Consider the following 53,823-nt stretch of genomic DNA (forward strand, 5'->3'; position numbering starts at 1 on the left):
CCAGCCGGCTGATCACCGGGGTACCGCCCACCTGGGGAATTTTACTTCGGCACATCTGGGGAAATTTGGAGCGGCATTGACACCCTTCTTCAAGGGCTTGCGGGAGGACCTGAAATGAAATGGTGCGCCCGCTGCGACAATTGCCGCTGGGTCTGCGAGAACCATCCCGACCAGCCGTGGCTGGGTGACTACGCCTGCGAGTGCGGCGGAGCCGGTGCGCCCTGCCCTGTCTGCAACCCCTGTGACGAGAACACCCCCGCCGGAGCCGCCAGAGGGCTTTGCGGCCATCCTGCTGGATAACGACGATACAGATTGAGAGGACCAAATCGTCTGGTCTCGACGTGCAGCAACTCCTGTTCGCAAGGGAGATCTCTGTCGCTCGTGCTTCTTTCCGAGTTTTTTGGAACTCTAAACCCGCTTGGCTCGTTCGCCATTAAAGACATGTAATCTCGCGGCCGGTGTAACGATGGCACCACCTCCGGATACGTCTCGGCCTAGCTTCCGGTATCACCTGAAGGTCCATTCCTTTCGCATCTTCACAGTCATCGTCGCATGGCTGCTCATTGTCGCAGCGTTCTATGAGAAGCCAGAGTTGCTCACTGGCGCTCAGCGCTCCCTGCAACGTGGCATAGAAGCCATCGGCGACGCGATTCCGCCGCCGTGGGGACCACGGATTGAGTTCGTCTTCCGAGAGATCGGCGGTTTGATCTGGCTTCAGATCACGCTGTTTGTGCTTGTACTTCGCGTGGTGCTGTCGACGATCGCGGCGATGTGGCGATTTGGTTTACGCCGAGAGCGCGGCTTCTGATCTCGGCAAACGCAGTAGCTGTCGCAAGGGGACTCACGCGTCGGTCGCGACCGGCGGCAGCATCATCCATGTCATTCCCGCCGGGCGAGCGGGTCGCCTGTCCAGGAGAAGGGGGGACTGTTTCTTACGGCGGCCTGCGGGCCGCCCGACCCTACCGCGCTTCGAGGAGGCAGAGTCCGCCCCATGGTCATATTCTGAATTCGTCCATCCGTCGTCCTGACTCCAGCTGCTTTGCGAGCCAGCGCGGGCACTTGCCCCGGCCGGCCCAGGTCTCAGCCGGATCATCAGGATTTCGATACTTGGGAGAGACTCGCGGATACGGTCGCCGTCCAGAAAGTGGCTGTTCCAACCGATCCAATCTGTCGACCAACCGCTGCTTCTGTTGACAGATCTTTTCCTTCAGGACGTCCGAAATTTCCACGTGCAAAGTCCATAAGCGGTCAAGATCCATTTTTTCGAGTTCTGCTCGTCTCATTATGTCCCCGTTTTCAAATTCGCAGGTCCTCCCCAGGTAGAATAATAGGGTTTCTCATCTTGGTTAAACTGAGACTAAAATGCGCAATTAAATCGGGATTTTATTGGCGAGCGCGGATTATCTCTGTGCGGCTGACGCGCTCTGTCGTGTGGTGGCTCGCATCACTGTTGGCCTTATTCGGCCTGCCGGTCTTCCGCGCCGTTCCGGACGCCTTGGCGGCAATTGTCTTCGCCGTCACGTTCTCGCCTGCCACGATCTGGGCCTCGACTCTCGACGCGCGGGCTCCGGTATCCTCACGTGGACAACTCGATCAACATCGGATCCATGACCGGTAGCGCTATTCAGCAAGGCAGCCCCGGCGCCAAGCAATCGGTCGCGTTCAGTTTGAAAATTGACGAGGCGAAGGCTGCCTTAGCCGCGTTCCAAACGCAACTAACGGCATCACAACCTCCGCCGCAACAACTTGACGGAATCAACGCCGAGCTCCGCACGATCCAGGCTCAGCTCTCGAAGAAGTCCCCCTCTTTGGTGATCCTGCAGGAAGCAGGACGCTCGGTTCGCAATATTGTTGAAGGCATCGCGGCCTTTTGACCCGCATGCTGATGGCTTCGAAGATAAGTTCTACCACGCGGGCTGCGACGACGCGCTGATCTCCTTTCAGAAGGGCCACATCATCGTAGACTTCGCTCGAGAGGCAGACTCAATCGCCGAAGCCATCGCATCGGCAGTCGAAAATGTCTGCTCGACTGGCGCAAAAATCGATCGGATCGAACCGGATCCGCTTGTAAATCTCACCGATATTGCTGCGCGCACGGAGATGACGCGCGCGGCCATTTCGAATTACGCGAAGGGTACAAGGGGTAAGGATTTTCCGTCTCCGGTTGCGCGGGTTACTTCGGACGCGCCACTGTACGATTGGGCTGAGGTCGCCAATTGGATGGCCTTGCATAAGAAGATACCGGTCGAGGCCGCCGTTTCAGCTGGCGTGTTTCAGGAGGCCAATAAGGCTATTGAGGAAGGCGAGCTTCATTTGGTCGATCGCCTGAAGAGACGAGCCCAGGAAGAAGAAGAAGCTTTGGAAGCCGCTTAACTGCCTACCACTGAAGCTGAGTAGCCACTTTGACTGTCGAATGGCTGAGTGTTTCAAAGCTGATCCCCGTGGGGTCTTCCGCGCTCAAGTCGATTTACGATCGAGTGGTCGGTAAATCACCAAAGCTCAACTTCGATACAACAAGTGGTGGGGTAGAGCTTCACATCTTCAATCCACGCGATGAGACGATCATTGTTGAACGTGTTGAAGCATCAATGCCAGGGCGCGGCACATCCTAACCGCCCCGCCGAGGCGTTATTCAGAAGGCACCCGCCCACCCGTTGACTGGTCTCGACACCGAGCTTTCCGAACAGACACGGGCAACAACACGCACCTTCATTGAGGCCATGGCCGAGCGGCCCATGAAAAAGGGCGCCCCGAAGGGCGCCCTGATTTGGGGTGGAGTGAGGGAATCGAACCCCCACCGCGGCATCTTCTCGCACCTCAGAATGTATCTCTCGCCTGCCATCGCTGCGTGGTTTGTAGCTCGCCAACCAGGCTCCACAGCGCCGCTGCTACACCAAACATATCAACGTGTGCATTCATGAGAACCTCCATCTTCAGGTTGAAGCCGAAGCTAAACGAGAATGTGAAAGCCCAGACAGCAAGCGCCCACGCTACGACGGTCCATTGGTTGAGATAAGTTACTCCGGTTGCGAAACTAAAGCTCGTTATATGGTGATCCGCCCAGGCCTTTTCAAGGGCAAATCAGTTGATGAGATTTCGACATCGGCGCGCGATTCAAATGCCTACCGGTCAGGGACAAGATTTTAGCCGTCGAGACCGACAATCAGGGCGCCCTATAAACCCAATCTTGCAAGTCGGATTGTTCGCAGGCAACCAGAGCAGCCCCTTGCTCTGGTTGGGAAGCGGATGACCACCGACGCTGGCCCGGTAAAAGGAGCCGGTAGGCCGCAACTGATATGAGGCCGTCCGTGAAACGCGGCTGGGATGGTGGGGCGCTTAGGCGCCCTTTTTACACCCGATACTGTTCGAGTGTATCGCCCTTCAGCTTCGCCCAGGCTGGCATCGTCCCGACACCCGACTATTCGTTCTGACCGTCGCGATACTTCACCGGCGTCTTAGGAAGCGCTGTGGATGGTTTTGACGTGACCAGCGCCCCGACCCTTTCCGACTCCGCCAAAAGCTCCTTTTGGCGCGCGGCAAAGGCCGTAGTTCGAACCGTAGCTTCACTTAATTCGGTCGAAGAAACGCGAGCGAATTCAGCAGTGTTGACAGGACACCCCTTCCGCCAACGGATCACGGGCCGGAAAACTCCCCCATCGTCCCTCATTGGTGGACCGTTTCAGAGTGGCTGGAGCATGAGGAGCGTAGGTCCTCAGAGGGCTCCCGATAAAGTTCAATCGGAAACGCTCACGACTGCGCGCCGAAAGGTCATAGACGGAGATTCGGACCGCCACGCGGCGGTCTCTTCAAGAATCCACCCGCGGAAGGGTCGATCTTGGCAGCCTTCATCGCCTCGGGCCGCACCACGAAGTAATAGGAATCGGCCGTTGCCGAGGAGACCGGCAGAGCCAGGACGATGCGTCCGGCGCCGAGTTCGTCGGCGGCATAGACGTCTCGCACGAGCGCCAAGCCCTGTCCGGCGATCGCTGCGCGGATCAGCAGCAGGTCGTTCTCGAAGCACGGACCTTTCCGGGCCAGCTCGCCGCCCGCGTCGATTTGGTGTGCCCGGAGCCATGAGGGCCAAGCCGAGCGGTCGCGATCCTGCATAAGCGAATACCGAAGGCAATCAGCAGCGCTCTCGATCGGAGGGCCGCCCGCCAGCAGCGCGGGGCTCGCTACGCAGAGAAGCCGCGGCGTCAGGAGCCGGATCACTTCGAGGCCGGGATAGTCGCCAGAGCCGTGGCGCAGTGCCACGTCGACACGGTCGTTGCGCAGGTCGGCGAGCCGGGGACTCGCGTCGATGCGGACATCGATCTCGGGATGAAGTTTTGAGAACCGGCCGAGACGTGGCACGAGCCAGGCCGCCGCGAAGGACGGTGTCGTGCTGACCGAAAGGACGTACCGGTCTTCGGAGCCAGTCCCGAACATGCCCACCGCGGCTTCGATCTGCCGGAAACCCTGCGACAGCGGCTCGCACAGTCGCATCCCTTCCGCCGTCAAACGGACTTCCCGGTTTCGGCGCTCCAGCAACGTCAGGCCGAGCCTCTGCTCAAGCAGCTTCACCTGCTGGCTGACTGCTCCGGGCGTCACGCCGAGCACGGCGGCGGCGCGCTTGACGCTGCCGTGCTCTCCTACTGATGCGAAGGCCCTCAGGGCCAGAAGCGAGACCGTAGGTGACATAGGGTCAATTTAGCTGGGCTAAACTGACGGGCAAGAGATATGGTTTGTCGCGGACCCCGTCCTCCGACAGCGTGGCGGCATGCAAAGGGCTGGGGATTCGACAGTTTCGACCGACGATGCTGCGCTCAGTCGCGGCCTGCTCGCCGTTCTGGCAGTCGCCGCCGGCCTGACCGTGGCGAATAATTACTACAACCAAGCAATGCTTGGCCTGCTGGCCGACGAGTTCCAGCTTTCGGCCGCGACGGTCGCGCTGCTGCCGGTGCTGACCCAGCTCGGCAATGTCGCCGGCATTCTCTTCCTCGCGCCTCTCGGCGACCGGCTGGAGCGGCGCCAGCTCATTCTCGTAACGATGACGGCGCTGATCGCGGTTCTTGTGGCGGCTGCCAACGCTCCGGGGTTCGCGTGGCTGGTCGCCGCCGGCCTTGGCATCGGCCTGTTTGCGACCGTGACCCAGCAGATCGTCCCGCTCGCCGTGCTTCTGGCCTCCCCGACCGAGCGCGGCCGCGTGCTCGGCATCGTGACCGGCGGCATCCTGGTCGGCATCCTGCTCGCCCGCACGGTGAGCGGCGTGATCTCCGATCTTCTCGGCTGGCACGCCGTATTCTGGACTGCGGCCGGACTGATGTTGGCAACTGCGGCGGCGCTTCGCGCGATGCTGCCGCGCGTCGAGCCGATCTCGGACCTCGGCTATGGCCGGCTGCTCGGCTCGCTCTGGATGCTGCTGCGCGCGCATCGCGTACTGCGCCGCGCCATCGCCGTGCAGGCTCTCATCTTCGCGGCCTTCATCGGCTTCTGGTCCAACCTCGCTTTGCTGTTCGACGGCCCGCCCTACCATCTTGGCGCGACGGCGGTGGGACTGATGGCGCTGGTCGGCGTCGGCGGCGCCCTTGCCGCGCCCGTCGCGGGCACGCTCGCCGATACGCGTGGGCCGGCCGCCGTCGTCTCGATCGGCGCGGGCCTCGTCGTCGTCGCCTTCGCCATTTTCGGGTTGTTCCAGGGCTCGCTTATCGCGCTCGTCCTCGGCGTGCTGGTCCTCGATCTTGCCGTGCAGTCGTCGCAGGTCGCCAATCAGGCGCAGGTCTTCGCCCTCGATCCGACCGCGCGAAGTCGCATCAACACGCTGTTCATGGCGACGATGATCCTCGGCGGTGCCTGCGGCTCCGGCATCGCGGGGCCTGCCTTTGCCCATTGGGGCTGGACCGGAACCTGCATCTTCGGCGCAGCCGCCGCCAGTTTGGCGTTTCTTCTGTCCCGTGTGAAATGAGCGGCGGATTGTCGTCGCCGCCAAACCGGGACACGCTCCGCAATGCGTTATTAAAGCGCGCTGGTTGGATCAAATAATACTTCCCGAGGTGGCGGCAATCATCGTGGCATTATCGCGGGGTCCGGCGCCGAAATGGGTCCACGTTGAAGGCTGCTATTGAGAGCACGACGAAGCTAAAGGTTTCGGTGGATAAGCCGAACCAACCCGAAGTGTCTAATTCGTTTACCTGTTCGTCGGCATTAATCCGCCTGCATCGAATTAGCCTCACTCCGACCAGGACGAAAAGAACTCCATGGCCTACTGCCTGATGGTCAGAGCACCTGCCCGACAAAGCGATTGGTGGAAACAATTTTTGTGCGCTGAACCGGTCATGAATGAAAATCACCCGACTACAGTTGTCTGTCCTGCACTGAGGAAAGCGGCATGAATTCAGTTCTGAATGCGCGTATTCGTGCGATTCCCCATCATGTACGTTCTATTCTAGTCGGTCTGCTGCCTGTGCCTTCCATCAGTCAGACCCCTCCAATCCAATCGCGTGGGTTGGAGAAGCGAATAGGCGCATCGAAGAACTGTCCAGTGCGACCCACGAAATGATTAGGAATCACGATCTCCACCCGAGATCGCACTCACTTTTGTCGTTTCTGCCAATACGCCGGCGAGGTCGACTCCAGAGAAACTCCAAAACGTTAGGGCCAGCATTCCCCCAGGCGAGGAATAGCCGAGGACCGTGGAGTGGCTCCCAAGTAATCCACACCCCACGACGACCTGTAGCTTCATCGCGCTCCAACCATGCTGGCCTTCCAGGGCCCGGCGCAGCCACCTGGTCACATTGCGGCCGAAGAAGATCTCCGCCTGTTCGGAAATTGCCGTGCGATCTTGATATCCAAGAAGTCAGTGCAACGGATACGTTAGAAGTCGATGTCAATGCTGTGCGGAAATCACGAAGCGAAAAGACGGCTACGCAAGGTGCATGTCCGAGGATTAGGATGCATCCGACAGATCCACCCGTTGCTGGAGCGCGGCTCGATCCTCCTGTAGCCATGTTCAGTGGCCCGGGCCATCAGGATACTTTGTGGTCCGATGTGAAAGGGAGCGTCGCCCACTCAAGGATGATCAGATGGACGGGCGGCACTGCGGCGACTCACGCGATCATCAAGGTCTCTGGCGCTGCCGAAGTCCGCACGCGTCTGTTCGAGCTGCATTTCTCGTGGAATTCTGGCGTTGCCGAAGCCGAAGCCAAATCGGGCAAGCGGTTTTGGGCTTACAAGAATAGACCTCGCTATGGCCTCGTACTGCCGCCCGGTACGGGCGTGGAATTCAGAATCCAAGAGAAATCGAACTACAGATTTCTCGCAATGGAGTTTGAACCCGCCTATCTCCTGGGAGTTGCGGAACTCGGACATCTCAGTGCACTCGAATTTATCGAGACCTGGGAGTATGACGACCGCCTCACCTGGCATCTGGCAGAGGCAATCTTCGAAGAGTGTGAGAGTGAAGCACAACAGGGTCTTCTGTACTCAGAGACTGCAGTCACGTTGCTCGCTCTGCAGGCCGCCCGTAATCTTTCGAATCATGCGAGCCACGTAAAGCTGCTTAGGCGCGGTGGGCTTCCGCCCGCGATCCTTCGTCGAGCATGTGAGTACATGGTCAGCCGCTTGAATGACGACATATCGCTTTCCGAAATCGCGAATGCGATTGGGCTGTCGCCCGGACACTTTGCATTTGCGTTCAAGCAGTCGATGGGCATTGCGCCTCATGCCTGGTTGCGCCGGCACCGGATCGACACAGGAAAGGCGTTGCTGCGCAACCGCGATCTTAGCGTGTCCGTGATTGCCGCCAGCGTCGGCTTCGCCAATCAAAGCTCCTTTGGGGCCGCCTTCCGGAAGGAGACCGGCCAGACGCCGACCGCCTGGCGGCGGCTGCATTGGTTGTGATCACCATCTGCAGCGAGACGATGGTCGACTGATCTTTCTTGATCTGATCTATCGCCACTCCCGGTGACGCATTGGCGATGCGGCAGGCGTCTCTCGCAGCTTCAATGCAATCTATTCCATCGAAATCACATCTCCGTGGCCTGCCTCACGGTACGCGGGGCTCCTCACACGGCAGAATTCTCGCGCCGGATTTCCTTTCGTCCAAAACGTAGACGTTTCTCATCAGAGCAAGATGAAAGAGCGGCTGCGGCCCGACAGACACTTTCGTCATGAGATGCGAGGTCCATTTCCGAGATGTGGACTGCCAGAGCCACCAGGCCGCGCTCAAGCGAGCGCAGCCGTCAAATATCTCGATGCGTATTGGTGCCATGAAGCAATGGAGAATAGACGATGCAGCAATTTGCGCGTGTACTTACAGATATGGGTGCCGTTCCCGTAATTATAGAAGGGGATGAGCATCTCGATTTGCGCCCGATCGTGTCCGACATCAACCCGGACGCAATAGCCGGTGGCGCCTTGATCGGAGTAGATACGTCCCGTCTTTCTCCCCTCGTCGGCGACTTCACCTACTTGGCGCCGATCAATGGCATTCGGCAGATCGCGGCGACGGGCTTCAACTACAGAAAGCACATTGAGGAATTCAAGATGAAGCCGCCCACCGAGCCCGAGGTGTTCCTGAAGGCGATCACCTCGCTGACCGGACCGTTCGATCCGATCTTCCGTGGCCCCAATCAGAGCGTAAAGCTCGACTGGGAGGTGGAGCTGGCGATCGTGGTTGGGCGCGAGGCGCGGGATATCGTGGTGGCCGAGGCGGCCGACTACATCTTCGGCTACGTCTGTGTGAATGACATCTCTGATCGCGCGACACAGGTCGACGAGGAAGGTCAGCAACATCTAGTGCGCGCCAAGTCGCGGCCCAGCTATTCCCCGATAGGGCCGTATCTGGCGACCGGCATCGACGGAATGAAGCTCGATGTCTGGACCAAGCTGAACGGGGACTATGAGCAGCGCGGCAACACCAGCGACATGCTGTTTGGGGTCCACGAGATGCTCGCCTATTTCTCGTCTCATATGACATTGCTCCCCGGGGATATCCTAGCGACCGGCACGCCACCCGGCGTCGGCTTTGGCAAGAACCGCTTTATGGCGGTAGGTGACGTGCTGGAATGCGGTATCACCAGTCTCGGCGCGCAGCGGCACGAGATCCGGAGCTAGGAGGCGTTCCGGGAGACTATCTACGGCGCCTCTCTACGGGCCTGGCTCAGGCCAGGCCACCGGTCAGCGCAGGTCGGCGCGGAGCTCGCGCACGCCGCGTCCCAGGCGCTCGCGCAACAGCGTCCGTAACGTTGCTCCGTCGACGTAACCGACTTCGGCGGCGATGGCGTCGAGGTCGAGACCGCTGCCGTGGAGGAGTGATTGCGCGCGCTCGATCCGGAGGTCCTGGAAGTAGGACAGCGGCGAAAGGCGAAGATCACCCTCATATGGCTGTCGTTGTTGTCGCCCGGAGTTGCTCGGTCAGTTGAAGCGCAAACTGAGCTGGATCGGTTACGCCGGCATAGGCGTTCGCTCCCAATGCCTTCTCTAGCGCATCCGCCACCTGCGCTCCCATATCCGGGAACACATAACCCTCGCGCAACTCGACAGCGATGCCGCCGATCACCTAACTGACCGTTGTCTGATCGAAGGGTACGCTTGGCGCCGTATCGGGAGCCACCTCGGCACTTGCCGTCGATGGCGGGGGACAAAAGACACGCTCCTTTCATTGTAGGCGGTATATTTCGGAAGACGCCCCCCTGCGTTACCGGCGATAGAGGATCATCCCGGCGTGATGCAGAACATCGTCGATGAATTCGCCATCAGCGGTGAAGCCGGTATCATCCCAATATTCGATGTGCGTGCCTGTCACTTCGTAACGCCCCTCGTAGGCATGCTCGCGCGTGCCTCGCGCCTCAACGTAGCGGCCGTTCGGCAGAAGTTCATGACGGATGTGGCTGTCCTGCGTAACCCAGAGGCCGACATAGGGGTGATTGGCTTTCAATTCTGTTTCCTCGGCCTGCACGGGTGGGGTCAGGAGGGTTGCCGCGATCATGGCCGCAAAGGCGCGCCGCATGGCCGAGCTCCTCATTTCATCTTTGTGTGTTGAATTGGGACCGCGGCCGGCCGCTCCGTGTCCGGGGACACGAAGCGACTGGCCCGGCGAGGTTCGCTATGTCCGCCTATTGCCGGCGCGGCTCGTTGTTGTCGACGACCTGCTGATAGGCGACGAGATCGAGAAAGGCTTCGGCCTCGACGACAGACCCGTCCTTCATCTTGAAGATCCACACGAACCGATTGCGGTACGGCGCTCCCGAGGTCGTGGTGGCCGAAGCGTCGAAGCGGATGATGACCCTGTCCCCGCTGGCCCAGATGTGGTGCACGACAGGCCGGAGCGGAGTCGCGAGACGGCTCACGAGGGGGGCCGAGGCGCGATCGACGAAATCCCTGATGCCGCGATAGGTGCCGGCAACTGGGCCGGAGCCATGGATTGTCCATGTCACGTCGGGGGCCAGGAGGTCAGCAAAAACGTTGCCGCCCGCAGTCCATCCCTCGAAAGCCTTACGGACGGTGGCTTCATTCCGCGCCTCGATGTTGGCATCCGGCGTGGGGGAATTGGCCTGGGCGAGGCCCGTGGTCGCTATGACGGTCAGGAGGATCAGGAGCGTGCGGGTGCGGCCCGCAAGCCGGTCGATCGAAGTGGCAAAGGTCATGGCCTCTTTCCTGTCGTTAAGGGGATAAAGGCGCGAACGGGGTCATCAGCACGGGATTGACCCCGATCGCGGATCGGACCGTCCGGCATCAGTTGCTCGATGCGGTCGGTCGGATGGTAATTTCGGTTGTGTCCACGCTCGGCGGAGCCTCGATCAGTTGCCGTACAGCGCGCGCGATGTCGGCGGGCTGAAGCGCGATCGCCCGATAGCGTTCCATCACAGCCACGGTCTCCGCATGAGTGATGGTCGAGGCGAGTTCACTCTCCACGACGCCGGGGTTGACGCAGGTGACGCGGATGTTCGTGCTCTCCTGACGCAAGCCGTCCGAGATCGCGCGAACCGCGAACTTCGTTGCGCAATAAACGGCGGCGGTCGGCACGACCGAGAGTGCGCCGATGGAGCCGATATTGATGATCTGGCCGCTGCCCTGCCCCTCCATGATCGGCAAGACGGCGCCGATGCCCCAGAGCACGCCCTTGATGTTGACATCGACCATGCGCTCCCATTCGTCGAGCTTGCCGGCGGCAAGCGGCGAGAGCGGCATCACGCCGGCATTGTTAATGAGAACGTCGATGCGCCCCCACTCGTCCATCGCCGCCTGAGCGAAGCCAGCCATGGAATGGCGGTCGGTCACGTCGAGCAGCCGGGCTTGGGCGATTCCGCCGGCTCCCGTGATGTTATCGGCGATGGCTTCGATGCGGTTCAGCCGGCGGGCGCCCAGCAGCACCTTTGCGCCGGCCCCGCCGAGCTCTCTGGCGATGCCCTCGCCGATCCCGCTGGAGGCGCCGGTGATCAGAATAACCTTGTCCATCTCGTGCCCCTTGCTTTGCAGTCGGAGCCCAAGATGGACGTTCGCCGCTGTTGCTGGTATCCGTCCAGTGTTTGACTGGATGGTTAGCAATGCTGGACAATGAAGATTGACCTCAACCTGCTGCCGCTCTTCCTTGCCGTCGCGGAAGAACACAACTTCCGCGCTGCGGCCGATCGCCTTGGCGTGACCCGCTCGGCTGTCAGCCAGGGAGTGCGGCGGCTTGAGGATGCCTTTGGCACGAGCCTCGTCACGCGCACGACCCGTTCGGTACGCCTGACGGAAGCGGGTGAGCGTCTGCGCGAGGCACTGTCCCAACCCATCTCGGATATCGCCACGGCGCTTGACTACGTGGCCGCAGAGAATGCGCCGCGCGGGCTGCTGCGCATCGCCGTCACCTCGATTGCCGAGCGGTTCCTTTCAGGCCCCCTCATCGCCTCCTTCGCCGCGGCTCATCCTGGCGTCACGATCGATGTCACGGTCACGGACGAAGAATTCGATATCGTCGCGGCCGGCTACGATGCGGGCGTCAGGCTGGGCGAAGTGATCGAGCAAGACATGATCACGGTTCCCCTAACAGGCGATCAGCGCGAAGCCGTCGTGGCAGCTCCTTCTTATCTGGCGGCCCACGGCGCGCCGGCGCATCCACGCGAACTGATCCATCATCGCTGCATCGGCTGGCGCCCGGCGCCGAACGTCGCGCCCTACCGCTGGGAGTTTGAAGAGAACGGCATTCCCTTCGACCTGGCGGTCGAACCCCAGATCACCACGAACGACTTGCGCTTGATGCTTCGTGCGGCCCTCTGCGGGGCGGGTATCACCTTTGCACCGGAGGAAACCTTCCATCCATTCGTGAAGACCGGCGAACTCGTCCCGCTCCTGGAAGAATTCCTGCCGCCGTTTCCCGGCTTTTTTCTCTACTTTCCTCAGCGTCGCAACATGGCGCCCAAAATGCGCGCTTTGATCGAGCATGTACGGCAGTGGCGATAGCGCCCGCTGTAACAAGGCTGCCGATCAGAGCTAGCAGCAGGTGGAGGACATGCCGTCAGCCTAGACAGTTCGGCCGTGGCCGAAGCATCCCTGTTCCGAAGCAGCTAGCACCGCCGCATCGGAACCGTAGCGGAAAAGGGATGATGACCGGCAAGACAAACATAGCGGCGGAGCTGCCGGTGCTATTGGCCCTATCGACGCTTTGGGGGGCATCGAGTTCGAGCCGACCGCGTCAGTAGCGCTCACACCCATCTTTCATCCAGTTGGGTCGGCCCTCTGGCCTGTGCCAAACTCGCGCCTCCGTCAGGAAAAGCCCTGGATCAGAGGCAGATGCTGAGAATTTTCAGACGACAGGCCTCCACAGCGCGAGATTTGGGCTTGGCAACCGTCGCCTGCTTTGAGCTCTTCGGCGAATTCTTCGCCACCTTGGGACGCTCATAGTCGCCGGCAATCACCATCGCCCAATAGGTCCGCCCGGTCGCCGAACTCTTGACGCTGGCGACGCCAACGCGCGAGGCGTTGTGCAACAGCAGATTTCGCCGGTGTCCCGACGAATTGATCCATTGGTCGAGGGTCTTTGGAAAGCTGTCATAGCCGTAGGCGATGTTTTCTGCCGCCCGGCCCGCGCCCGATGGGTGGACGCGCGAGTTGAAGGGGCCGAGGACGTCGTGGTCGAGTTTGTCCTTTGCCGCCATCGCCGCGGCTTGCTCGTGCGCAATGCGCGTGAGCGTCGCATCCAGCACCACGCGCCCCTCCCCGTGCTGTACGCGATAGCCGGAGATCATGGCGGCGGGAGATTCGGCCCGAGCAAGCGCTGGGTAACAGCAAGCGGTAAACCAAAGGCAGAGTGTAAGGAGGGATTTCATCGATGTTCCCAAATCAGTCTTCTGGAGCGATAAAGAGACCGGACGAACCCGTAAGTCATTGATTTTATTATTTCGGACTGCGCTTTCCCCCAACTTGATCTTGGGAACGCGATGTCGATACGCGCGAACACGGGCGCCAGCAAGGCGCTCGCGAAGGCCCCTTCCCTCAAAACAAAAAATGAAAAATATCAATGCATTATCGGGAAAAAATGCTGAACATTGCTTTCGTCCAGCTTGCGGCAAGATTTCCGTGCAAACACTGATTAAGCAAAATGGAACCGTATTTTGCTCAATTGTGTTGGGGTTGCATTCACCACTGCAGGGAGCGACTAGAATGACGGACGAGCAGTTAGCTCTTCAGGCCGTTCGTGATGCCCAGGGCATACTTGAAGAATACTTGCAGCCGCGACCGCGCAATAACGAGCGGGTCTTCCTTGATCGATTGGTGGAAGTGTTGGAGCGGCCCGAGCTCCTGATCGCCGTCAACCGGATGCAGCGCGGCCTGTAGCCGCGTCATCACCAGCCTCTGCGGCCTCACTGGCCTTCGCAAGCGCCAGCCAATCGGCTGCGAGCGTCAGCCAGGCATCTTCGTCCACCGGACTACGCGCCTCGGCCGCCCGGTCCCTGCATTCCTGAGCTAGCTGACGAAACCGGATCAAATCTTCCCTCATGCCAGAGCTACGCTCCAACTGAGCAAAAGTTGCAGAGGGCTGCCGACGATTAGCCATACACCGGACAGTCCCGCTCTATTCCCGCGCCGCGACCAAATAAGCTCCTTGGGCGTCATACGCTTGTGGCATGCGCGTTGCACTTCAATGGCTACTGGGGATTTCAGGGGCCCAGTATGAGACAGGGCGCCGCCGGGATAACGTATTTCAAGCCCGGCGGCGTACCTTTCTGAGACATGTTGAACACGGCCGAAAGCACGCATGGCGAAGCGCTCTGTCTCTCGATTACGGGCCGCCGGGATCGACAGATGCAAACACCTGCTCCGGCCAGGGATTGCGGCCGTCCCTGAGCCACAGGAGCGTGTCGGTCCAGAAGCCGGCCGCGTGACTGTCGTGGAAGAGATTGAAATGGCCGATCGCCTTGCGACCGTAGTCGGACGGCTCGAGCAGCACCGCCGTGCGCGGCGCGCCGGTGTAGTAGCCAAGCGTGCGACGGATTGCGGGCACGGTGCCGAGTTCGTCATCCGACACGGCAACCGCAAGGATCGGCCCCGTCACCGCCGCCATCCGTGAGAGCACGGCCTGCCTCCCGCTGCGCGGATGACTGCGCTCGAAACGTCGCCCGCGAAAACTCCATTCATTGGCGACGCCGGCGGGCAGATCCTCCAGCCAGCCGAGCCTGCGGCCGGGAAAATAGCCGCAGAGCGCCGTCATGACGGGCATGGCGACATGCCATTTAACGAACAGGCCGGCCCACCGGCGCGGCGCATAATCGCCCCACCAGGCATATTGCGCGCCGACTGTCAGCATCCGCTCGACCAGGCCAGCACTTTCGGCGAGCCCCGGCAGGAAACCGCCGATGCTGTGGCCGACAACGATGAAGCGAGCCTGTGGCCGATGCTCGTGCATGAAGCAAAGCGCCGCCTCGAAATCGAGTTCGCCCCAATCGCGCCAGCGATAGCCACAGCCTCTAAGGCGGGACGGCCGCGAACCGCCGATGCCGCGATAGTCATAGGTGAGGACATCGAAGCCGTGGTTCGCCAGGAAGCATGCATAGCGGTGGTAATAGCGCGCAGCCACCCCCGTTGCCGCATTGACGATGATGCTGCCGGCGGAGCGGCCGGCTGGCGCGAGCCACAAATGGCCGCCGATGGTCACGCCGTCCCGGCAGGGAATCGTGACGGCTATTCCATCCTCAATCGATGTGCGCAACGCAACTTTGGTCATGCGCGCGACGATAAGAGGCGGACGGCGTTGTGTATATTCACTGGTCGGTATACATAAGGCCATGAGCGAAACTCGCCGTTCGACGCGTGAGCGTATCCTTCAAGCCGCCGGCAAATTGTTCTACGGCGAGGGCATCCGCGCCGTCAGCGTCGATGCGGTGGCGGAGAAAGCCGGCCTCACCAAGCGGACGCTCTACTATCATTTCCGCAGCAAGGACGATCTGATCGCGGCCTATCTCGAGATCCGCGACCAGCCAAACCTGGCCCTGTTCAAGCGCTGGTTCGCCGAGGCCGAGGGTGACGTCGCGGCCAAGGTGGAAGCGATCTTCCGCAACCTCGCGCGGTCGGCGCGACACGCCAAGTGGAAGGGGTGCGGCTTCCTGCGCACCTCGGTCGAACTGGTCAACCTGCCCGGTCATCCCGCAATGGTGATCGGCCGCGCGCACAAGAAACGCGTCGAGGACTGGCTTTGCTCCGTCTTCGAAGATGCGGTCAACCCGCAGCAAGAACGCCAGCTTGCACGGCAGGTCATCCTGCTGTTGGACGGCGCGTTTGCCGTCGTCCTGCTGCATCGTGATCCAAGCTACATGGAAACCGCGGGAGCAGCGGCCGCGCATCTCGTTCGCGGGCTGATGCCGCCGCCACGCAAATCAATCAAGGCCGCCAACGTCCGGCGGACCATCCGGTCCCGGACTGGCTGACGCGCGATCGAGCGTTCCCGCCACCCAGCGCGCGACCGATGGCCCGAGGAACAGCAGCAGGATCACGCGCACGGTCTGCAGCGCCATGACGAAGGACGTGTCGACGTTAGTCGAAGCGGCGATGATCGCGGCGGCATCGACGCCGCCGGGGCTGGTGGCGAGATAGGCGGTCAGCGGATCGACGTGCAGGAGCACCACCAACAGCCATGCCAGCAGTCCGCAAAACGCCATCAGGACCGCGGTTGCGCCGATGCTTTGTGGCAGCGCGCGAGCGGCGGTCGCCAGCACGTCGCGCGTGAAGCGCAAGCCTGTATTCCAGCCGATGAGAGCGTAAGTTGCGATCAGCACCAGTGGCGGCAGCTCGATCTTCACCCAGCCGAGCACGTTGAGCACCGCTCCGAGAGCGAGCGGCCCAAGCAGCACGCCGGCTGGCATCCGCGCCGCAAGGCCAGCCCCGACGAACGCGATGGCCGCGGTGGCTCCGAGGTTCGTCAGGTCGATCGGCGGAAAAAGCCCGGCACTGAAACGCCCGCCACCGCCATGCACGAACCATAGCGCCACCACTGACGCGACGGCGGCCACCAGCACGACGCGCAGATACTGCATGAAGGCGACGAGCCGGAAATCGGCGCCGTGGGCCTCGGCCATCACCATCATCACCGTGGCAGCGCCTGGCAGCATGCCCCAGACCGCCGTGGTGCCGGGGATGATGCGCAGGCGGCTCATGGTCCAGCCGATCAGAGCGCTTGCGCCGACCGAAAGTGCCACGGTGGCGAGGATGATCGGCCAGTAGCGCACGAAGCCGCTGATGATTGCCGGCGTGATCGATTGCGCGACGAGACAGCCAATGATTGCCTGGGCTGCAGCGATCAGCAGGCGGGGCACCCTCACCGCCCCTCCGCCCATCTGCACCAGCGCGGCCGCGGCCAGCGGCCCCAGCAGCAAGGCGGCAGGCAGCCTCACCCACTGCAGCACGCCGGCGATCAGCAACGAAACCACGACGAGCACCGCCCAGCGGACGGCGACCGGCAGCGCTCGGAGCGGGAGATAGGCTTGCTGCTCGCTCACCGCTGCAGCTCGATCTCGGCCGCTTTAGCCACGCGGCCAAGCCGCGGGAAAATGTGCTCGAAGGCAAAGGCGTGCATGTCCGCCGAACGATCGGCGCTCGCGTCTTCCGCCAGCACGACCGCATAGCCATGCTCATGCGCGGCACGCGCGGTGGATTCGACGCCCATATTGGTGGCGATGCCGCCGATCACCACGGTGGTCACGCCACGCCGGCGGAGCTGCAGATCGAGCTCCGTGCCATAGAACGCGCCCCATTGCCGCTTGGTGATCCTGATATCCGACGGTTCGGCGAGGCCATCCGCCAAGTCCGACCAACCCTCGGGAAAGCCGCCGGGCGGCGCTTGCATCGGTTGATCGACCGGCGACTTCAGCGCGTCGCTGAAGTCGGGCGAGAAGGCGACGTTGACCAGCACGACGGGCGCCTTGGCCGCGCGGAAGCGCCGGGCGAGCTCCTGTCCCTGGGCAAGGAGAGCTGAACCGGAATGGGGCTCGGTCGGCAGGCCGACAATCCCTTTTTGAAGGTCGATCAGGATCAATGCTGTGGTCGCGGCAGGCAGGATGAGCATGGGATGTCCTTTCGCCAGGTGGGGGCGTCCCCGCCCCGTTGCCGGGCGCGTGGGGAGCGGCTAAATACTTGAGGGAAAGCTCAAGCACGCAACCACTCTATTTGAGGATATACTCAACTTTGTCAAGTCGGGACCGCAAACCGCTCCAGCCGCAGCGCGAGGTCGGCCGCCAGCGCGTCGCCGAACTCATGCAGGCGGCGGCCGAGGTGATCCAGGAACGGGGCTTCGAGGCCGCGACCATGGCGGAGATCGCTGCGCGGGCGGACGCCAAGATCGGCTCGCTCTATCGCTTCTTTCCAAACAAGGACGCCGTCGCCGACGCCCTGATGCACCACTATACCGAGGTGCTGCAGGCCGAATACGACGCGATCCAGTCCCGCGCCGCCGACGCCAGTCTGGAGCAACTGGCCGACATCCTCATCGATCTCCTGGCCAAGCTCTACCCACAGATCCGAGCGGTCACCGCGTTCTTGGATTCCCGGACCGACTGGACCGAGATCCGTCTTCGTTTCCGCAGCCAGACGCTCGCGGGGATCAAGACAGCGCTGAAGCGTTGCGCGCCCGGCCTCGACGAGCACGAGGCCGAGGACATCGCCGCGGTCGTGCTCAACAACATGAAGACGATGGTGGGGATGACCATGAAGGACGCGCCGACAACCCCCGGCGCGCCCGAGCAGCTCAGATTGATGAACCGCCTCTATCTCGCCGCCAGGCTCGCGCCCGGCAGGCCGGCGGGATAGCTGCACCGGCTTGCGCGCAGTGAGCGCATCGGAAGGCGGATCGTTGCCGCTTTCGTGAAAACAGGTGCGCATTTTGGAAATGCCGACTGCGACCAGATTCTGCATGGCAGGCAGCGTTCGCGTTGCGCGAACGTCCGGTCGAAGCGGAGGATATCCGATGCGATTTGCTCTTTGCTTGGGCGTGCTGATCATGCTGTGCGCCGCTGCCGACGCGGCGCCGGTGCGTCGCGTCAGACATCCCGAGCGACATTTCCGTCTCGAGCAGCAGCCCATTGTCCCGCCGAAGGGATTTGCCGTTCCTGGCTGGTCCGACGAGGAGACGCGACAATGGATCGACAGCGCCTCAGGGCCCAAAGGTTAGCGTACAAGGGTTAGTCCGGAAGGTTGGTGAACGCGTGCCCGGCGCGCCACAGTAGCCAAGCTCTGCGCGGAATGTTACGCGACCATGATGGCGGCAGTCCCCGAAGCACAGGTGAGCCCAAGCAAGGCAGGAAAGCTCGGTTTCCTGCCTCGCCTTGAATCGCTGCGCGGTATCGCGGCGGTCTCGGTCGTCGGCTATCACATGATGAGCCAGTTTACCGACACCTATGTCACGGGCATGGCGCCGGTCGTGATGTTCTTCGTGCTCAGCGGTTTCGTGCTGGCGCGCTCGCTGCAGAACAATCCGAACCCGGTCACGTTTCTGCGACATCGCCTGTTCCGGCTGTTTCCCGCGGCGATCGCGGTGGTCGCTCTGCTGACGCTGCTGCACCATCAATATGGCTTCTATGTCGGCTACGAGGGGAAATTCGATCCGCTCAACGTCGTGCTCAATGCGATCATGGTCCGCCATGACATCAACGGCGTGATGTGGTCGATGACCGTCGAGTGCTTCGCGACGCCGGTCATCCTGCTGTCAGTCTGGATTTTTCAGCGCTTCGGCCCGCAGCCGCTCATGGTGTCGATCGCTGTCCTGTTCGGGCTCTCCTTCTGGGGGACCTATGTGCATCTGCTTGGCGGCGTTTCCAGCCTGGCGCCGCTCTACGCCTTCGTCGCCGGCGTTCTTCTGCAGATGCAGGGCGAGCGGACGACCGAACGGCTCCGCACGGCCGCTGCCTGGGCCCTGTCGATCGCGGCCATCGCCCTGCTCTGCTTCTGCGGATCACAGAAACAGACCGCGCTGATCATTGCGCTGGAAACATTGAGTTCCTCGCTGCTGGTGCTGCTGGTCGCCTTTCGAAGCTCGATCGCCCTCTTTGCCGTTCTCGATCTCCGTCCGGTCCGTTTCTACGGCCGCATCTCCTACAGCTTCTATCTGCTTCACCCGATCGGCATGTGGCTGGCAGCCCGACTGCTCGATGCCAGGGGACTGCCGGTCCTGCTCGCGATATCAGTGATGACGATCGTGGCGGTCGCGCTGACGACGCCGATGGCCTGGCTCTCGTGGCGCTATATCGAGAAGCCGTTCATTGCCCTGGGCCGGCGGCTGGCCACGAAACAGCCCTCGCCGGCGAGCGCGATCGAACCTAGACAGCAGCAATTGCTGTCGCTCGCTCCGACCTCAGGGAAGGATCTCGAGTGAGGCGATCTTGTCACCATCGAGCCCGAAGAAGTATCTGAGATCGATCGGACTACCGGGAAAGTCGCCGACCACATGCGCAGTGACGACGATCTTCCGGTCGCGTTCTTCCACAGCGAACGGCTCGCTCGTATAGTTGTATTTGGTCGATGCATCGGCCTTCCACTGCGCGATGGCCGCACGCCCCTCGTGCTTGCGCCCTTCGTCCTTCACGACGCCGCGTTCGCTGAAGCATTGCGCGATGGCATCGCCATTGCGGCTGTCGGCGGCAAAGTAGACGGCAACGGGGCCCGGCAGATCGAGAGACATCGGATTTCCTTTCCTTTGCGCGTCAGGAACGACACGGTCGCGGATCGCGATTGCGTAGCCGGAAAGGTGTTTGTAGCTTCGCCAAACCGCAAGAACGCACGAAAAGGTAAGGTACTGACTTTTGGGTAAGGTTGAGTACACAGCCGCGAGCGCCGCCGAGGGCGTTGAGAAGGCGTTCAGGATGCTGGATGGCCGGTGGAAGCTCGTGATCCTCTTCCACCTGTTTGGCGGCAAATTGCTGCGCTTCTCCGACCTGGAGCGGGCGATCCCGGGGATCTCGCAGAAGATGCTGATTCAGCAACTGCGCCAGATGGAAAACGACGGCATCGTGCATCGCATCGTCCATCACCAGGTGCCGCCGAAGGTCGAATACGGCCTGACCGATTGGGGACAATCCTTGTGTCCGGCGCTCGATGGGCTGCTCACCTGGGCCGAGCAGCGCCCGCTTGCGCCACCGCTAGACGCTGGTCGAAATGAATGAGGATATCTGGACGGCCCGGAGCAGAACGCCCCAATTGTTCGGGTGCACCCCGTCGTGGGTGAGAGCCCGATAGTTGGTTTTGCTGACCCCTCCTGAATTGAAGAGATCAAGACATGGGACGCGGTTTATTTCCGCCACGCGCAGCATGGCGCCGATGTAAGCGCGAAGAAAATATCCGAGCTTGTTCGGATGCACATCGCTGTCGCGATCGTCTTCGGTTGGCAGCCACCGGGGCGTGATGAGAAAGATCCGCGCCGTCGGGCAAGATTTCCGCAGGAGCCTGATCGAATGATTGAGCGCCCCTTTGAAGGTCTCGCTGCCGACATCATCGTCCGAACCGATCCGCGCCGATTCCAAATGTCTTAAGAAAAGCCCGCCGCTCCATAGGCCGGCTCTCTATCAACCATAACCGGTTCGGAGCAACCGCGCTCTCCTACACGAGGGGCCACGTGCTCTTCACTCTCCGTCATTCCGGGGCGCGACGAAGTCGCGAGCCCGGAATCCATTTCACCACTTGCGCATGCGGCTCGATGGATTCCGGGCTCGCGCTCCGCGCCCCGGAATGACGGCGAAAAATTCGCGAGCAATTCCAACGTGATTTGCCCCGTCCAGCCCTCACACCAAAAACATTCCGCTTTCGCCATCGGGCAAATCACCACTATAACTCCGCGCGTCTCACCCGAGAGAGGGGCGGCTCGCGATCGTCACGAACGTTGCGGTGAGATGCGGTGGACGCGATGGGTGTGACTGACGAGCACACGTATCACGGACGGCGAAGTCGTGTGGTCCTGGCGCCCCGACGCTGGCGCTAAGTTTCGTGCGAACACATTCGCACTAGACGACGGTGGCAAGAAAGCCCGGTCACCGGGGAGAGCGCGAAGGAAACCGTAACACCATCGCGCAGGGAAAGCCGGAATGCTTCGGTTGAACCTGTGGTCCTACCCCCGTGCTTTTTGTTGCACGGGACCCATGGGTGCAACCGGCACCCGGCTTTCCCTGCGCCCTCTGTTCGATGAGAGGGTGAAAGTGATGCAAAGCTCGGGCAGCGAATGCCGCGAGAATGTGGACTCACATCCTCAAGCTGTTTGAAAATTGAACCGTGATCTCTCCCCACGTCGTCCCGGGCTTGCCCGCCTCGGCGAAGCCCTTGGCGTAGCCGGGACCCATAACCCCAGGCCTTTGTATGCTCCGCTACCACCGCTTGCTTCCGCCACAACCACAGCCTGTGGTTATGGGTCCCCGCCTTCGCGGAAACGACAGCGTAGGATGGGTAGAGCGCAGCGAAACACATCATCCGCGGCTTGCGTCCAGCGGGCCCAGCGCGCCCACAAATTCAGCAAACGTGTTGTGCCCGCCGGTGAGATCGTCGGCCGGAAGCCTTAATTGCTGCATGATGCTGTGCCGGAAATGGTGTGCACGTCGTAGGCATCTGCCTTGCTGGATGCAATCCAACAATGGCGGTACGCCGTGGCTTTACGCTGGCGCGCCCTGGCTTTACGCTAGAATGTACCTTGCTCCAATGCGGGAGGTGTGGCGATGCCGAGAAAGGGAATCACCGGCCACGACGAATGGGTCATCACCGAGGCGCTGGCGACGGCGCTCGTCGCCCTCGAGCAGCTTCCGCCCAAACACCAGCCGCGACCGCATATGGAAGACATCCGAAAGCTGCTTGCCGCCGGCTGCGATCGCGGAACTGTCACCCTGCATCTGGCGCAAGCGAAGTGCCGTCTGTTTCCCGAGGCCGATCCGCTGGCGATCTACGAGGAATACGGGCTCAGCGACGGGCAAGGCTAAGAGGCTAACGGCTGATCCGCCAGATCGTGCCATTGGCGTCCTCGGTAATGAGCAGCGCACCGTCACGCGCTACGGCAACGCCGACCGGGCGTCCCCAGACTTCGGAATCGTTGATGACGAAGCCGGTCGCGAAGTCCTCGTATTCGCCGGTCGGCACGCCGTCCTTCAACCGGATGCGGCTCACCTTGTAGCCCGTGCGCTTCGACCGGTTCCACGAGCCATGCAGGGCCGCGAATATGTCGCCGCGATACTCGGCGGGAAAATTCTGGCCATCATAGAACGTGAGGCCAAGCGAAGCGGAATGCGCCTGCAGCAGCACGTCCGGGACCGTGACCTTGTCCTTCAGGTCAGGCCGCGCGCCAGCGTGCCGCGGATCCTGGTTGGCACCGATGTAGAACCATGGCCAGCCGTAGAACGCGTTCTCGCGGACGCGGGTCACATAATCGGGCACGAGGTTGTCGCCGAGGCCATCGCGCTCATTGGTCGAGCACCAGGGGACGCCCGTTTGCGGCTGGATTGCAAGTCCGACGCAATTCCGGATGCCGGTGGCAAAGGTGCGCTGGTTCTTGCCGTCAGGATCGAAGGCCAGCACCGCCGCGCGGTCGGTCTCGTTGCCCCAGGCGGCGCCGAGCGGGCGCTCGCGCTTCCAGGCTTCCAAGCCACCCGGCGGGGTACCCATGCCCTCCCCCGAATTGCCTGCCGAGCCGACCGAGACCAGCATCCGCTTGTTGTCGGGCGTAAAGACAATGTCCCGGGTCGAGTGACCCCAGCCGTGCGGCAGCTTGGCGACGACTGTCTCCGGCTTGCCGGAAGCCTTGAGGTCGCCATTGCGATAGGCAAAGCGGACCACGCTTCCAGTGTTGGCGACATAGAGCCATTGCGGGTTGTCGCCATTCGGAAAGAAGGCGATGCCGAACGGACGATCGAGGCCGCTCGCGTAGGCTTCGTTGATTGTAGGCTTCGTCGCCCCGTCGGCGGCGCGCAGCACCCGGATACGCCCGGCGCGCGTCTCGGCCACGAAGATGTCGCCGTTCGGCGCGGTGTTGATGATGCGCGGCCCGTTCAAACCGTCGGCGAACAGCTCGGCCTTGAACCCTGGCGGCACTTGGGGAATTGCGGAGGCCGTTCGCGGCACCACCCGCGACATGTTCGCGCTCGATGGCGTCGCGCCGGGTTTGGGCAGATCCTGCGGCGTGATCAGGCGCAACGTGCCGGGCTTGTCGCGCCGCCAATCGCCATAGGCTTCCTGTCCCTTCAGCACAGCAGGCTGTGCGCTTGCAGCAGCTGCATTCATCAACTCAAGCAAGGTCGCCATCGCGACGCTCGCTGCAACTGGCTTCCAGGGCATTTCATATCCTCACGCGAGACGATGATCTCGCGAACACGCATCCATAGCCCAGAACCTTGGCTGGCTCATTTCACAATCGCGTCTGTGGTTGCGACGATTTGGCCGTCAATGTCCTCTTGCCGACGCGTTGAGATCGATCGAGCGCATGCTCAGCGCGAGCGGGATCATCAGGGCGCCGATGACGGCGAGCGTCCAGAACACATCGATATAGGCGAGGAAGTCGATCTGGCGCTGCAATGTCTGGCCGACCCATGCGATCGCCTGCGAAGCCGCCTCGGAAGCGTTGGAGCCCTGCGTCTGGAAGTAGCGCGTCATCGCATCGATGGTCTGCTGGTAACCGATGTCGGATGGCGCGGCGTGCTCGACCAGCCGGCTCTGATGGAATTGCTGGCGTTGCGCCAGCACGGTCTGCGCCAGCGCGACTCCCATCGAGCCGCCGATGTTGCGCGCGACATTGATCAGCGCCGACGCCTGGTTGGTCTTCTCCGGCGGCACGCCATCGTAGGAGGCCGTCGTCACCGGCAGGAACAGGAACGGCAGCCCGATGCCGAGAAAGATGCGCGACCACGCCGCATAGCCATAGGAGATATCCTGGGTGAGCCCCGTGAGATGCCACATCGAGAGCGTCACGATGAGGGCGCCGACCATGATCAGATATTTCGGCTGCACGCTGCTCACGAGCCTGCCGACGATCGGCATCATCATCATCGTGAAAATGCCGCCCGGCGACAGGGCGAGGCCTGCGAGAGTCGCGGTGTAGTTGAGCTCGGCCTGCAGCAGTTGCGGCAGGATCTGGGTGGTCGAAATCAACACTGCACCGGTACCGAGCATCACCAGGAAGCAGGCGGCGAACTGCCGCTGGCCGAGCAGGCGAAGCTCGATGATCGGCTCCTCGCGCGTCAGTTCCCAGGGGATCAGCGCCAGCAGGCAGAAGCCGGAAATCAGCGCAAAGCCCAGGATCATGTTGGATCCGAACCAATCGTTGCGCTGGCCTTCGTCGAGCACGAATTCGAGCGAGCCGAGCCCGATCGCAACCAGAGCGAAGCCGACATAGTCGACACGAAGTCCTTTGCGGAGCAATGCCCTTCGCTCCTCCTCCGCACCCGAGGGTTCGTTCACCAGCGTCCCGACAAGGAACAGCGAAAGCAATCCCATCGGTACGTTGATCAGGAACACCCAGTGCCACGAATAAGTATCAGTGATCCAGCCGCCGAGCGTCGGCCCGATCACCGGCGCCACCACGACCGCGATGCCGTAGATCGCAAAAGCCTGGCCGCGCTTGGCTGGCGGAAAGGAGTCGGCCAGGATCGCCTGCTCGGAGGTCGCCATGCCTCCTCCGCCAAGGCCTTGCAGGATACGGAACAGCACCAGAGATTCCAGGCTCCAGGCAAACCCACACAACAGCGAGGCCACGGTGAAGGTTGCCACGCACATCATGTAGAAGCGCTTGCGTCCGATCACGGTGGCGAGCCAGCCGGAAATCGACAGCACAATCGCGTTGGCGACGAGATAGCTGGTGATGACGTAAGTGCTCTCGTCGATCCCGACCGCCAGTCCGCCCGCGATGTGGCGCAGTGCGACGTTGGCGATCGTCGTGTCCAGCACCTCCATGAAGGTCGCGATCGAGACGACGAAGGCGATGAGATAGGGATTGTGTCCACCGGCGGCGGAGCGCTCCGGCGACCAGCCGCCGGCCTGCGTCGCGTCCGTCATCGTACTTTCGTCCACGGCACGACCGACATGCCGGGACCGACGGGCACGTCGGCGGGCCAATGATCGACCACGATCTTCACCGGCACGCGCTGCACGACCTTGACGTAGTTGCCGGTTGCGTTCTCGGCCGGCAGCAGGCTGAACGCCGTCCCCGAGCCGGGCTGCACCGAGTCCACGCGTCCGGTCAGTTTGCGGTCCGGATAGGCGTCGATCCTGAACTCGACCGGCTGGCCTGGGCGCATGTCGCGAAGCTGGGTCTCCTTGTAGTTGGCGACGATCCAGACCTCGTCGGGCACGAACATCATGATGCTCTGCCCGGCCATCGCGTACGTACCCTTGGCGCCGCTCAGCTTGACGACGCGCCCGGACTGGGCCGCTGTGACGTTGGTGTATTCGAGATTGAGCTTGGCCTGATCGCGCTGCGCCTCTGCCTGTTGCAGCGAGGCCTTGGCGCTCTCGCGTTGGGCCTGCAGCGGCTTGATCCCAAGCTCCGCCACGGTTACCGCCGTCCTCGCACGCGTGGTGTTGGCCTGCTGCGCTTCGAGATCGGACTTGGTCTGCTGCTGACGCTGCAGCGTACCGGCGCCCTTCTGCAGCAGATCATCGGCGCGCGCGGCCTCCTGCTGCGCGAATTGCAGTTGCGCTTCGGCTTGCGCGAGTTGTGCTCTCGCCTGATCGATCTGGGCTTGCTGGCTGGTAATCTGAGCCTCGAGATTGGCGATGTTGGCGCGCGCTCCTGCAACCTGCCCCTCGGCCTGGTCGACCGCGATCCTGTAGTCGCGATCGTCGATACGGGCGAGCAGATCGCCGGCATCGACGTGCTGGTTATCCGTAACGGGCACATCGACAAGGTAACCGCCGACCTTCGGCGCAACCGAGAAGCTGCGGGCGGCGATGAAGGCATCGTCGGTAGATTCGTAGTTACGGACCTCGAGCCAATAGACGACCCCGCCAATCAGCGCAGCCAGGAGAACGCAGGCGCCCACGATCGCCAACAGCCAATGCTCGCGGAGCCGATCGCGCATCGATGGCTTCTCGGGCGCGGTCGGCGGGCTGTCTTGCGTTTCGCCGACATCCCTGAATTCCGGCTTCTGTTCGGGAGCGCGTTCCGGAGGCCGCGTTTCTTCTGCGGACGGTCCATGCTCTCGGGTCATGGCATCCACGACAGCACCTCAAGCGAAGGAGATCATTTGCAATCGATTTGGCTAACCGCGCGGTCAGACCATGGTTCCGGCGAACGACCGGGATTACCGATTGGAATTGGAACCCTCACACAGAGTGCCGGTTCTCTGTGCTTCATTTCGCTCCAACGCATCGCGAGTTTATGGCGCGTATTTTGATCGGGACATCGGGCTGGCACTATGATTCCTGGCGCGGGCCGTTCTTCCCTAAAGGCCTGCCGCTCAAGAACCAGCTTCGCTACTACGCAAGCCAGTTTCCGACCACCGAATTGAATGGCGTCTTCTATCGCACGCCGACGCCCGAGGCGGTGAAGGGATGGCGCGAGCAGACGGACAAGAATTTTGTCTTCGCCTGGAAGGCGTCCAAGTTCATCACGCATTGGAAACGCCTGTCGGAGAATTCGGTGAACAGCCTCGAGCTGCTCGAAGACCGCCTGTCGCTGCTGGGCAACAAGGCCGGCCCCATCCTGTTTCAACTGCCGCCGCAGTTTGAGGCTAAGCCGGATCGCCTCGCCTCCTTCCTCAAGCTGCTGTCGAAGGAGCGCCGCTACAGCTTCGAGTTTCGGCACCCAAGCTGGTATGCCCCGAAGGTCATGCGACTACTGTCCGATGCGAACATCTCGCTGTGCATTTCGGACCATCACGACGCGCCGGCACCGTGGAGGCGCACCGCCGATTTCGTCTACGTCAGAGGCCACGGCCCCGGCGGCCGATATAAGGGCCATTATCGCGATGCGACACTGGCGGAGTGGGCCAAGCGCATTCGTTCCTGGAAGAAGCAGGGCTGCGACGTCTACGTCTATTTCGACAACGACCAGAAGAGCGCCGCGCCCGCCGACGCGGCTGCCCTGCGACAATTGATTGAAGGGGGAAAGTAGGAACCAGCAGATCGAGCGTCTCGATCAGCTGTTGCACCCGGTTGATCAGGCAACTTTGCTGACGAAAAATGCCGGCTCATGGCCGGCATTTTTCTTGATCGCATCGGTCTAATATCGGCCGCCCGATTGCGTCCCCTTGTCGCTCTTGGTCCCGGCACCATGGCTGGAAGGATGGGCCGCGCGGCTCGAGCCGCCGCCAGCGCCGGTCGTCATGCCCTTCTTATTCATGTGCGTACTCGTATGCGGTGTCGCGCCAGGCCCGACATTGCCCTCGCTGGATGCACCGGGCGCGGGCTGGGCCTGCTGCGCGAGCGCGCCGCCGGCAGACAATGCCAGAACGCATGCAGACGCTAGAATGATCTTCTTCATCGGTATCTCCTTGGATTGACCTTTCGGCACAACCCGGCGCCGCCCGAACCGGTTCCTACTGCCGTGGACGCAAGTTCGTGCGTTTCGCCATCCACGCTCAATAGATCGCGAGAACACTTAGGAACCAAACACGGCAAACCGGGTTCCCCAGTAAATTCGAGGAACCGACATGTCGGCATGGTTCAAGGACGAGTCCTTTCCCGTGCTGCTGGAGAGCGCGGTACAGATCGCGTGGGACTACCTCAGGCGGGCTGGCGAAATCGATGATCCGGTGGAAGCACACCATTTCCTGATCGAGAAAGTCGCCTTCATGATCAGCCAGGGCCAGCACAACAGGCTTGTGCTGTCAAACCGCGCCATTTCCGCGTTTCAGCAATACAAGCGCGCACGCACCATCGAGTTGTCGTTGATCTCGCGATAAGATCGGTCATAGGCGCAACGCGCCTTGCCTAGTGGATGATGTCTAGCGGCAATCGACAAATCTCGTCACCGTCTTCGTTGGTGACAAGGATCGAGTAGTGCCTGTTCTTCAGGTCCGGGTGTTCGCCGAGCAGCCGCCGTGCGATGTTGTCGGCCGAATCCATCGCGGCGATATCGTCAGCGAGTTCCGCGCCGCCTTGATCGGCAACCGTCTTGGTGTTGACGAGATCGAAATGGTAGAGCGGCATTTTTCGCTCCCGCCTGGCATCGTCTCACCCGAGACTACGCACGACAGCCCGACTTGGTTCCCGGTCGTAGCCGCCGTTCGGTCCCGCCTTGAAAATCCTGCGGCCCGAAGGAACGCCGATCCGCAACATCGGTTAGGCGCTAAACGACGACAGCGAGGTCTGCCATGAGAGTTTGCGATGCGATGACCCCCGACGTTCAGCTCTGTACTCCTGAAGACAGCTTGAAGGATGCGGCAGAGGCTATGGGCGCACTCGGCGTCGGACTGCTGCCGGTCACCGAGAACGACCGCCTCGTCGGCATGGTGTCCGACCGCGATATCGCTATTCGCGGCGTCGGCATGGGCCGCGGGCCGGAGGCGCGGATCCGGGACGTCATGACTGCCGAGGTGAAGTACTGCTTCGAAGATCAGGATCTCGACGAGGTGACGGCAATTATGGGCGAGATTCAGGTCCGTCGCATGCCCGTACTCAATCGCGAAAAGCGTTTGGTCGGTATCATTGCGCTCGGCGATATTGCGCAGGCCAACGGCGGTGACAGCGCGGGTGTGGCGCTGAGCGAGATTTCTCGTCCCAGCGCCCAACATGCACAGCTATAGCGATGCACGAGCATCAACACGACAAAGTCCGCCTCAACCTTGACCTGCTTTGCGCGACATTGGCGATCGTCAGCGCGGCACTGCTCACGGGGATGCTGAGGTATCTGCTGGGATGAACAGTCCCAACCATGTGCGGCAGACCGCCGGTTCGCCGACCGTGTCCCTATACTTGCCGGGTTTCCTGATCGCCGCTGGCGTCGTTATCGCCTTGGGTGCGATCGCTTGTTCGCGAATGGCTTATGTCGAATCCGACTAGGTCCCGTCGGTTCTGGTTGACGAGGCTCCGACGTCGAAAGATGCGATCGGGGCGACGGCGCCATCTGACGTGAGCTGCTGCTCATCCTTCGTCTCGAAAGTCATCGAGAGGCCGCCCGTTGGATCGATGGCTCGCTCGAGCCATTTGATCGATTCTTCGATCCAGTAATCGCTATTTGCTGGATCGGCTTGCGCCCTCGCCCGGCAGGCATCGGCCTGCGCCAGACAGGCAGCCTTGCGATCCATCGTCATCTCAGCGCGGCGATTGCAGGCCGGGTGATGTCAGCCACTCGTTCAGATGAGCGGCGGTTTCCGCTTGCCTTGCCTTCTTCAGCAATGCGTCGCGCGCCTCACCTTGCGGCAACTGCTCGGCTGCCGCGCGTGCCTCGTCTGCCGCTCTCTGGAGCCGCTCGTCGAACGGCACGCTGTTCTTTCTTCGATTGCGCTTTGCCGTCATGGAAGTCTCCCGCTTCGCAAGTGAGTATAGAATCGCGCTTCCAACAATCTATCGTCGCTAACTCAGGTTACTTCGCGCGAACAAAATAAACGGCTAGGCGGGAACGGATCACTCGAAAAACAGCCCAACGGGCCTCTCTTGGCAACCCTCGCTCCTCCGCAGCTAAGGCTTGGACTGCATGGCGGCTTCGCCCTGCTCCCGCGCCGGCACGCTCACATGCACTTCATGGCCCTGCCGAATCGCCAAAGATGCAGCAGCGACGGCAGATTCGAACGCGGATTCTTTGGTCGCATATTCACCGTTCACAACGCCGTCATGCAGCACTCCCCATTGGTCGCGAATTGGCACGATGGCGTATTGCGCAAGTCCCATCTTCCTCTCCGTTGCAAACGTCTTCGCGATTACTTCTTGTCGGGATCGTTCGGGCGAACGGTCATGTTGCTCTCGGGCATTCTGTCCCGGCCGGCGTCGCCATTGTTGTCCCGCCCGCCTGAAGTCGATGTCCCGCTACCGCTCCGGCTCGGCCTCGTTGCACTGCCGGTTGTCGGTGCGGAGCCTGGCGTGGCGGAGCTCGCGGCCGGGTCTCCCGTGGTCGATCCGCGCCCGCTCGGTGCGCCACCCGTTTGCGCCAGTGCGAGCGCGGGGCACAGCATGAATCCGAAAGCCAACGCAATTCGTGTCAGTTTCATCGCAAGCCATCCTTAAGACGTCGATGAAACTAATCGGCCAGTGACGAGAACGTTCCTAATCGCGGCTTCCGATGCCTGATCCGTCGCGGCTATGCAGTGCGCGAACTGAGCGCCGGCTCCGATCCTGGCGCATTCATATCTCGATATGAAGCAGCCTCCGTGCGCGGCTTTCCCTGCAACGGCACCGTTAGGCGACAGACCAGGCCTTCAGGGCGCCAATCGAAATCGGCATTGCCGCCAAGCTGGGTCTCGATGCTGGCGATCACGCTCCTTGTGCCGAATCCCTTGGAGGTCGGCTTGGTCACGCGCGGTCCACCTGTTTCAACCCACGCCAGGATCAGCCTATCGCTCTGCACTTCCCAGGTGATGGCGAGCCGGCCTGACAGCGAGGAAAGGCTGCCATACTTCGCGGAGTTGGTGACGAGCTCGTGCAGCGCCAGCGCCAGCGTTTGCGCCGTGGCAGGCTCGAGCTGGACCTCCGCACCCTCGTACTGGATTTGTCCGGCTTCCGAATACGGCGCTACTTCTTCGGCCACCAGTCGCCGGATTTCCGCGCCCTGCCAGCTCGACAGCGACAGCACGGTGTGAACCCGCGCCAGCGCCGTGATCCGGCCCTCGACCGCCTGCACATAGGCGTTGACATTCTGCGCGCGCGTCAGCCGTACGATCGACTGCGCCAGCGCGAGAGCGTTCTTGGCGCGATGATCGACTTCTCGCGTGAGCAGGCTCTGCCGTTCTTCGGCACGCTTGCGGTCGGTGATGTCGACGGTGACGCCGCTGACCCGCACCACGCGGCCCTTCTTGTCGGTGGTCGCAGCCGCCGTGCCGACGCACCAGCGCACCTCGCCGTCGGGACGGATGATGCGGAATTCGGCTTCATATGATTTCACGCCCTTCGCGAACTCGGTCCAGGCCTCGCGCAAGCCATCGAAATCCTCGGGATGAAACAGCGCTTGAATGTTCGCGGACGTCAGCTCGAAGCTCTTGGCATCGACGCCGAAGATCTTGTACTGGCCATCGTCCCACATCCAGTCGCCGTTGACCCAGTCCCAGTCCCAGGAGCCCATCTTGCCGGCGGCAATCGCCATGCTGCGGCGCTGTTCGCTTTCGACCAACCGCGCGGTCGATTGCTCGAGCTCTGCGGTGCGCGCGCGGACGCGGTCCTCAAGCTCGGAATTGAGCCGCTCCAACTGCCGGGTCTTGCGGTAGAGCTCGGCGAAGACACGGATCTTGGCGCGCAGCACTTCCGGCACCACCGGCACCGGAACGTAGTCGACCGCGCCCATCTCATAGCCGCGCAGCCGGTCGAAATCACTGACCTGGATCGCCGAGATGAAAATCATCGCGGTCTTCTGAAAGCGCGGATGTTCGCGGATCATGGCCGCGAGCTCGAAACCATCGAGCTCGGGCATGCAGACGTCGACCAGGATGACCGCGACTTCGTTCTTGAGCAGAAACTCGAGCGCTTCCCGCCCCGACGCGGCCACCACCAGATTCTCGCCGAGCTCCTTCAGGATCACTTCATAGGCCAGCAGCTTCGCCGGCTGATCGTCGACCAGAAGGATGTTTACCTTTTCATGGTCCATCATCTTCATGCCGCTTCAGCGATGTAGCCACATGCGGATGGCGAGCAGCAACTGCTCGGTGTTCACCGGCTTGGCCAGATAATCCGACGCGCCCGCTTCCAGGCATTTCTCTCGGTCGCCCTTCATCGCCTTTGCGGTCAGTGCGATGATCGGGAGACGGGCAAGCGCCGCATTCTGCCTGATCACGCCGATGGTCTGATAGCCGTCCATCTGCGGCATCATGATGTCCATCAGGACGATGGCAATCTTGGGATTGGATTCGACTAGCGCGATCGCCTCGTGGCCCGTCGTAGCCGTCAGTACCTTCATACCACGCCGTTCGAGCACGCTGGAAAGCGCGAAGATGTTTCGCGCGTCGTCGTCGACGAGAAGCGCCGTCTTGCCAATGAGATCCTCATCGGAACTGTTAAGTTTCTCGAGCATCCTTTGCTTTTCAATCGGCAATTCCGTGATGACACGGTGCAAGAACAGTGACGTTTCGTCGAGCAGGCGTTCCGGGGATTCGACGCCTTTTACGACAATGCTGCGCGCCATTGTGTGAAGCTCGGCATCCTCCTCGGCCGAGAGTTCCCGTCCGGTGAAGACCACGATCGGAACATTGGACAGGCTTTCATCCTTGCGGATTTCGTCGAGCACCTCAAAGCCGCTCATATCGGGCAGCCGCAGATCAAGCACGACGCAGTCGCAAGGGATGCTTCGCAAGGTCGAGAGCGCCCCGGCTCCGGTACCGGTGGTGACGATCTCGACGTCCTTATGATCCAATAGTTCCTTGATGCTGAGCCGTTCGGCCGGATTGTCCTCCACGATCAGAAGCCGCTTGCGTCGCGGCCTTGCATATTCCTTGATCTGGGCGAGCGCCGCGCTGACGCCCTCGGTCGTCGTGGGCTTGTTGACGAACGAGAAGGCGCCGCGCGCCAGCGCATGCTGCCGGTCCTCGTCGAGCGTGATGACCTGCACCGGTATGTGCCGGGTCAGCGGATTGTGCTTGAGCTGGCTCAGCACGGTCCAGCCGAGCATGTCGGGCAGGAACACATCGAGCGAAACCGCGGTCGGCTGGAACTGCTTGGCGAGGTCCAATGCCTCGGCGCCGCGGTTCGCGACCAGGACCTTGAAACCCTTGTCCCGTGCGAGATCGACCAGGACCCGCGCGTAATGCGGGTCGTCTTCGACGATCAGGAGGATCATGTCTCCGGGCTCGAGATTGAGCCGGTCGTCCAGCACCTCCGCCACGCGCTCCTGCGTTGCGGGCGCCTGCAGCGCCGGCGCACCGCCCTGCGATAAGGGCAGCGCGGGGGGCACGCGAAGCGCAACGCTCGGGCCGGAATATTTCAGCGGCAGATAGAGTGTGAAGGTACTGCCCCTGCCGGGCGCACTTCGCAGATGGATCTCGCCGCCGAGCAGGCTCGCGAGCTCGCGGCTGATCGCAAGGCCGAGACCGGTGCCGCCATATTTGCGGCTGGTGCCGGCGTCCGCCTGCTGGAACGCTTCAAAGATCAGCTTCTGCTTGTCCAGGGGGATACCGATGCCGGTATCGCTCACCTCGAAGGCGACGACCGCGGGTGCGGTGTTGAGAATTGGATGCTCGGCGCTCCAACCGCCGACCGCGGCCGAGACGGTCAGCTTGACGCCGCCCTCGGCGGTGAACTTGAAGGCGTTGGACAACAGGTTCTTCAGCACCTGCTGCAGGCGCTTGGAGTCGGTGACCATGCTGCGGGAAAGCGTCTCGTCGACCTCGATGCTGAACGACAGATGACGGTTTTCCGCCTCATGGCGGAACGGTCGGCCGACGGTTTCGAGCAGGCTCGATGTCAGGATTTCCTCGGCGTCCACGGTCACGGTACCGGACTCGATCTTCGAGAGGTCGAGGATGTCGCTGATCAGATTGAGCAGGTCGGTGCCGGCGCCGTGGATGGTGCGGGCGAATTCAACCTGCTTGGGCGCAAGATTGCCTTCGGGATTATCCGAAAGCTGCTGGCCGAGGATCAGGATGCTGTTCAACGGCGTGCGCAGCTCGTGCGACATGTTGGCCAGGAATTCCGACTTGTATTTCGAGGTCAGCGCAAGCTCGCTCGCCTTTTCTTCCAGCGCACGGCGCGCCTGCTCGATTTCCTGGTTCTTGCGTTCGACCTCAACGTTGCGTTCGGCGAGCTGTTGCGCCTTCAGTTCGAGTTGCTCGTTGGTCTGCTGCAATTCCCGCTGCTGGGCCTGAAGCTCGCCCGCGAGTTGTTGCGACTGCTTCAGCAGGCCCTCGGTCTGCATTGTCGCCTCGATACTGTTGAGCAGGATGCCGACGCTGTCGGTGAGCTGCTCTACAAAGGTAATCTGCGAGGCGGTGAACGACGCGAGCGAAGACAACTCGATCACAGCCTTGACCTGGTTCTCGAACAGGACCGGGAATACCACCACGTTCTTCGGCAGCACGCGCATCAGCGCCGAATTCACCGGGACCACGTCATCAGGAATGTCCGAAAGCAGCCGTTGCCGCTTGTCCAGTGCGCATTGGCCGATCAGTCCCTCGCCCAAGCGCACGATTGATGGATGCGGTTTGGCGCCGTCGTCGGCATAGGCGGACAACAGACGCAGTTGCGGGATCTCGGCGCTCTCGACCTGGTAGATCACGCCCATATGCGCGTTGATCACGGGCGCCAATTCGGTCAGCAGCAGCCGTCCCACGGTCGACAGATCGCGCTGCCCCTGCAGCATATTGGTGAACCTGGCGAGATTGGTCTTCAGCCAGTCCTGTTCGGTATTGCGGTCCGTCGTCAAACGGAGGTTACCGATCATGGTGTTGATGTTGTCCTTGAGCTCGGCCACCTCGCCGCGGACGTCGACCTGAATGGTGCGGGTCAGGTCGCCTTTTGTCACCGCGGTTGCGACCTCCGCGATGGCGCGGACCTGCGAGGTCAGGTTGGCGGCCAGCAGGTTGACGTTGCCGGTCAGATCCTTCCACGTGCCGGCGGCGCCGGGCACGTTGGCTTGCCCGCCGAGCCGGCCCTCGACGCCCACTTCGCGCGCCACGGTCGTGACCTGATCGGCGAACGTCGCCAGGGTCTCGGTCATGTTGTTGATGGTGTCGGCGAGCGCGGCCACCTCGCCTTTCGACTTCACGGTCAGGTTCTGCTTCAGATCGCCATTGGCGACCGCCGTCACGACCTTGACGATGCCGCGTACCTGCTCGGTCAGGTTGGCGGCCATCACGTTCACGGTATCGGTCAGGTCCTTCCAGGTGCCGGCGACGCCGCGCACCTCAGCCTGGCCGCCGAGCTTGCCTTCGGTGCCGACTTCGCGCGCCACGCGCGTCACTTCGCCCGCAAACGCGTTGAGCTGGTCCACCATGGTGTTGATGGTGTTCTTTAGCTCGAGGATTTCGCCCTTCACGTCGACGGTGATCTTGCGCGAGAGGTCGCCGCGCGCCACCGCAGTCGTGACTTCCGCGATGTTGCGCACCTGCGTGGTGAGGTTGGCCGCCAGCAGGTTGACGTTGTCGGTGAGGTCCTTCCAGGTGCCGGCGACGCCAGGCACCACGGCCTGGCCGCCCAGCCGGCCCTCGGTGCCGACCTCGCGCGCCACGCGCGTTACTTCAGCCGCGAAGGAGCGGAGCTGCTCCACCATCGTGTTCAGCGTTTCCTTCAGGAGCAGAATCTCGCCGCGGACGTCCACTGTGATCTTCTTCGACAGGTCGCCGCCGGCGATCGCGGTCGCGACCTCCGCGATGTTGCGGACCTGGGCCGTCAGGTTCGACGCCATGAAGTTGACGTTGTCGGTCAGGTCCTTCCAGGTGCCGGCGACCTCCGGCACTTCTGCCTGGCCACCGAGCTTGCCTTCGGTGCCGACCTCGCGCGCCACGCGCGTCACCTCGGAGGCAAAGGCGTTGAGCTGGTCCACCATCGTGTTGATGGTGTTCTTCAGCTCAAGGATTTCGCCCTTCACGTCGACCGTGATCTTGCGCGACAGGTCGCCGCGCGCCACGGCGGTGGTGACTTCCGCGATGTTGCGAACCTGGGCGGTCAAATTGCCGGCCATCGAGTTGACGCTGTCAGTGAGGTCCTTCCAGGTGCCGGCCACGCCGGGCACATTGGCCTGGCCGCCGAGACGCCCTTCGGTGCCGACCTCGCGTGCGACGCGCGTCACCTCACCCGCAAAGCGGTTGAGCTGGTCGACCATGGTGTTCAGCGTTTCCTTGAGCTGCAGGATCTCGCCGCGCACGTCGACCGTGATCTTGCGCGACAGGTCGCCGCCGGCGATCGCGGTCGCGACCTCCGCGATGTTGCGCACCTGCGCCGTGAGGTTGCCCGCCATCGAATTCACGGAATCGGTCAGGTCCTTCCAGGTGCCGGCGACGCCAGGCACTTCCGCCTGGCCACCCAGCTTGCCGTCGGTGCCGACCTCGCGTGCGACGCGCGTCACTTCGCCCGCAAACGCATTGAGCTGGTCCACCATGGTGTTCAGTGTCTCCTTCAATTGAAGGATTTCGCCTGACACGTTCACGGTGATCTTCTTCGACAGGTCACCCTTCGCCACCGCAGTTGCGACTTCCGCGATGTTGCGAACCTGGCCCGTCAGATTCGATGCCATCGAATTGACGCTGTCGGTCAGGTCCTTCCAGGTGCCGGCAACGCCGCGCACCAGCGCCTGTCCGCCGAGCTTGCCTTCGGTACCGACCTCGCGCGCCACGCGCGTGACTTCGGACGCGAAGGCGTTGAGTTGGTCGACCATCGTGTTGATGGTGTCCTTCAGCTCCAGGATTTCGCCGCGCACATCGACCGTGATCTTCTTCGAGAGGTCGCCATTGGCCACGGCCGTCGTCACTTCCGCGATGTTGCGGACCTGGGCGGTCAGGTTGGACGCCATGAAGTTGACGTTATCAGTCAGGTCCTTCCAGGTGCCGGCAACGCCGAGCACGTTAGCCTGACCGCCGAGCTTGCCTTCGGTGCCCACTTCACGCGCCACGCGCGTGACTTCGGACGCGAACGCGTTGAGCTGGTCCACCATGGTGTTCAGCGTCTCCTTCAATTGAAGGATCTCGCCTGACACATTCACCGTGATCTTCTTGGAAAGGTCGCCCCCGGCGATCGCAGTGGCGACGTCGGCGATGTTGCGGACCTGGGCGGTCAGGTTGGACGCCATGAAGTTCACGTTATCAGTCAGGTCCTTCCAGATGCCCCCGACACCGGGCACCTGGGCTTGGCCACCGAGCTTGCCTTCGGTGCCGACCTCGCGCGCGACGCGCGTCACTTCGCCCGCGAAGGCGTTGAGCTGATCGACCATCGTGTTGATGGTGTCCTTCAGCTCCAGGATTTCGCCGCGCACGTCGACGGTGATTTTCCGCGACAGGTCGCCGCGCGCCACCGCGGTCGTCACGTTGGCGATGTTGCGCACCTGCGCGGTCAAATTGCCGCACATCGCATTGACGGAATCGGTCAGGTCCTTCCACGTGCCGGCCACGCCGGGCACGATCGCCTGGCCGCCAAGCTTGCCGTCGGTACCCACCTCGCGCGCGACGCGCGTCACTTCGGACGCGAACGAGCGCAATTGGTCGACCATGGTGTTGATCGCTTCCTTCAACTGCAAGATCTCGCCGCGGACGTCGACCGTGATCTTCTTCGAAAGGTCGCCATTGGCGACTGCGATCGTCACCTCCGCGATGTTGCGGACCTGACCTGTCAGGTTGTTGGCCATCGAGTTGACGCTCTCGGTCAGATCTTTCCAGACACCGGTCACCTCCGGCACCTGGGCCTGCCCTCCAAGCCGGCCCTCGACGCCGACTTCCCGTGCCACGCGCGTCACTTCCGACGTGAACACGCCGAGCTGCTTGATCATCGTGTTGACGATGTTCGCCGACTGCAGGAATTCGCCGCGCAGTGGCCGCCCCTCGACGTCAAGCTGAACGGTCTGCAGCAGGTCGCCTTGTGCGACCGCCGCGACCGCGCGCGTCACTTCCCGGGTCGGCCACAAAAGGTCGTCGATCAGCGTGTTGATCGAGCCTTCCATGTCCGCCCACGAGCCACTTGAAAGGCCGAGATTCACCCGTTGGCGGGTCTGTCCCTCGCGGCCGACGACTTGGCCGACGCGCTCGAGCTGCTGGGCCATGCGCTCGTTCGCCGCGGCGATCTCGTTGAAGGCCTCCGCTATCTTGCCGTCGATCCCGAGATAGTCGCCGCGCATGCGCGCGGTGAAGTTACCGGCCCGCATCGCCTGGAGCGATTGCAACAGGTCCTGGGCGGGATCGATCTTGCCGTTTTGTTTGTTACGGCGGGGTTCGCCACGACTACGAGGAGCCGGACCCAAATCGCTCATAAAATTCCCCCTGCACGCTGGCCGGCTTTAGATTTTCGAAGTTCCGGACCATCGGATGCATAAGACGGATAGGTTGCGATCTAATCAAGACAGAAAAAATGAGCGATAACACGCGGAGACAGCCGAACGATACCAATGAGAGATCTGACGGAAGGTTCCCGGTCCTCGGGAACTTTTTTGCGACTGCTCAGCAACCTGTTAGATCCAAGCCAAAGCGGGAACGAAAGTCGCGCCTTGGCGTTTGCAGTCGGCGGCGCAGGATTTCAAATGGCCAAGAAGACCAAACAGCTCGAACGGGATTATTTCGAGAGCGAACGCAATTTCCGTCTTCTGGTCAAGGCCGTCACGGATTACGCGCTCTACATGTTGAGCCCGCAGGGCATCGTCGCGAACTGGAATGCCGGTGGCGAGCGAATCAAGGGCTATTCATCCGAAGAAATCGTTGGCCAGCACTTCTCGCGTTTTTATACCCCGGCGGATCGGGCGGCGGGCAAGCCCGCTCGAGCGCTGAAGATCGCCGAGGAGACCGGCCACTACGAGGAAGAAGGTTGGCGCCTCCGCAAGGATGGCTCGTTCTTCTGGGCGAGCGTTGTGATCGACCCGATTCGCAACCGCTCCGGCCGATTGATCGGCTTTGCCAAGATCACCCGCGATATCACCGAGCGTCGCGAAGCGCAGCTCAAACTGGAGCAGATCCAGCGCCAGCTTGCGGAATCCCAGAAGATGGACGCGCTCGGCCAACTGACCGGCGGTGTCGCGCACGACTTCAACAATCTCCTGATGATCGTCTCGGGCAATCTGCACAAGATCAAGAAGGAGGTGACGAGCCCGGGAGCCCGGCGCGCACTGAGTGCGATTGAGACCGCTACTCAACGTGCTGCTTCCCTCACCAGCCAACTCCTCAGCTTCGCCCGACGACAGAGTGTCAATCCGCGGACCATCGACGTCGATCACCAGATCTCGTCCGTGCGTGAGGTATTGGCGAGTGCGCTCGGCAGCATGGTGACGTTGCAGATCGATATCCAGCCCGACGTCTGGCCAGTCTTCCTCGATCCCGCCGAGCTTGAAACCGCTCTCCTCAACCTTGTCATCAACGCTCGGGATGCGATGCCGGAAGGCGGCACCATCACCGTCTCGGCGCGCAATGATTTGGACAAGGATCAGGTCCTGATTTCAGTCGAGGATACCGGCACGGGCATTCCACAGGATGTGCTCAGCAAGGTGTTCGATCCCTTCTTCACCACCAAGCCCCTCGGCAAGGGAACCGGCCTCGGCCTCTCCCAGGTGCATGGCTTCGTCCATCAGGCCGGCGGGACGATCGACATCGAAAGCGCGCTTGGCAAGGGCACCATGGTCCGCCTCCGTCTGCCCCGGGGCAGCGCGGCCGAACAGCACGGACAGGAGAGTTTGAGCAAGCAAGCCTCCGCGACCGTCCTGCTGGTCGAGGACAATCCCGCTGTGGCCGACGCAAGTGCCGGGCTGCTCGAGCAACTCGGCTACACCGTCCGCTGGGTCCCTAACGCTGAAACGGCGCTGCAGGAGATCGAGGCTGACGATGTCGACCTCGTATTCAGCGACATCATCATGCCCGGCAAGATGGACGGATTGAAGTTGGCGCGCGCGATCAGGGAACGAAATCCGACGCTGCCGGTCCTGCTCACGACCGGTTATTCCGATTCCGCCAAGCACGTCAGGATGGATTTTCCAGTCCTCCGCAAGCCCTACCAGCTTCACGAGCTCAGCCGTGAGCTGTCCAAGCTGACCGGGCACGACTGACCCCGCGGCGCGGGTCGCCATTTCTTGCGGCTCGCAGGAACCTGCCCGCCCCCAGATCTGTTGTTGCGGCAGCCATGGGAAATGCTGCTGGAGCATCGATGGCCAATGACCACCCGCAGGAGACCGTTGAAACGCAGCAAGCTCGCGCACGGGAGGGATTTGGCGGCATGCCGTCCGCTCGTGCTCGACGATTCCAGCTCCGATGAATTGCTGGACGATTGGATGGTCGCCTATCCGGGCACCGAGTTGGTCACGCCGGCGGCCTGATCTGAAGCCTTGGCGACCCCATCAACCCGCCTGACTCGTGGACGGCCAGCTTCCCCGGACGAGCCGGACCCGTTCGATGCGCCCGCATTGCTCGCAGCGATATTGAATGACGTCCTTGCCGTCCTCGCCCGGCGCGCTCCGCTCGAGCCGCATTGTCTTCCTGCAGATGACGCAGGAGATCAGTGTGAGCAGCGGGTTGCGATCGTCATTCATCGTTCCCGTCCGACACAAAACTCACCGAAGTTAACCTATGTGGCGGTTGCGGCGGCTGAAATGGGCTACATCATCACTATTCGATGTAGTTATTATCGATGGCCGCCGGGGGCCGAGCTTATGGAACGTAAGCGATCTCCATTGGAGCGACAGGCGGCCGACGCGCTGCGCCGCGCACGCCGGCTCCCCGTCGGCGCCGGCCGCAACGATCTTCGCCAGCTTGCAGTCGGACTGCTCTTATTGCACCGCCGTGGCATGGACGCCCTGCTGGAAGGTCGCCTCCAGGGGTTTTCCCGGCTGAACCGGCCTCTTTCCGAAACAATCGTCGATTGACATTCCAAGCACGGGAACATCGGGCCGACGCAGCGCAATACTCGCTGCGCCATTCCGGTTGCCAGAGATCGGCCAACTGCCCGGCCGCGGTTCACCGAGCAGATCGACCTCGTTCGCGTCAGCCGCTCTTTTCGGCGGTATCGATACTTTCGCGATGAATCTCGATGCCAGCATCATCAAGCACCACGACCGCATAACCTTTGCCGAGATATTCCTGCCCGCTCTCAGCGAGATCGATCGCAAGCCGCTTGGCGTGCACGAGCGCCTGGTCGCGGTCACCCACCGGTCGTCCGATGGCATCGAGCGCCCGATCGTGGTCAACAATCCAGAAGTGATAGCGGGTCATCGGTATGCTCGTGGCTGCGACCGCCTTCAGCTGGTATTGCTCTCCCGCCACTTTTCGAGGTCAGGTTTCGGATCGCCGGATCGCTGCTCCTTCTCCGGCTTCTCCTTCCACGGTTTGTCGGTCTGCTTGTGCGAACCCCAGTCGGTCTGCTGCCGGGGATCATCGAGTGGCGTTTCCTTGCTCATGCGACACCTCCTGGAGGAAGCAAGCGCAAGCGCTAAATCTGTTCCTAACTCGGACACTCCGTCGCGGTCACGTCGCAGGTTCGAGTTCTCGCCCGACCAGCATCGCGCGCCTGTGCTTGAAGCGCCGATAGTCGTCGATCGCCCTGTTCGCCAGCAGAAGGCGCCGCCGCTCTCCCCGTCGCACCATCAGTTCGATATCGTCGACCAGAAAGCGGCTCGCGACTGCGCCATCGTCAAGCTCGCCGGCGCGCTCGAGAAAGTCCCAGGCGATCTGCACCGAATCTTCGATCAATACGCGCAAGGGCTCAGTCATGGTCTCCTTGCGGTGAAAACGCGCGGAGACGACGTCCGTTCCTGGTCGGAAGCGGGCGGGAGCACATCGTGCTGTGCTGTCGCGCAACTGCCCGCCTATCTATCCGCAAACGCGGCTAGCGAGGCTGGTTGGCGCGTCAATCCTTCTTCGGTCGCACAACCGGCTGGCGTTTCAGGTGCTCTCTGACGTCGGGCAGCCGTTCGCTGCCGCCGGCAGCTTTCCACTGACCGATCAGCTCAGTCATCTCCGAGCGCATGGCAAGCAGCCGGCGCGCCGCCTCCGTGCAATCGTGATCGTGATTGACCTGATCGCGGACCACGCCCTCGGCAACGATCATCTCGTCCCGTAGCGCACTGATCTTGCGACGGATTTCATTAATTCTATTATCCATGGCTTGTTAGAACAAAAATAGAACATAAAGTCAAGTCACGGATTTGAGACTACGAGGCAGCGGACCATGAGGACACCGGTGGCGAAATATGGCGGGGTACGCGAGCGCGCCAGTGCTCAAATGACCCGCGCCCAGGCATTGCGATTGAAGGGTCTTGCGGAGGAGGCCTACCAGCCCGGGCAATACGCGGGGGATCTGAGCTTTGAAGAAGCCGAGCGGCGTATTCAGGCGCTCGAGGCGGAAATCGCGCTGGCGGATTCCTTCTAGCCGATGCTGGCAGCCCCTCGCCTCCTGTTAACAAATGATATAGCCGGGTGACTTAAGCGTCGGTTGGTCGTTGCCCGGAGCGTCTCTTGCTGGATATCGAAAGGAATTCGCCGCTCCCGTTCCCGCTTGCGTTGAGGGACGGGCGGACGATCGCGACCGTTGGCGACGTGGCGGATTTCTTTTCATCACTCACTGAGGATCAGCGCGAACGCGTTCACTGGCGAACGGCGATCCTGATGCTGAACAATGCCATGAAGGAATCGCGCTATCTGAAGATCGCCGCCATCAACCTGCGCTCCGCGCTCGCCTATGACCGCTTGCTGGCGGAGGACGCGCTGTGACCGTGTTCGTAGGGGCATGGCCGAATCGCGGCTCTCTGCGGCAATCCGGGGTGGCCTTGGAGACCAGGCGCCCCGTTCCCTGTCAAAGCAGTTTTGCGCGCACGAACAGCGCGCGCAGCGCATTAGTCGCCGGGATCGCCAGCATCGCGTTGTCGGCGGCTTTCTCCAGCGCGCTGACCGCCTCGTCGTGCAGCGTGCGGAATTCCATCCACTCCACCGAGTTCAGATTGGTGATGAAGCGATAGGCCTGACCGACGGTCGCAATCGTGACGGTCTCGCCGTTCAGCTTGATCTTGAACGTCGCCTTCAGCGGTGTGTCGGAACTCGATACGTCACCCATGACGCGGTTGTGCAACGGGCGTAGCCAAAGTCAATCTAATTCTATCTCCCGCCCTGGACCTTCATCCCCACAGGCCCGATCTCTGTTAGCTTTCTCCGGGGTGATTCGTGCTCGCGGACAGCAAAGACACATATCTGGATGCGCTCAATCCTGCGCAACGGCGCGCCGTCGAGCACGGCGTCGGGCCGGATGGAACCATTGGCGCGCCGCTTCTGGTGATCGCCGGCGCCGGATCAGGCAAGACCAACACGTTGGCCCACCGCGTTGCGCATCTGATCGTCAGCGGTGCTGACCCACGCCGCATCCTCCTGATGACCTTCTCGCGCCGCGCGGCGGCGGAAATGACCAAGCGCGTCGAACGGATCGCCCGCCGCGTGCTCGGCGACAACGCGGGCGTCATGACCGATGCGCTCACTTGGTCCGGCACCTTTCACGGCATCGGCGCGCGGCTACTCCGGGAATATTCCGAGCGGATCGGGCTCGATCCTGCCTTCACCATCCATGACCGCGAGGATTCCGCCGACCTCATCAACCTCGTCCGGCACGATCTCGGCTTCTCCAAAACCGAGAGCCGCTTCCCGACCAAGGGCACTTGCCTTGCGATCTATTCCCGCTGCGTCAATTCCGAGACGCCGATCGATAGCGTGCTCGGCATGTTCTATCCCTGGTGCTCGGGCTGGGCGGATGAACTGAAGCGCCTGTTTGCCGCTTATGTCGACGCCAAGCAGCAACAGAACGTACTCGATTATGACGACCTCCTGCTCTATTGGGCGCAGATGGTGACCGACGCTGCGCTTGCCGACGAGATCGGTGGCCGCTTCGACCACGTCATGGTCGACGAATACCAAGACACCAACCGCCTGCAATCATCGATCCTGCTCGCACTGAAACCCGGAGGGAGCGGGCTTACGGTCGTGGGCGACGACGCGCAGTCGATCTATTCGTTCCGCGCCGCCACTGTCCGCAACATCCTGGATTTTCCGGATCAGTTTACGCCGAGGGCGGAGCTCATCACGCTCGATCGCAACTATCGCTCGACCGAGCCGATCCTATCGGCCGCAAACGGCGTGATTGCGCTGGCCAAGGAGCGCTTCACGAAGAATCTCTGGACCGAGCGGACATCGTCGCGCAAGCCACAGCTCGTCGCCGTCCGCGACGAGGCCGATCAGGCGCGCTACATCGTCGAGCAGGTCCTGGCGAACCGCGAGGAAGGCGCGTTGCTCAAGCACCAGGCGGTCTTGTTTCGCACCTCCTCGCATAGCGGTCCGCTGGAAGTCGAACTCACCCGCCGCAACATTCCCTTCGTGAAGTTCGGCGGCCTGAAATTCCTCGACGCCGCCCATGTCAAGGACATGCTGGCGTTATTGCGCTTCGTGGAGAATCCGCGCGACCGCGTCGCCGGTTTCCGCATCCTGCATTTGCTGCCGGGCGTCGGGCCAAGCTCGGCGCAGCGGGTGCTCGAACGCATGGCCGAGGCTGCCGACCCGATTGCCGCACTTTGCACCTTGCCCCCGCCGCCGCGCGCTGGCGAAGATTGGAAGGGATTTGTCCGCGCGATCGAGAACCTCCGCTATTCCGAGTGGCCCGTCGATATCGAGCGGGCACGGCTGTGGTACGAGCCGCATCTCGACCGCATCCACGAGGACGCCGAGGTCCGCCGCGCGGATTTGATCCAGCTCGAACAGATCGCAAGCGGCTATCCGTCGCGCGAGCGCTTCCTGACCGAGCTCACGCTCGATCCGCCCGATGCGACCAGCGACCAGGCCCGCCCGCCTTTGCTCGACGAGGACTATCTGATCCTCTCGACGATCCATTCCGCCAAGGGACAGGAATGGAAGTCGGTTTTCGTGCTCAACGTCGTCGACGGCTGCATGCCCTCCGATCTCGGCGCCGGGACCAGCGCCGAGCTGGAAGAGGAACGCCGCCTGCTCTACGTCGCCATGACCCGCGCCAAGGATGATCTGCACCTGATCCTGCCGCAGCGCTTCTTCGTGCACGGCCAGAGCGCCAAAGGCGACCGGCACATGTACGCCTCGCGCACGCGTTTCATCCCGGAGAGGCTGGTGCCGCTGTTCGAGCGCTCCACCTGGCCGATTGCGCGTCCGGCGACCGCAGCGCCGGCAGATCGTGCAGCGCCGGTCGACATCCGCGCCAAGATGCGCGGGATGTGGCGTTAGCCGAGAGAGCAATCGGGGAACGATCGCTACCGGGCCACGTTGATGCCAGGTCCAAAACTTTTGCGATGGCCCCCGTGGCGAACGACGAAGCCGCGAAAGCCGTCGTCCGATGAGCAGTCGTGAAAACCTTCCCGTGTGCCGTGCTGTTACTTTCTCGCGAAGATCTGCTTGAGGTAGCAGAGTCCATCGTAAGTCAGCCGCGTCTCGCGGGTCTCGCCCTTCGCTACTTCGCCTTCCAGGAACGTCTCGAGCTCCGGAAGCGCGCGCTCGAACTTCTCCGTGATGCCCATCATCACGCAGGTTTCCTTGATGCGTTCGATCGGTCTTTCGAGAACGTCGATTTGAACCATCGCCTTCAAATTCATGATCCAGCGCTTTGTTCCGACCGCTGCGGTGGAAGCCCGCCGCCGGTCTCGGAGAATCATCTGGTGATCGCTTAACCGGCCGAGAGTCTACTTGCCATGCGTGTCAGCAAGAAGAATGAGCGATCGGACAAGGCGGCGCGGCTGTGGCCTCTGCTCGCTCTGAACTTCTTCATGGCCGACATGCAGTCCGGCATCGGGCCGTTCGTCGGTGTCTTTCTCCAGGCGCATGGCTGGGCGAGCGGCTGGATTGGGACCGCGATGACGATAGGCAACGTCGCGGGCATGCTGATCACGACGCCGATCGGCGGTTTCATCGATGCAAGCCGGCACAAGCGCGCCTGGGTGATCGTGCCGGGCGTCGCCGTTGTCACCGCCTCGGCCCTCATTCTGCTGTCGCAAAACTTCTGGGCCGTCGCCTCATCGCAAATCGCAACCTCGCTTGCCGGCGCCGCCATCGTTCCCGCCGTCACCGGCATCACGCTTGGCATCGTGAGGCAGAAGGGCTTCAACCGGCAGAACGGCCGCAACCAGGCCTTCAACCATGCCGGCAACATGGTCGGCGCGGCCGTATCGGGCTATCTCGGTTGGAAATACGGCTACACGGCCGTGTTCCTGCTGGCGGCGCTCTTCGGCGTCATTGCGATCGCATGCGTTCTTCTGATCCCTGCCGACGCCATCGACAACAGGGCTGCGCGTGGCACCAAAGAGGATGATCCGGAGAGCCAGCCAAGCGGCTTCACGGTGCTGGCGAGGCACAAGGCGCTGCTCGTCCTCGCATTGGCATTGGCGGCCTTCCATCTCGGCAATGCCGCGATCCTTCCGCTGTATGGGTTGGCGGCGGTTGCCGACGGCTTTGCCAAGGGGCCGGATTTCGTGGCGACCACGATTGTGATCGCGCAGGCCGTCATGATCGTGACCTCGATCATCGGCATGCGTGCGGCGGAAAACCGCAGCTATTGGCCGGTGCTGCTCGCGTCCTTCCTGGCACTGCCGCTGCGCGGCATCCTCGCGTTCTTCCTCACGGGCTGGTGGGGCGTAGTGCCGGTGCAAATTCTCGACGGCATCGGCGCCGGCCTGCAGAGTGTCGCGGTCCCGGGAATGGTCGCCCGCTCGCTGAACGGGACCGGCCGTATCAATCTCGGACAGGGCGCGGTGATCACCGTTCAAGGCATCGGCGCTTCGCTCAGCCCCGCGCTCGGCGGCTGGATCGCGCAATGGATCGGCTATCCGCCGACATTCGTCCTGCTCGGCGCACTCGGCCTGGTCTCGGTCGCGCTGTGGGTCGGCTTCGCCCCCGAGATGAAGAAATATTGATGCCCGCTGGCCCGCTCTGGTTCCGGCGGACCGGAATGACTAGATCGACATGACCACCCTTCCGCCGATGTCCCTCTGTGAAGAAATTCGTGGTCATTCTCGTCCTGCTGATTGTCGTTCCGCTTGCCTTTTCGACGGTCGCCTATTTGCTGGGAGACAGGCGCGTCGATTGGCAGACGGCCGACCGATCGAGCGCGGGCCTGCTGCCGAAAGCCTCCGAGCATCCGGCCGCCGTCGTCCGCGTCTATGCTGCGCGCACCGTGCGCTGGCGCGGGATTTTTGCGGTCCACACCTGGATCGTGGTCAAGGAACAGGATGCGCCGCGCTACAGCCGCTATGACTACACGGCGTGGGGGCAACCGATCCGGGTCGACGGCTTCGAGGCCGACGGCCGATGGTTCGGTGCCGTGCCGGAAGCAATCGTGAGCGTGGACGGCGCGAACGCCGAGCCGCTGATCCCGAAGATCCGGGCGGTCATCGAGAATTACAGGTTTCGCGACTATGGCGATTACAGCGCCTGGCCGGGCCCGAACTCGAACACGTTTGTTCAGGCGGCACTCGACGCCGTGCCGGAACTGCAAGCGGTGCTACCGCCGACGGCGATCGGCAAGGACTACCCTTACCGGGGCGAGTGGTACGGCGTCACCGCGTCGCGCACCGGTGTCTTCGCCACATTGGGCGGTTATCTCGGTCTGACGATCGGCTGGATCGAAGGGATCGAGCTGAACTTGTTCGGCGGAGTCCTTGGCATCGATATCCGTCGCCCTGCCCTGAAGTTCCCGGGCGTCGGCCGGCTCGGCCTGCCGCTTGCCCGGTCATAGCTGGCTGCCGGGCTGGTTGTCAGAAGAAGCTATTCACTCGCGGAGTATCTCGTTGCCTGTTCTCAGTCATATGACCAGCGCCGCCTTGGGGTTCATTGTCCTGCTTGCTTTCCTTGGTCCGCCGACAGATCGGGAGGCAAAGGCGCAAAGCGCGACCGCTGCAGCGGTCGCCAAGCCCGTATCATTGCCCGACATCGCAATCGGCTCACCGAAGGCGCCAGTAACGATCGTCGAATATGCCTCGATGAGCTGTCCGCATTGCGCGGCATTCGGCGAGAATGTCTTTCCGATGCTGCGCTCGAAATATATCGACACCGGCAAGGTCCGGTTCGTGTTTCGCGAATTCCCGCTCGACATCAAGGCCGCCGCCGCGTCGATGCTGGTGCGTTGCATCGGCAAGGACGATCCGGAAAAGCATTTCGCCGTCATCGAGACGCTGTTCAAGCAGCAGGCCCGCCTGATGGATCAAACAAAGGAAACGCTGTTCCTGGTTGGCAAGCTGAACGGGATGAGCGAGCAGGACGTCGAAACCTGCGAGACCGACCAAGCGCTGCTCGACAAGATCGCCGCCGACCAGCGCTACGCGATGGAGACGCTCAAGGTCGACGCCACGCCAACCTTCTTCGTCAATGGCGAACAATGGAAAGGCGCGATGTCCTACGAAGAGCTGGACGCGAAGCTCAAGACCCTGCTCAAGCGCTAGAACGCCCCGCTCTCGCACATGCGATTGTGCAGAGCGGCATGCATCGCCTCATCGTCACAACGCAGATGTGCCCCGCGCGCTGGTGGGCTTGCCGTTCGCCGCGGCCCAAGGATAGCTTCGCTGACCATAGGCGGGGCGATGGGCGCGACGCCCGCTTGAATCAAAATGAACAGGCGCCAAGGGGAAACGCCATGTTCGAGATTCTCGATCGCCGGAGGAGTCTGACCGGCAACCAGATCAAGATCCTTTCGGCTGCCATCATCGGCGACGCGCTGGAATTCTTCGATTATTTCCTGATCGGCTTCGTGCTCGCCTTCCTGATCGGGCCGTGGAAGCTCACCTTCGGACAGTCGGCGACGGTCCTGATGAGCTCCGGCATCGGCGCCATCATCGGAGCCTATGTCTGGGGCTGGCTCGCCGACCGGGTCGGCCGCCGGATCGTATTCATCGGCACCGTACTCAACTTCTCGATCGCCACGGGCCTTCTGTACTTTACCCCCGATAACGGCTGGATCTATCTCGCGGTGCTGCGCTTCTTCGTCGGCACAGGCGTCGGCGGGCTCTATTGCGTGGACCTGCCGCTGGTGCAGGAGTTCGTGCCCTCGCACAAGCGCGGCTGGGTCGGCGGCCTCGTCACCTGCGTGATCCCGCTCGGCGTCGGGCTCGGCGCCGTCCTTGGGGCGTTCATGGGCTCCGACCAGTGGCGGCTGATGTTTGCGATCGGCGTGCTGCCGTCCCTGCTCGTGCTGCTGGTCCGGCTCTGGGTTCCGGAGAGCCCGCGCTGGCTGTGCCGCCAGGGCCGCTACGAGGAAGCGCGCAAGTCGCTCGCCTGGGCGCTACAAGTGGAGCCGTCCTCCCTCCCGCTGCCGACGGCGGCCGATGCCGGCCCGGTGATCAAGACGAGCTGGCTTGATCTCTTCAAATATCCGCGCAGCCTGATCGTCTCCTGGCTCGGCAATGCGGGCGCGCAGACCGGCGTTTACGGCATCACCCTGTGGGCGCCGGCGCTGTTCGTACTGCTTCTGAAGGTGACGCCGCAGGAAGCCGCCAAGATGATGATCCTGCTCAGTGTGTCGGGTTTCCTCGGCCGCATCTCTTTTTCCTTTCTCTCGGAGCTCCTGGGACGGCGGACCTCCGGCGGGCTGCTCGGTTTCGGCGCGGGCGCGCTGACGATCATCGCAGGCTATCATTACGACGCCACGCTGTTCGGCGTCTCCGCGTTCTGGCTGCTGTTGACCCTGGCATTCTTCTTCGCCGATGGCGGCTTTGCCATTGTCGGGCCTTATGCGGCGGAGGTCTGGCCCTCGCATCTGCGCACCACCGGCATGGGCTCGGCCTATGGCTTCGGCGGCATCGGCAAGATCATCGGTCCGGTCGGTCTTGCGCTGATCGTCGGCTCCAGCAACTACCTGAAGCCTGATGTGCCGCTGACGCAAATCCCGACCGCCTTCGTCTATCTCGGATGCTGGTTCCTGATGGCGGGCGCCGTCTATTACTTCCTTGGCATCGAGACCAGGGGCAAATCGATCGAACAGATCGATCGCGAGCTGACGGGCGAAGCCGACGTAGCGGCGACCGCGTCGGTTCGGCAAGCCTGAGGAGCTTTGAACGATGATCGCGACATCTGCCGAACTTGCGGGCGATCCGGCCGTGATCGCCCGCGCGAAAGCGGTCCAGCCGCTGGTCGCAGCGGCCGCAAACGAGATCGAGCAAACGCGCCGGTTGCCGCCGGCGCTGCTCGACCAGCTCCATGACCACAGGCTGTTTCGCCTGTTGCTGCCGCGGTCGTCGCAGGGGATCGAGACCGATCCCCTCACCTTCTTCCATGTCATGGAGACCATCGCGCAGGCCGATGCCTCGACGGCGTGGTGTCTGAGCCAGGCCGGCGGTTGCGCGATGGCGGCTGCCTATCTCGATTTGCCGGTCGCGCATGCGGTGTTCGGCGATCCCCGCGCGGTGCTGGCCTGGGGTCCCGGCCCAAGGGTGAAGGCAGTCGAATGCGCAGGTGGCTACCGCGTCACCGGCGTCTGGTCGTTCGCTTCCGGCGGGCGACACGCCACCTGGCTCGGCGCGCATTGCCCGGTCTATGCGGCTGACGGCTCGCCGAAACGCGACGCCAATGGCGCGCAGATCGAGCGCACCATGCTGGTGCGGACCGAGGACGTCGAATGGACCGACATCTGGAACACGGTCGGCCTGCGCGGCACCGCCAGCGACCAGTTCGCACTGAACGACTTCTTCGTTCGCGCGGATCATTCGATCACCCGCGAGTTCGAGCGCGAACGCCGCGAGGCCGGCCCGCTCTACCGGATGGGGTCAGGCACCTGCTACCAGGTCGGCTTTGCCGGCGTCGCCTGCGGCATCGCCCGGGGCGCGCTCGACAACTTCGTCGACGTGGCGCGCAACAAGGTGCCGCGCGGTGCCAAGAGCCCGCTGCGCGACAACGCCGTGATACAGTCCGGCCTGGCCCTGGCCGAAGTCCATCTGCGTTCCGCGCGCGGCTTCGTGCTGCAATCGATGGCCGACATCTGGAAGGACCTCGTCGCCGGCAACGACATCACGGTCGAGCAGCGGATCACCATCCGCATGGCCGCCACCCACGCCATCCACAAGGCGTGCGAGGCCGTCGACTTCGCCTACAATGCCGCGGGAGCAACCGCGATCTTCGACGGCCATCCGCTCGAGCGCCGCTTCCGCGACATCCACACCGTGACCCAGCAACTGCAGGGCCGGCTCAGCCATTTCGAAACCGTCGGCGCCTGGATCATGGGTGCCGATTGCGACCTCACCTTCGTTTAGTTTCCAAGGAGAACACCATGCCGCTCGGCCGACTGCAGCATTACACGATCGAACCCCAGGATCTCGAAAAGACCAAGAACTTCTATTGCGACGTGCTGGGTCTCGAGAATGGCGACCGACCGCCGCTCGATTTCCCCGGCTACTGGCTCTATTCCGGCGGCGTCGCCACCGTGCACCTGATGGGCACCCGCAAGCCGCGTGAGGGCATCGTGGTCCGCGGCACCGAGAAGAAATACGAAGACACCGGACGGCTCGACCACATCGCCTTTTCCGCCACCGACGTAGATGGCGTGCGCCGCCGCCTGCAGCAGCACAATATCAAGTTCCGCGAAAGCATCGTGCCACGGACCGGCGACACCCAATTCTTCTTCTACGACCCGGACGGGGTCGGCGTGGAACTCAACTTCGCCAAGGTTTAGAAAGGCTCCCCGGCGACAAGTTCCGTACGCGATTCATCGGCCAGCCCGCGCTGGCCGATGCCATTTTGTAACGCTGCGCCAACGGGTTCCCGACAAGACCTTCAATCAGCCATAAGTCGGGCGTGAATCAGTCGAGGTTTCTTCAACTTTGCATGACGATTGGAGAGGCCGCGCCGCTGCGGCAGGATAGCCGGGTGCCGCGCCTTCAACCTACCCCAGGGCATGGTTACCCGGCTATTCGTGGCGGCCGTCGAAGTGCCCTCCCACTTAGTCCAGCCCCCGCTCGTGGCTGAGGCGGACCATTTCGTTGATGAAGATCTGCTTCTGCTTGTCGTCGAGGCTCGCATAAAGCGGCTCGGCGGCATCGGCGACGTTGCGCTGGTCGACGGCGCGGTCGTTGAGGAACTGGGCCTCATTGCGCATCTGCTCGACGATATCGTCCGGCGGGTCGCGCTTGGCGCGCGCAATGCGCAGGTTCACGCGATCGGCGCCGTTGTGACCGAGATAGTGCATCGCACTATTGAAGCCCGCCCAATACTTCTCCTGCTCGGGCGTGAGGTTCAGCTCTTTCTTGATCCGCTCGATATTGGAGTCGCTGTTGGCGACAATCTGCTCGGCCGTGAGCTGCGGCACGTTCGCCTGGGTCAGCATCTGCGGTTGCTTGGCGGCCTTATCCTTGGCGGCCTTGCTGCTCTTGGCCGGAGGGCCTTGCTTGTCGGCCGGCGCCGGGTTGGTGCCGGTGAGCACGCCGGTCACCCCCGTGACCACGCCAACCACACCTCCAATTGCGCCGCCCAAGACGCCACCGACCGGCCCGGCAGCCTTGTTGCCTTCACGAGCCCCCTGCTGGACGCCCTGGATCAACCCTTGCGCCTCCGCGCGCGGGGAGGCATTGAAGGACAGGATGGCAGCCGCCGCCAGCGCGGCGCAGAGCCTCAAGCGCGCACGCTGCTTCGATACCAAGCTTGGCATTATCGGAGTCTCCATGATCGATCGTGATCGCGGCTGAAGCGCCGCCGATCCCCGGACTTTATCGTTCTCCCCGCAAGCAGGTCTACCTGTCGCGTCCCTGCATTCGCGTGCGCCGCAAAAAAGCGCCCTGCGGCAGGCATAGCGCAAAGATTAACAGATCCGACTGCCTGCCATTTGCACACAACGTTAGTTCTACGAAAGCATTCACCTGATTTCTCGACAGGCGCCGACAATTCTGCTCTGATCTCCAACGAGGAAATCGCCCCGCCGCCTCGAATGCGGCGAGCCAAAAAAACAAAAACGAGATTTCGCAAGTCTTTGACCGTCGGCTCACCAGGGAGGGAACGCCATGTCACGGAAGAAGCTGTCTCGACGAGAATTTGTTGCGGCTACAGCGCTGTCATCGGCAGCGCTGGTTACGGCTCCTTACATCCGCGGCGCCTATGCCGCGGGCACGCTCTCGATTGGTTTCTGGGATCACTGGGTGCCCGGAGCCAACAAGGCTTCGACCGAGCTCGTCAATGAATGGGCGGCGAAAGAAAAGGTCGAGGTGACGATCGATTACATCCCGAGCCAAGGCAATAAGAACCTGCTGACGATCGCCGCCGAAGCCCAGGCGAAGTCCGGTCATGACATTCTGCAGATGCCCACCTGGTGGCCCCATGCGCACGCCGAACTGCTCGAGCCCGTCAACGACATCATGGACCAGCTCGTCAAGCAGAACGGCAAGGTCAACGGAACGGTCAATTATCTGGGGCAGGCCAACGGCAAGTGGCTCGGCGTTCCCGCCAGCGTCGGCAGCCAGATCAAGGGCCCCTGCTCGCGCATCGATCTGATGAAGAAACATGCCGGCATCGATGTGCAGGAAATGTATCCGGCAGGTTCGCCGCCCAAAGACGAGAACTGGACATTGGACACGTTCCTGAAGGCGGCCGAAGCCTGCCACAAGGCCGGCGTTCCCTTCGGCATCGGCCTCGGCGAGACCAGCGACAATGTCGACACCGCGGGCGCGATCTTCCAGTCCTACGGCGCCGAGCTCGTCGA

62 protein-coding genes (1 of these 62 only partly in view) are annotated in these 53,823 nt (G+C 62.3%); 31 read left to right on the plus strand and 31 right to left on the minus strand.

Annotation, left to right across the window (positions count from 1 at the left end):
• Positions 1-466 precede the first annotated feature (466 nt).
• Positions 467-808, plus strand: a complete 342-nt coding sequence (locus tag ACZXDY_RS13165; protein ID WP_463331751.1) for a hypothetical protein — start codon at positions 467-469, stop codon at positions 806-808.
• Positions 809-995: 187 nt separating this feature from the next.
• On the opposite strand, the gene ACZXDY_RS13170 is transcribed toward ACZXDY_RS13165, so the two are convergent.
• Positions 996-1,283, minus strand: coding sequence for an H-NS histone family protein (locus tag ACZXDY_RS13170; RefSeq protein WP_463331752.1), 288 nt, complete (start codon positions 1,281-1,283; stop codon positions 996-998).
• 297 nt (positions 1,284-1,580) lie between these two features.
• Between ACZXDY_RS13170 and ACZXDY_RS13175 the strand changes: the two genes are divergently transcribed.
• The 3 genes from ACZXDY_RS13175 to ACZXDY_RS13185 are packed head-to-tail and all read left to right on the plus strand — an operon-like array spanning position 1,581 to position 2,612.
• Positions 1,581-1,874: a hypothetical protein gene (locus tag ACZXDY_RS13175; protein ID WP_464345779.1), complete on the plus strand. Its 294-nt coding sequence runs from the start codon at positions 1,581-1,583 to the stop codon at positions 1,872-1,874.
• On the plus strand, positions 1,849-2,373 hold the full coding sequence (locus tag ACZXDY_RS13180; protein ID WP_464345780.1) for a hypothetical protein: 525 nt from the start codon (positions 1,849-1,851) through the stop codon (positions 2,371-2,373). The genes ACZXDY_RS13175 and ACZXDY_RS13180 overlap by 26 nt, the downstream gene beginning before the upstream one ends.
• Before the next feature lie 29 nt (positions 2,374-2,402).
• A complete protein-coding gene (locus ACZXDY_RS13185) occupies positions 2,403-2,612 on the plus strand; it encodes a hypothetical protein (RefSeq protein ID WP_464345781.1) in 210 nt (69 codons plus the stop codon).
• Positions 2,613-3,768: 1,156 nt separating this feature from the next.
• On the opposite strand, the gene ACZXDY_RS13190 is transcribed toward ACZXDY_RS13185, so the two are convergent.
• Entirely contained in the window at positions 3,769-4,599 is an 831-nt protein-coding gene (locus ACZXDY_RS13190) for a LysR substrate-binding domain-containing protein (RefSeq protein WP_464345782.1), read from the minus strand.
• A gap of 160 nt (positions 4,600-4,759) precedes the next feature.
• Between ACZXDY_RS13190 and ACZXDY_RS13195 the strand changes: the two genes are divergently transcribed.
• The 3 genes from ACZXDY_RS13195 to ACZXDY_RS13205 all read left to right on the plus strand — a co-directional run bounded on the left by ACZXDY_RS13195 (position 4,760) and on the right by ACZXDY_RS13205 (position 9,093).
• Positions 4,760-5,944 (plus strand): MFS transporter, encoded by a 1,185-nt coding sequence (locus ACZXDY_RS13195; protein WP_464345783.1) that lies wholly within the window; start codon positions 4,760-4,762, stop codon positions 5,942-5,944.
• A gap of 986 nt (positions 5,945-6,930) precedes the next feature.
• On the plus strand, positions 6,931-7,878 hold the full coding sequence (locus tag ACZXDY_RS13200; RefSeq protein ID WP_464345784.1) for a helix-turn-helix domain-containing protein: 948 nt from the start codon (positions 6,931-6,933) through the stop codon (positions 7,876-7,878).
• Positions 7,879-8,268: 390 nt separating this feature from the next.
• Entirely contained in the window at positions 8,269-9,093 is an 825-nt protein-coding gene (locus tag ACZXDY_RS13205) for a fumarylacetoacetate hydrolase family protein (RefSeq protein ID WP_464345785.1), read from the plus strand.
• Positions 9,094-9,156: 63 nt separating this feature from the next.
• Here the strand turns inward: ACZXDY_RS13205 and ACZXDY_RS13210 are convergent, their stop codons facing one another.
• The 5 genes from ACZXDY_RS13210 to ACZXDY_RS13230 all read right to left on the minus strand — a co-directional run bounded on the left by ACZXDY_RS13210 (position 9,157) and on the right by ACZXDY_RS13230 (position 11,436).
• Entirely contained in the window at positions 9,157-9,333 is a 177-nt protein-coding gene (locus ACZXDY_RS13210) for a helix-turn-helix domain-containing protein (RefSeq protein ID WP_464345850.1), read from the minus strand.
• A 22-nt stretch (positions 9,334-9,355) separates the two neighbouring features.
• The gene (locus tag ACZXDY_RS13215) at positions 9,356-9,538 is read right to left on the minus strand and encodes a hypothetical protein (RefSeq protein WP_464345786.1); all 183 of its coding nucleotides are present in this window, start codon (positions 9,536-9,538) and stop codon (positions 9,356-9,358) included.
• 138 nt (positions 9,539-9,676) lie between these two features.
• Positions 9,677-10,003 (minus strand): Atu4866 domain-containing protein, encoded by a 327-nt coding sequence (locus ACZXDY_RS13220; protein ID WP_464345787.1) that lies wholly within the window; start codon positions 10,001-10,003, stop codon positions 9,677-9,679.
• Positions 10,004-10,094: 91 nt separating this feature from the next.
• The gene (locus ACZXDY_RS13225; protein ID WP_464345788.1) at positions 10,095-10,625 is read right to left on the minus strand and encodes a nuclear transport factor 2 family protein; all 531 of its coding nucleotides are present in this window, start codon (positions 10,623-10,625) and stop codon (positions 10,095-10,097) included.
• An 88-nt stretch (positions 10,626-10,713) separates the two neighbouring features.
• A complete protein-coding gene (locus ACZXDY_RS13230) occupies positions 10,714-11,436 on the minus strand; it encodes an SDR family oxidoreductase (RefSeq protein WP_464345789.1) in 723 nt (240 codons plus the stop codon).
• A 99-nt stretch (positions 11,437-11,535) separates the two neighbouring features.
• Between ACZXDY_RS13230 and ACZXDY_RS13235 the strand changes: the two genes are divergently transcribed.
• Positions 11,536-12,423, plus strand: a complete 888-nt coding sequence (locus ACZXDY_RS13235) for a LysR family transcriptional regulator (RefSeq protein WP_464345790.1) — start codon at positions 11,536-11,538, stop codon at positions 12,421-12,423.
• 320 nt (positions 12,424-12,743) lie between these two features.
• Here the strand turns inward: ACZXDY_RS13235 and ACZXDY_RS13240 are convergent, their stop codons facing one another.
• Positions 12,744-13,289, minus strand: a complete 546-nt coding sequence (locus tag ACZXDY_RS13240; protein ID WP_464345851.1) for a CAP domain-containing protein — start codon at positions 13,287-13,289, stop codon at positions 12,744-12,746.
• Between the two features lie 178 nt (positions 13,290-13,467).
• On the opposite strand from ACZXDY_RS13240, the gene ACZXDY_RS13245 reads away from it, so the two are divergent.
• Positions 13,468-13,797, plus strand: coding sequence for a hypothetical protein (locus tag ACZXDY_RS13245; RefSeq protein ID WP_464345791.1), 330 nt, complete (start codon positions 13,468-13,470; stop codon positions 13,795-13,797).
• 445 nt (positions 13,798-14,242) lie between these two features.
• Here the strand turns inward: ACZXDY_RS13245 and ACZXDY_RS13250 are convergent, their stop codons facing one another.
• The gene (locus tag ACZXDY_RS13250) at positions 14,243-15,184 is read right to left on the minus strand and encodes an alpha/beta hydrolase family protein (protein WP_464345792.1); all 942 of its coding nucleotides are present in this window, start codon (positions 15,182-15,184) and stop codon (positions 14,243-14,245) included.
• A 61-nt stretch (positions 15,185-15,245) separates the two neighbouring features.
• On the opposite strand from ACZXDY_RS13250, the gene ACZXDY_RS13255 reads away from it, so the two are divergent.
• Positions 15,246-15,884 carry a TetR/AcrR family transcriptional regulator gene (locus ACZXDY_RS13255; RefSeq protein ID WP_464345793.1) on the plus strand — a complete coding sequence of 213 codons (639 nt, stop codon included), beginning with the start codon at positions 15,246-15,248 and terminating at the stop codon, positions 15,882-15,884.
• Here ACZXDY_RS13255 and ACZXDY_RS13260 read toward each other — a convergent pair.
• Complete coding sequence (locus ACZXDY_RS13260; protein ID WP_464345794.1) at positions 15,834-16,952, minus strand: AbrB family transcriptional regulator; 1,119 nt, start codon at positions 16,950-16,952, stop codon at positions 15,834-15,836. The genes ACZXDY_RS13255 and ACZXDY_RS13260 overlap by 51 nt on opposite strands.
• Positions 16,949-17,518: a hydrolase gene (locus ACZXDY_RS13265; RefSeq protein WP_464345795.1), complete on the minus strand. Its 570-nt coding sequence runs from the start codon at positions 17,516-17,518 to the stop codon at positions 16,949-16,951. The genes ACZXDY_RS13260 and ACZXDY_RS13265 overlap by 4 nt, the downstream gene beginning before the upstream one ends.
• A gap of 119 nt (positions 17,519-17,637) precedes the next feature.
• On the opposite strand from ACZXDY_RS13265, the gene ACZXDY_RS13270 reads away from it, so the two are divergent.
• From ACZXDY_RS13270 to ACZXDY_RS13280, 3 genes are all read left to right on the plus strand, one after another.
• Positions 17,638-18,258, plus strand: a complete 621-nt coding sequence (locus ACZXDY_RS13270) for a TetR/AcrR family transcriptional regulator (RefSeq protein ID WP_464345796.1) — start codon at positions 17,638-17,640, stop codon at positions 18,256-18,258.
• A 157-nt stretch (positions 18,259-18,415) separates the two neighbouring features.
• Positions 18,416-18,619 carry a hypothetical protein gene (locus tag ACZXDY_RS13275; RefSeq protein ID WP_028168768.1) on the plus strand — a complete coding sequence of 68 codons (204 nt, stop codon included), beginning with the start codon at positions 18,416-18,418 and terminating at the stop codon, positions 18,617-18,619.
• Positions 18,620-18,703: 84 nt separating this feature from the next.
• Positions 18,704-19,819: an acyltransferase family protein gene (locus tag ACZXDY_RS13280; RefSeq protein WP_464345797.1), complete on the plus strand. Its 1,116-nt coding sequence runs from the start codon at positions 18,704-18,706 to the stop codon at positions 19,817-19,819.
• On the opposite strand, the gene ACZXDY_RS13285 is transcribed toward ACZXDY_RS13280, so the two are convergent.
• On the minus strand, positions 19,799-20,125 hold the full coding sequence (locus ACZXDY_RS13285) for a nuclear transport factor 2 family protein (protein WP_464345798.1): 327 nt from the start codon (positions 20,123-20,125) through the stop codon (positions 19,799-19,801). The two genes, ACZXDY_RS13280 and ACZXDY_RS13285, sit on opposite strands and share 21 nt — an antisense overlap.
• A gap of 181 nt (positions 20,126-20,306) precedes the next feature.
• Between ACZXDY_RS13285 and ACZXDY_RS13290 the strand changes: the two genes are divergently transcribed.
• On the plus strand, positions 20,307-20,606 hold the full coding sequence (locus ACZXDY_RS13290) for a winged helix-turn-helix transcriptional regulator (RefSeq protein ID WP_464345852.1): 300 nt from the start codon (positions 20,307-20,309) through the stop codon (positions 20,604-20,606).
• Here ACZXDY_RS13290 and ACZXDY_RS13295 read toward each other — a convergent pair.
• Positions 20,583-20,963, minus strand: a complete 381-nt coding sequence (locus ACZXDY_RS13295) for an SGNH/GDSL hydrolase family protein (protein WP_464345799.1) — start codon at positions 20,961-20,963, stop codon at positions 20,583-20,585. The two genes, ACZXDY_RS13290 and ACZXDY_RS13295, sit on opposite strands and share 24 nt — an antisense overlap.
• 1,179 nt (positions 20,964-22,142) lie before the next feature.
• On the opposite strand from ACZXDY_RS13295, the gene ACZXDY_RS13300 reads away from it, so the two are divergent.
• On the plus strand, positions 22,143-22,400 hold the full coding sequence (locus tag ACZXDY_RS13300; protein WP_464345800.1) for a hypothetical protein: 258 nt from the start codon (positions 22,143-22,145) through the stop codon (positions 22,398-22,400).
• A 4-nt stretch (positions 22,401-22,404) separates the two neighbouring features.
• Here ACZXDY_RS13300 and ACZXDY_RS13305 read toward each other — a convergent pair whose 3' ends face one another.
• From ACZXDY_RS13305 to ACZXDY_RS13315, 3 genes are all read right to left on the minus strand, one after another.
• The gene (locus tag ACZXDY_RS13305; RefSeq protein WP_464345853.1) at positions 22,405-23,715 is read right to left on the minus strand and encodes a PQQ-dependent sugar dehydrogenase; all 1,311 of its coding nucleotides are present in this window, start codon (positions 23,713-23,715) and stop codon (positions 22,405-22,407) included.
• A gap of 138 nt (positions 23,716-23,853) precedes the next feature.
• A complete protein-coding gene (locus ACZXDY_RS13310) occupies positions 23,854-25,461 on the minus strand; it encodes a DHA2 family efflux MFS transporter permease subunit (RefSeq protein WP_464345801.1) in 1,608 nt (535 codons plus the stop codon).
• The gene (locus tag ACZXDY_RS13315; protein WP_464345802.1) at positions 25,458-26,624 is read right to left on the minus strand and encodes an HlyD family secretion protein; all 1,167 of its coding nucleotides are present in this window, start codon (positions 26,622-26,624) and stop codon (positions 25,458-25,460) included. Before ACZXDY_RS13315 ends, ACZXDY_RS13310 begins: the two co-directional genes overlap by 4 nt.
• A gap of 161 nt (positions 26,625-26,785) precedes the next feature.
• Here ACZXDY_RS13315 and ACZXDY_RS13320 point away from each other — a divergent pair, with 161 nt between their 5' ends.
• Positions 26,786-27,520: a DUF72 domain-containing protein gene (locus ACZXDY_RS13320; RefSeq protein WP_464345803.1), complete on the plus strand. Its 735-nt coding sequence runs from the start codon at positions 26,786-26,788 to the stop codon at positions 27,518-27,520.
• 108 nt (positions 27,521-27,628) lie between these two features.
• Here the strand turns inward: ACZXDY_RS13320 and ACZXDY_RS13325 are convergent, their stop codons facing one another.
• Positions 27,629-27,889 (minus strand): hypothetical protein, encoded by a 261-nt coding sequence (locus tag ACZXDY_RS13325; RefSeq protein ID WP_028166422.1) that lies wholly within the window; start codon positions 27,887-27,889, stop codon positions 27,629-27,631.
• Positions 27,890-28,058: 169 nt separating this feature from the next.
• Between ACZXDY_RS13325 and ACZXDY_RS13330 the strand changes: the two genes are divergently transcribed.
• Positions 28,059-28,310 carry a hypothetical protein gene (locus ACZXDY_RS13330; protein WP_035691250.1) on the plus strand — a complete coding sequence of 84 codons (252 nt, stop codon included), beginning with the start codon at positions 28,059-28,061 and terminating at the stop codon, positions 28,308-28,310.
• 28 nt (positions 28,311-28,338) lie between these two features.
• Here the strand turns inward: ACZXDY_RS13330 and ACZXDY_RS13335 are convergent, their stop codons facing one another.
• On the minus strand, positions 28,339-28,557 hold the full coding sequence (locus ACZXDY_RS13335) for a DUF6894 family protein (RefSeq protein ID WP_028166424.1): 219 nt from the start codon (positions 28,555-28,557) through the stop codon (positions 28,339-28,341).
• 164 nt (positions 28,558-28,721) lie between these two features.
• Between ACZXDY_RS13335 and ACZXDY_RS13340 the strand changes: the two genes are divergently transcribed.
• Complete coding sequence (locus ACZXDY_RS13340) at positions 28,722-29,153, plus strand: CBS domain-containing protein (protein ID WP_028166425.1); 432 nt, start codon at positions 28,722-28,724, stop codon at positions 29,151-29,153.
• Between the two features lie 252 nt (positions 29,154-29,405).
• Here ACZXDY_RS13340 and ACZXDY_RS13345 read toward each other — a convergent pair whose 3' ends face one another.
• From ACZXDY_RS13345 to ACZXDY_RS13365, 5 genes are all read right to left on the minus strand, one after another.
• Entirely contained in the window at positions 29,406-29,654 is a 249-nt protein-coding gene (locus ACZXDY_RS13345) for a hypothetical protein (protein WP_464345804.1), read from the minus strand.
• A 7-nt stretch (positions 29,655-29,661) separates the two neighbouring features.
• Complete coding sequence (locus tag ACZXDY_RS13350) at positions 29,662-29,865, minus strand: hypothetical protein (RefSeq protein WP_028166426.1); 204 nt, start codon at positions 29,863-29,865, stop codon at positions 29,662-29,664.
• Between the two features lie 162 nt (positions 29,866-30,027).
• Positions 30,028-30,237, minus strand: a complete 210-nt coding sequence (locus ACZXDY_RS13355; RefSeq protein ID WP_028166427.1) for a hypothetical protein — start codon at positions 30,235-30,237, stop codon at positions 30,028-30,030.
• A 406-nt stretch (positions 30,238-30,643) separates the two neighbouring features.
• Positions 30,644-32,140, minus strand: coding sequence for a sensor histidine kinase (locus ACZXDY_RS13360; RefSeq protein WP_464345854.1), 1,497 nt, complete (start codon positions 32,138-32,140; stop codon positions 30,644-30,646).
• A gap of 15 nt (positions 32,141-32,155) precedes the next feature.
• On the minus strand, positions 32,156-38,437 hold the full coding sequence (locus tag ACZXDY_RS13365; protein WP_464345805.1) for a HAMP domain-containing protein: 6,282 nt from the start codon (positions 38,435-38,437) through the stop codon (positions 32,156-32,158).
• A 267-nt stretch (positions 38,438-38,704) separates the two neighbouring features.
• Between ACZXDY_RS13365 and ACZXDY_RS13370 the strand changes: the two genes are divergently transcribed.
• Together ACZXDY_RS13370 and ACZXDY_RS13375 are read left to right on the plus strand one after the other, a co-directional pair.
• Entirely contained in the window at positions 38,705-40,213 is a 1,509-nt protein-coding gene (locus ACZXDY_RS13370; RefSeq protein WP_464345806.1) for an ATP-binding protein, read from the plus strand.
• A 105-nt stretch (positions 40,214-40,318) separates the two neighbouring features.
• Entirely contained in the window at positions 40,319-40,480 is a 162-nt protein-coding gene (locus ACZXDY_RS13375; RefSeq protein WP_464345807.1) for a hypothetical protein, read from the plus strand.
• A 21-nt stretch (positions 40,481-40,501) separates the two neighbouring features.
• Here the strand turns inward: ACZXDY_RS13375 and ACZXDY_RS13380 are convergent, their stop codons facing one another.
• Positions 40,502-40,693, minus strand: coding sequence for a hypothetical protein (locus ACZXDY_RS13380; RefSeq protein ID WP_051397000.1), 192 nt, complete (start codon positions 40,691-40,693; stop codon positions 40,502-40,504).
• Positions 40,694-40,753: 60 nt separating this feature from the next.
• On the opposite strand from ACZXDY_RS13380, the gene ACZXDY_RS13385 reads away from it, so the two are divergent.
• Entirely contained in the window at positions 40,754-41,026 is a 273-nt protein-coding gene (locus tag ACZXDY_RS13385; protein WP_464345808.1) for a hypothetical protein, read from the plus strand.
• A gap of 118 nt (positions 41,027-41,144) precedes the next feature.
• Here ACZXDY_RS13385 and ACZXDY_RS13390 read toward each other — a convergent pair whose 3' ends face one another.
• The 4 genes from ACZXDY_RS13390 to ACZXDY_RS13405 form a co-directional block, all read right to left on the minus strand.
• The gene (locus ACZXDY_RS13390) at positions 41,145-41,372 is read right to left on the minus strand and encodes a DUF6894 family protein (protein WP_035691254.1); all 228 of its coding nucleotides are present in this window, start codon (positions 41,370-41,372) and stop codon (positions 41,145-41,147) included.
• Between the two features lie 26 nt (positions 41,373-41,398).
• A complete protein-coding gene (locus tag ACZXDY_RS13395) occupies positions 41,399-41,557 on the minus strand; it encodes a hypothetical protein (RefSeq protein ID WP_165435335.1) in 159 nt (52 codons plus the stop codon).
• A gap of 67 nt (positions 41,558-41,624) precedes the next feature.
• Complete coding sequence (locus tag ACZXDY_RS13400) at positions 41,625-41,870, minus strand: hypothetical protein (RefSeq protein ID WP_464345809.1); 246 nt, start codon at positions 41,868-41,870, stop codon at positions 41,625-41,627.
• Positions 41,871-42,006: 136 nt separating this feature from the next.
• A complete protein-coding gene (locus ACZXDY_RS13405; RefSeq protein WP_245287457.1) occupies positions 42,007-42,261 on the minus strand; it encodes a hypothetical protein in 255 nt (84 codons plus the stop codon).
• A 78-nt stretch (positions 42,262-42,339) separates the two neighbouring features.
• Between ACZXDY_RS13405 and ACZXDY_RS13410 the strand changes: the two genes are divergently transcribed.
• Both ACZXDY_RS13410 and ACZXDY_RS13415 read left to right on the plus strand, forming a co-directional pair.
• Positions 42,340-42,528, plus strand: coding sequence for a DUF3072 domain-containing protein (locus ACZXDY_RS13410; protein ID WP_464345810.1), 189 nt, complete (start codon positions 42,340-42,342; stop codon positions 42,526-42,528).
• 86 nt (positions 42,529-42,614) lie between these two features.
• Complete coding sequence (locus tag ACZXDY_RS13415) at positions 42,615-42,869, plus strand: hypothetical protein (RefSeq protein WP_130227524.1); 255 nt, start codon at positions 42,615-42,617, stop codon at positions 42,867-42,869.
• A gap of 82 nt (positions 42,870-42,951) precedes the next feature.
• Here the strand turns inward: ACZXDY_RS13415 and ACZXDY_RS13420 are convergent, their stop codons facing one another.
• Positions 42,952-43,209 (minus strand): hypothetical protein, encoded by a 258-nt coding sequence (locus tag ACZXDY_RS13420; RefSeq protein WP_028166438.1) that lies wholly within the window; start codon positions 43,207-43,209, stop codon positions 42,952-42,954.
• A gap of 107 nt (positions 43,210-43,316) precedes the next feature.
• Here ACZXDY_RS13420 and ACZXDY_RS13425 point away from each other — a divergent pair, with 107 nt between their 5' ends.
• On the plus strand, positions 43,317-45,386 hold the full coding sequence (locus ACZXDY_RS13425) for an ATP-dependent helicase (protein WP_464345811.1): 2,070 nt from the start codon (positions 43,317-43,319) through the stop codon (positions 45,384-45,386).
• A gap of 146 nt (positions 45,387-45,532) precedes the next feature.
• On the opposite strand, the gene ACZXDY_RS13430 is transcribed toward ACZXDY_RS13425, so the two are convergent.
• A complete protein-coding gene (locus ACZXDY_RS13430) occupies positions 45,533-45,811 on the minus strand; it encodes a hypothetical protein (RefSeq protein WP_464345812.1) in 279 nt (92 codons plus the stop codon).
• A 36-nt stretch (positions 45,812-45,847) separates the two neighbouring features.
• Here ACZXDY_RS13430 and ACZXDY_RS13435 point away from each other — a divergent pair, with 36 nt between their 5' ends.
• From ACZXDY_RS13435 to ACZXDY_RS13460, 6 genes are all read left to right on the plus strand, one after another.
• Positions 45,848-47,065, plus strand: a complete 1,218-nt coding sequence (locus tag ACZXDY_RS13435) for an MFS transporter (RefSeq protein WP_464345813.1) — start codon at positions 45,848-45,850, stop codon at positions 47,063-47,065.
• Positions 47,066-47,154: 89 nt separating this feature from the next.
• On the plus strand, positions 47,155-47,886 hold the full coding sequence (locus ACZXDY_RS13440; RefSeq protein ID WP_130227522.1) for a DUF3750 domain-containing protein: 732 nt from the start codon (positions 47,155-47,157) through the stop codon (positions 47,884-47,886).
• A gap of 70 nt (positions 47,887-47,956) precedes the next feature.
• On the plus strand, positions 47,957-48,589 hold the full coding sequence (locus ACZXDY_RS13445) for a DsbA family protein (RefSeq protein WP_464345855.1): 633 nt from the start codon (positions 47,957-47,959) through the stop codon (positions 48,587-48,589).
• Between the two features lie 191 nt (positions 48,590-48,780).
• Positions 48,781-50,187 (plus strand): MFS transporter, encoded by a 1,407-nt coding sequence (locus tag ACZXDY_RS13450; RefSeq protein ID WP_028166443.1) that lies wholly within the window; start codon positions 48,781-48,783, stop codon positions 50,185-50,187.
• A gap of 13 nt (positions 50,188-50,200) precedes the next feature.
• Positions 50,201-51,388: an acyl-CoA dehydrogenase family protein gene (locus ACZXDY_RS13455; protein ID WP_464345814.1), complete on the plus strand. Its 1,188-nt coding sequence runs from the start codon at positions 50,201-50,203 to the stop codon at positions 51,386-51,388.
• Between the two features lie 17 nt (positions 51,389-51,405).
• Entirely contained in the window at positions 51,406-51,807 is a 402-nt protein-coding gene (locus ACZXDY_RS13460; RefSeq protein WP_464345815.1) for a VOC family protein, read from the plus strand.
• Positions 51,808-52,074: 267 nt separating this feature from the next.
• Here the strand turns inward: ACZXDY_RS13460 and ACZXDY_RS13465 are convergent, their stop codons facing one another.
• On the minus strand, positions 52,075-52,779 hold the full coding sequence (locus ACZXDY_RS13465; RefSeq protein ID WP_464345816.1) for a Spy/CpxP family protein refolding chaperone: 705 nt from the start codon (positions 52,777-52,779) through the stop codon (positions 52,075-52,077).
• Positions 52,780-53,128: 349 nt separating this feature from the next.
• On the opposite strand from ACZXDY_RS13465, the gene ACZXDY_RS13470 reads away from it, so the two are divergent.
• On the plus strand, positions 53,129-53,823 hold the 5' portion of the coding sequence (locus tag ACZXDY_RS13470) for an ABC transporter substrate-binding protein (RefSeq protein WP_028166447.1). 646 nt of this gene lie beyond the right edge of the window; 695 of the gene's 1,341 nt are visible here — the first part of the coding sequence; it begins with the start codon at positions 53,129-53,131; its stop codon lies off the right edge, out of view.

Source organism: Bradyrhizobium sp. LeoB3, from assembly GCF_055456055.1.

Bases quoted from the DNA above. Each gene is read 5' to 3' on its own strand.
- ACZXDY_RS13165 (WP_463331751.1), top strand. From the start codon at position 467: ATGGCACCACCTCCGGATACGTCTCGGCCTAGCTTCCGGTATCACCTG.
- ACZXDY_RS13170 (WP_463331752.1), bottom strand. From the start codon at position 1,283: ATGAGACGAGCAGAACTCGAAAAAATGGATCTTGACCGCTTATGGACT.
- ACZXDY_RS13195 (WP_464345783.1), top strand. From the start codon at position 4,760: ATGCAAAGGGCTGGGGATTCGACAGTTTCGACCGACGATGCTGCGCTC.
- ACZXDY_RS13200 (WP_464345784.1), top strand. From the start codon at position 6,931: ATGCATCCGACAGATCCACCCGTTGCTGGAGCGCGGCTCGATCCTCCT.
- ACZXDY_RS13205 (WP_464345785.1), top strand. From the start codon at position 8,269: ATGCAGCAATTTGCGCGTGTACTTACAGATATGGGTGCCGTTCCCGTA.
- ACZXDY_RS13220 (WP_464345787.1), bottom strand. From the start codon at position 10,003: ATGAGGAGCTCGGCCATGCGGCGCGCCTTTGCGGCCATGATCGCGGCA.
- ACZXDY_RS13225 (WP_464345788.1), bottom strand. From the start codon at position 10,625: ATGACCTTTGCCACTTCGATCGACCGGCTTGCGGGCCGCACCCGCACG.
- ACZXDY_RS13230 (WP_464345789.1), bottom strand. From the start codon at position 11,436: ATGGACAAGGTTATTCTGATCACCGGCGCCTCCAGCGGGATCGGCGAG.
- ACZXDY_RS13235 (WP_464345790.1), top strand. From the start codon at position 11,536: ATGAAGATTGACCTCAACCTGCTGCCGCTCTTCCTTGCCGTCGCGGAA.
- ACZXDY_RS13240 (WP_464345851.1), bottom strand. From the start codon at position 13,289: ATGAAATCCCTCCTTACACTCTGCCTTTGGTTTACCGCTTGCTGTTAC.
- ACZXDY_RS13245 (WP_464345791.1), top strand. From the start codon at position 13,468: ATGAAAAATATCAATGCATTATCGGGAAAAAATGCTGAACATTGCTTT.
- ACZXDY_RS13250 (WP_464345792.1), bottom strand. From the start codon at position 15,184: ATGACCAAAGTTGCGTTGCGCACATCGATTGAGGATGGAATAGCCGTC.
- ACZXDY_RS13255 (WP_464345793.1), top strand. From the start codon at position 15,246: ATGAGCGAAACTCGCCGTTCGACGCGTGAGCGTATCCTTCAAGCCGCC.
- ACZXDY_RS13265 (WP_464345795.1), bottom strand. From the start codon at position 17,518: ATGCTCATCCTGCCTGCCGCGACCACAGCATTGATCCTGATCGACCTT.
- ACZXDY_RS13275 (WP_028168768.1), top strand. From the start codon at position 18,416: ATGCGATTTGCTCTTTGCTTGGGCGTGCTGATCATGCTGTGCGCCGCT.
- ACZXDY_RS13280 (WP_464345797.1), top strand. From the start codon at position 18,704: ATGATGGCGGCAGTCCCCGAAGCACAGGTGAGCCCAAGCAAGGCAGGA.
- ACZXDY_RS13285 (WP_464345798.1), bottom strand. From the start codon at position 20,125: ATGTCTCTCGATCTGCCGGGCCCCGTTGCCGTCTACTTTGCCGCCGAC.
- ACZXDY_RS13290 (WP_464345852.1), top strand. From the start codon at position 20,307: ATGCTGGATGGCCGGTGGAAGCTCGTGATCCTCTTCCACCTGTTTGGC.
- ACZXDY_RS13300 (WP_464345800.1), top strand. From the start codon at position 22,143: ATGCCGAGAAAGGGAATCACCGGCCACGACGAATGGGTCATCACCGAG.
- ACZXDY_RS13305 (WP_464345853.1), bottom strand. From the start codon at position 23,715: ATGGCGACCTTGCTTGAGTTGATGAATGCAGCTGCTGCAAGCGCACAG.
- ACZXDY_RS13310 (WP_464345801.1), bottom strand. From the start codon at position 25,461: ATGACGGACGCGACGCAGGCCGGCGGCTGGTCGCCGGAGCGCTCCGCC.
- ACZXDY_RS13320 (WP_464345803.1), top strand. From the start codon at position 26,786: ATGGCGCGTATTTTGATCGGGACATCGGGCTGGCACTATGATTCCTGG.
- ACZXDY_RS13325 (WP_028166422.1), bottom strand. From the start codon at position 27,889: ATGAAGAAGATCATTCTAGCGTCTGCATGCGTTCTGGCATTGTCTGCC.
- ACZXDY_RS13330 (WP_035691250.1), top strand. From the start codon at position 28,059: ATGTCGGCATGGTTCAAGGACGAGTCCTTTCCCGTGCTGCTGGAGAGC.
- ACZXDY_RS13335 (WP_028166424.1), bottom strand. From the start codon at position 28,557: ATGCCGCTCTACCATTTCGATCTCGTCAACACCAAGACGGTTGCCGAT.
- ACZXDY_RS13340 (WP_028166425.1), top strand. From the start codon at position 28,722: ATGAGAGTTTGCGATGCGATGACCCCCGACGTTCAGCTCTGTACTCCT.
- ACZXDY_RS13345 (WP_464345804.1), bottom strand. From the start codon at position 29,654: ATGGATCGCAAGGCTGCCTGTCTGGCGCAGGCCGATGCCTGCCGGGCG.
- ACZXDY_RS13350 (WP_028166426.1), bottom strand. From the start codon at position 29,865: ATGACGGCAAAGCGCAATCGAAGAAAGAACAGCGTGCCGTTCGACGAG.
- ACZXDY_RS13355 (WP_028166427.1), bottom strand. From the start codon at position 30,237: ATGGGACTTGCGCAATACGCCATCGTGCCAATTCGCGACCAATGGGGA.
- ACZXDY_RS13360 (WP_464345854.1), bottom strand. From the start codon at position 32,140: ATGGACCATGAAAAGGTAAACATCCTTCTGGTCGACGATCAGCCGGCG.
- ACZXDY_RS13365 (WP_464345805.1), bottom strand. From the start codon at position 38,437: ATGAGCGATTTGGGTCCGGCTCCTCGTAGTCGTGGCGAACCCCGCCGT.
- ACZXDY_RS13370 (WP_464345806.1), top strand. From the start codon at position 38,705: ATGGCCAAGAAGACCAAACAGCTCGAACGGGATTATTTCGAGAGCGAA.
- ACZXDY_RS13375 (WP_464345807.1), top strand. From the start codon at position 40,319: ATGACCACCCGCAGGAGACCGTTGAAACGCAGCAAGCTCGCGCACGGG.
- ACZXDY_RS13380 (WP_051397000.1), bottom strand. From the start codon at position 40,693: ATGAATGACGATCGCAACCCGCTGCTCACACTGATCTCCTGCGTCATC.
- ACZXDY_RS13385 (WP_464345808.1), top strand. From the start codon at position 40,754: ATGGGCTACATCATCACTATTCGATGTAGTTATTATCGATGGCCGCCG.
- ACZXDY_RS13390 (WP_035691254.1), bottom strand. From the start codon at position 41,372: ATGACCCGCTATCACTTCTGGATTGTTGACCACGATCGGGCGCTCGAT.
- ACZXDY_RS13395 (WP_165435335.1), bottom strand. From the start codon at position 41,557: ATGAGCAAGGAAACGCCACTCGATGATCCCCGGCAGCAGACCGACTGG.
- ACZXDY_RS13400 (WP_464345809.1), bottom strand. From the start codon at position 41,870: ATGACTGAGCCCTTGCGCGTATTGATCGAAGATTCGGTGCAGATCGCC.
- ACZXDY_RS13405 (WP_245287457.1), bottom strand. From the start codon at position 42,261: ATGGATAATAGAATTAATGAAATCCGTCGCAAGATCAGTGCGCTACGG.
- ACZXDY_RS13420 (WP_028166438.1), bottom strand. From the start codon at position 43,209: ATGGGTGACGTATCGAGTTCCGACACACCGCTGAAGGCGACGTTCAAG.
- ACZXDY_RS13430 (WP_464345812.1), bottom strand. From the start codon at position 45,811: ATGATTCTCCGAGACCGGCGGCGGGCTTCCACCGCAGCGGTCGGAACA.
- ACZXDY_RS13435 (WP_464345813.1), top strand. From the start codon at position 45,848: ATGCGTGTCAGCAAGAAGAATGAGCGATCGGACAAGGCGGCGCGGCTG.
- ACZXDY_RS13445 (WP_464345855.1), top strand. From the start codon at position 47,957: ATGACCAGCGCCGCCTTGGGGTTCATTGTCCTGCTTGCTTTCCTTGGT.
- ACZXDY_RS13450 (WP_028166443.1), top strand. From the start codon at position 48,781: ATGTTCGAGATTCTCGATCGCCGGAGGAGTCTGACCGGCAACCAGATC.
- ACZXDY_RS13455 (WP_464345814.1), top strand. From the start codon at position 50,201: ATGATCGCGACATCTGCCGAACTTGCGGGCGATCCGGCCGTGATCGCC.
- ACZXDY_RS13460 (WP_464345815.1), top strand. From the start codon at position 51,406: ATGCCGCTCGGCCGACTGCAGCATTACACGATCGAACCCCAGGATCTC.
- ACZXDY_RS13465 (WP_464345816.1), bottom strand. From the start codon at position 52,779: ATGCCAAGCTTGGTATCGAAGCAGCGTGCGCGCTTGAGGCTCTGCGCC.